The following is a 57,035-nucleotide window of genomic DNA, read 5'->3' as shown; positions in this document are numbered from 1 at the left end:
GACCGGGCTCACAGCGGTTTATGTGGATATTGACGGAAAAGAAATTTCTGATGATGATCAATTCCCGCCTGTCTGTCAAATCATCCGGCAAGTTCCGCATCTCCGGAAACACTGCCAAACATGTGCGAAATTCGGCGGTTTTGAAACAATGAAAAACGGGCAACCCTGCATTTACAGGTGCCATGCTGGCCTCGCGGATTTTGCGGTACCGGTAAAAAGCCGGGAAAACACGCTTTATGGTTTTATCATTGGCGGTCAGGTGCGCCTGGAAGACGATGAAACTCAAGTGAAAGATTTTTTGCAGCAAGAACCGCTTGATCTGTCTTCCCACCGTGATTTTGCGGCCGCCTATAGCAAACTTCCGGTTTTTTCTTTAGAAAAATTATCTGCTTCTGCCGAAGTGCTGGGTACTTTGTCAGAATACTATTTGTCTTCCGTTTTAAATGAAGAAGCAAAACCGGCGAAGGAATCAACCGCTCAAGTGAAAAAACATGCCAGCTCCAAAAAAGAAATAAAACAAGCCCTTAAATATATTCAGAAACACATTCACCAGCCTGTCACTTTGGAAGAAGCCGCCGGCCATGTGTATTTAAGTCCATATTATTTCAGCAAACTTTTCAAAAAGGAAACCGGCGAAACTTTTGTTTCTTTTGTCAACCGTCAAAAAATGAATCTGGCAAAAGACATGCTTGCCAACGATGACTTGCCGGTTTCTTATATTGCGCACAGCCTGGGTTTTCGGGAGATCAGTTATTTCAGTAAAGTGTTCAAAAGGTATTACCAAACCACCCCGACCAGCTACAGGGCGATGTCCCGTAAAAAAGGATGACCGTGCGCGGCATGAAGGAGAATCCCATTTTTTCGAGATAGGATTTCTATTCTTTTTTTAAAAAAACTGATTGACAAGGCACCCCGTTCCTTATATACTAAATATTGTCCGACAGAGATGAATATGATTCCGTAGCTCAGCTGGGAGAGCGCCACCTTGACAGGGTGGAGGTCGCTGGTTCGAGACCAGTCGGAATCATCCTTAGAACCCCTGAGCCGCAACGGTTCTGGGGTTTTCTTATTTTTTCAAATTGTGAATGAAAAGGCGAGTTGTTGCCCAAATATTATTCATACCTGAGGCTTGCTGAACGGATCCGATTCTGAGTTTGTACCCAATTTGTCAGTAATTTTGCAGATTTAGGCATTTTGCTTATTCTGCAAGTTCTATGTGAAGAAAACATGCAAAATTGAAGGCCTTCCTTTACATAGAGGGCGGATTTTAAAACCTGCTTCCTGCCACGCTCTTAAAAAAGCACACTCGCTCTTTTGTCCGCCGTATTTTTCAATATTCTTTTATGGAAGTTGTAAAACCGAAAAGCGCAATCAGCATAATGATACAGCCTGCTAAACCTATTGCCGATGAAGACTTCATAACATCCCCCACTACTCTCCACACTAAAAATCCAACAGGTGATAAAAATGTGGATATGCTTGCAATTCCGAGTACCCTGCTTCTATATTCTTCCAATGAGAGTTCATACAAAATCAATGTTGATATATAACTTGTAATAGTAAACGAACTCCCTACTAAAAAGAAGATAATATAAAGCAAAAGGGTTTTAACAAAAAATACGGTTGTATAAAGCAGCCCTGCTACACACAAACTCGTTAAATAAATATAACCTCGGAACTTTTTTATTTTATAAACGCTCAATAATAAATTGATTAAAAAAGATCCTACTGAATAAAAAGTAAGAACTACGCCGTATACATTTGCGCTTAAATTCAAGTCATTTTGGATCATATTAACGAGGTTAACGTTATAACTACCTACTGCAATATTTGCGAAAGAAATCAAAACAACCGACCAAAAAATAATCTTATTTCCCCAAAAATATTTCAATCCGCTTTTCAAATGATCAAATGGGCTGGCCTTTTTTTGTATCGTTTGATTTTTGTTCTCATATTTTATAGGCAAAGTAAACAGCGCCGCAATTAAAAAAGTAATGCTATTCAGGATGATAAATTGGTTGAATTGCAATTTTATGATGGCTATGCCAGCAAACGTTGGCGCTAAGATGGAAGCAATTTTAAATACCATTTAGTTAATCGAGACCAGTCGGGATAAATCATCAGTATTCGCGACCTCGGGCAGGATGGCGTTATAAATAGGATTGAATACCGCATCAATTAGAGACAAAACAAAAGTATAAATATAAACTTCTACGATATTGAAAGCATGATAGAATAAAGAAACTCCCCAAACAAATCTTATGATAAATCTAAGCAGGTCTATTGATAAAATGAATTTCTTTTTGGATATTCTGTCTCCAAACACTCCGGAAATAATTGAAAATACAATTCTCGGTAATAACCCAACTAACAAAACAGTTCCCATAACAAATGGTGACTTTGTTTCATTTATAACGTATCATGAAAGTGCCATAGAGTATACGATCGATCCTATACTGAAAATCCCCTGACCCGTCCATAAGAAAAAAACCGAATGATTTTTGGAAAAAAGTGATCTCACCTTTACCAATTGCCCCCATTTTTAATCCAATTGATAAACCCTTGATATGCAATATCCATCATTTTATGTAAAAAAAACTGCACATAACACTAAAAATCAGCTTCTCCCCCACATCTGTGGGCATTTTTTGTCTGGGGAAGCGGTTTCTGGAAATGACGTTGATTTTGGCACCCACTGCCATTAAAATAGCTTATTTGTGCCTGGTTTTTTTCTGTTTTTTATCGAGGAATCCCTGTATGAACGTTCGGCCAAAGATTTTTTGTTTAGCAGACCGAAATTTATAATATGCTTATAATGTCATAAAATTTCCATGAATGCAAGTGTTGATTATATTTCAAATTAATTGGCCGGGGAACACTGCTTTCCCCGGCCTTAACGGCTGCAGCCTAATATCCACGTTTTGCAAGAATCAGGCCGCTGATAACATCAGCTCTTCTACCCAAGCCAAAAGTTTTAAATCTTGTCTGTATCCAGCAACTACCGACAGGCCGATGGGTTCTCCTGTTGCAGTGAGAAAAGGGATTGTAAGTTGTGGCAGACCGGCCAATCCCGCTATACAGCTGAGCTGCATTGTATGTTCCCGCGTTTTTTCTATCTCTTCCATGGATCTCCCGGTTGCGGGCGCCGGGCCGGGGGTTGTCGGCAGTACAAGAAGTCCTGAAGAACCCAGTAATCCCCTTAGTTTATCTCGGATATTCAGTCGAAGTTGATTTGCATTTTCCCAATGGCTGTCTTCCGTGATCGTAGACGCCCATTTGAATCTTTCGGTAATATCCGGGCCGAATTTTGGGCGGGCCTTTTCAATCCAAGCACCATGTGTTTTCCAAACTTCTCTTCCTTGCAGCAGGCGGAAAGCATGGCTCCACGACTTTAACGTCTGATCCGCAATGGCCGTTCTGACAACATGTTGTACACGATTTTTTAGCAAGTGGTGCCATTTACTTTCAAGTAGCTTTCGCGTCTCTTCCTCTGCAAGCTCCCACGCATCCTCCGCAAAAAATAGGGTATCAAATTGCGGACGGATGTCCTGTTCAGGCTTAAAGAGCACCTGCCCGACCCTATATAAAATACCGGGATCCTTGGACATCCAGCCGATCGTGTCAAACGAGGGCGCCAGCGGAATAACGCCTTCCATTTTGATCACCCCATGAGAGGGGCGGAAACCAAAGATCCCACAATAGGCGGAAGGAATCCGAACAGACCCGCCTGTGTCTGTCCCAATCGCAAAATCTGTACACCCGGCTGCTACAGCGACTGCGGAACCGCTGGATGATCCTCCTGGAATACGATCTTTCAGAACAGGATTGACGGGTGTCCCGTAGTGAAAATTTTCTCCATTCAGGCTGTACATTAATTCGTCTGTATGTGTCATTCCAGTTAGCCGTGCGCCTTCATTTAAGAGCCATTCAATGACAGGGGCATTTTTCCCGGCTGCAGGGTGGAAGTCATACCAATCGGGATTTCCGGCAGCATTTCTGTGGCCTTTTACAGCAAAAACGTCTTTAACAGCAAAAGTATAGCCATCCAATAAGCCATTTCTTTTTGGCCATACAGTCACGTCCGGGTCAATAAAAGCATTCCATTTATCTTCCATATTTTAGCACTTCTCCTTGTTTTATTGTGGCACCGACTATCGTAGTCAAGGCAGAAACCATATACTACCAGCCAATGGCAGCCCCGTCACAGCGCGGGTCTGTTCCGCCGATTCTAAAGCCGTGTTCGTTAATTTGGATCATATGGGCATGCCCCATTACGCCATCATATGCAGAAACTTTTCGGACAACATGCCCGGCTTTTGAAAGCGCATTGCATACCTCACTGCCCACTCTTTCTTCAACTTTTAATTCTTCCGTTGGTTCTCCCCACGTCCTCCCCCAAACCCATCGTGGTGCAGATACGGCCTGCTGAGGGTTCATGCCATAGTGAACAACTCTTGTGATCAGGGCCGTTTGGGTCTGCGGCTGGCCTTCCCCTCCCTGTGTGCCATATAAAATGCTTGGTTTCCCATCCAAAAACGCCATCGCAGGCATTAATGTATGGAAAGTGCGCTTATGTGGTTCCAAAGTATTCACATGGCCTGCATCCAAAGAGAAAAACGACCCTCTGTTTTGCATTAAAATACCGGTTGAACCCGCTACAAATGCAGAGCCGAATTCGAAATAGAGGCTTTGAATAAAAGAAACCGCATTCCCTTCATCATCCACTACTGCTGCGTAGGCTGTATCCCTCCCTAACGGTTCCGCGTTATATTCCATCGCACGATCCCAATGGATTTCTTCTGCAAGCTTTGCTGCATATGTTTTGCTGAGTAATTTTTCCAGCGGAACAGGGGAAAATCCCGGGTCCGTCAAAACTTCATTCCGATCTTGAAATACTTTTTTCAAGGTTTCGATCAAAATATGGTAATATTCATAAGATCCATGTTCGATCATAGTGAAATCAAAATTTTCCAATATATTGAGCGCCATTAACGCTGAAAATCCTTGAGAATTTGGCGGAGCTTGATAAATTTGGTAATCATGATATGGAGTAAAAATCGGATCGGTCCAGTTTCCATAATGGTCAGCGAAATCGTCAACTAGCAAGTAGCCGCCGTCCGCTTTTATTGCCGCAACAATCTCTTTTGCAATCGGCCCTTTATAAAAAACATCTCTCCCTTTTTCTGCTATTTTCATAAGCGTGCGGCCCAACTCTTTTTGAACAAATTTCTGCCCGATTTGCGGTACCTTTCCATTGGGAAGATAGATGTCGGAAGTGCGTTTTGTTTTCATTAAAATGTCATGGGCCATCACTGTATTTTTGTACTGGTCAGGGGACAGCGGAAAACCGTTCCATGCATATTCAATTGCCGGCTCCAGCACTTCCTTGAAGGTAAACTTGCCGTATTCTTTTAAAATGGCGTCCCAACTGTCTGCCATTCCGGGAACAGTAATGGCACTTCTGGCGCCTCTTAAAGGAATCTTGTCCTCATTTGCATAATTTTCCCGTGTGACACAATAGCCTGATCGGCCGCTTCCATTATATGCCCGGAGCACGCGATCGGAATGGTGCCATGTGAGCCAAAAGGAATCCCCGCCCAACCCTGTCATATGCGGATAAACAACAGCCAGACATGCACTAACGGCGACGGCTGCATCAAAGGCATTTCCTCCTTTTTCCAGGATTCTTGCACCTGCGGCCGAGGCAAGGTAGTGGGGGCTGACAATCATTGTTTTTGTACCGATTTTCGGGTCGTTTAATTTCATGGATTTTCCCTCCCAGGAACAAATTTGGCTTCATATCGTTGTGCTCGTCTTTGCGTTTTCACCGCTGCTTTAAAAGGTTGTCCATCAGAAAATAAGAAAAGAAAGCCGCCAAATAGCAATAATATCCCTGACAGATAGAAACCAATTTCCATGTTTCCTGTGACTTCAGCTAAATAGCCTGTTATATATGGCGCGAAAATAGAGGATAACATTCCTGCAAAATTAAAAATTCCAAAAACCCTTGCGTACATAGCAGATGAAGTATGATCTGCGATAAAAGAAATTAAAACCGGATCAAGCGCCAGCTTTCCAATTAATCCGTAAACAACCAATCCGGCAATCATGAAAGAAAAACTGTCGGAATACGGAACAACAAATTGACAAATCGTCCCTAAGACTGCCAGTGTGAAAACCATTATTTTCTTGTTTTTGATTTTGTCCGACAAGTATCCGAAAAACAGCGCACCCGGAATCGAGGACCAAGGAACCAAAGAAGCGATCACACCTGTCTGTGATCCCGGAACTCCCCGTTCTGTTTGCAAATAATAAGGAAGCCAGGTCATCATGCTGAAAAATCCGTATAATGAACAGAAAATGAGTACATACGTGATGAGATGATTTTTGCTAAACAGTTCCCTTACATTTCCGGGTTCCGTGACACTTGTTCCCGTTGATTTGATCCTGGAACGGTGATGAGGATCTTTAATCAAAAGCCCCATTAGGACGGCGACGAGCACCGTCAAAATACCGAATATATAAAAGGAAAACTGCCAATCTTTTTTTAGTGTAAATGTAAAGTAGCTGGAAGCAATAAATCCGAGCGATATCCCAACAGCCATCCCACTGTTTATCAATGCCGAAGAGATTCCCCGGTATTTTTGAGAAATGGCAACGGATGAAATCGCGTACTGGGGCCCATAGTAGGTGCCTTCGCCCAGGCCGGTGACAAATCTAATCATTAGAAAAGCAAGCAGCCCCGGTGCCATTCCGCTCATTATGGTCCCGACACCAAACAGAATATAGCCTGAAACCAATACTTTTACCCTGCCGATACGGTCTGCTAAAAATCCTGCAGGGATCTGCATGGCAGCATAAGCCAGAAAAAATATGGTTGACATTAAACCCAGTTCACTTTTAGATAAACCCCAATCATCCTGAATAACTCCCATCACCGGCGACAATATATTCCGATCCGCATACATAAAAGCCCATCCTAAAGCAAATAACACAACGTAAACAACAGGATGCCTCTTTTTCAAATGAACTGCCTCCCCTTTTTCTTTAGTATTGTAATGTTTTCTTACATAGATTTCATTATGTTTCCTTTTATTTCTTATGATGTTATTAAACATAACATGAAAAATTTTGTCAATATTTCACTTTTTCTGCTCGTGCGATGGTTCCTTCTTTTTTCCTTCAAAAAGAAGGGAACGCACCCCATTCTATTTCGTTTAGAAAGCAAAGCCTTATTTGTAATCGCAACCAATGGAAATTTGTAAAAATTTCAAAACTACTTTTTTACGTTCTGTCATTCATTTTGCAAAATGGATTGTATTTCGTTCGCTTTTTCAGTATATTAATACATATAGATACTTACAGATTAGAATTTGCTTACATTTTGAAATAAAGGAGAGGAGTCTATGCCCAGGCAATATGATGGTGCTGCCGTTCAGCTGGATGAAATTGACCGCCAAATCATTCAGCTTTTAAACGGAAATGGCAGAGTTTCGTTTACAGATTTGGCAAAAGAAATCAAACTTTCCCGTGTGGCTGTTCAATCACGCGTCCATTCCCTCGTTGAAAATGGTGTGATTGAATGTTTTACCGCTGTCGTGAACCCTGAAAAAATCGGCCTTCACCAGTCCGCTTTTTTTAATGTTGAAGTAGAACCGAAACATTTACAGAAAGTGGCCGAAACATTGGCCAAAGATCCGGCGGTTTCAAGCCTTTATCATATGTCAGGCCCCAGCAAACTTCATATGCACGGCTTATTTAAAGACAACGAGGAAATGGAACTGTTTCTTAAAGAACGGTTATATCCGTTGCCTGGCATTATGAGCGTCGATTGCCAGATTTTACTCAAACGTTATAAAAGCCGAATAGGAATGAAACTGTAAGGGGGTTGCACTATGGAAAAACAGCAAAATGCTTATGCCCAGCTTGCCATGGCGATGCTTAGGACCGGCATTCTCGGCTATGGCGGCGGCCCGTCTGTCATGCCGCTTTTCCGGTATGAGGCGGTGACAAGGTACAAATGGCTGGATGACGACGAATTCGGGGAAACATTGGCAATCGCAAACGCGCTCCCCGGCCCGATTGCAACAAAAATGGCCGCTTACCTCGGTTACAAGTTGAAAAAGACAACCGGCGCCGTGTTCGCCATTTTATTCCATATTCTTCCGAGCAGCATCGCCATGATTGCGTTGCTGTCGCTTGTATCGGTATTAAGCCATTCAAAGATTGTGGCCGGAATGATCGCAGGGGTCATGCCGGTTGTTGCCGTTATGCTTGGCCAGATGGCTTACGATTTCGGGGAAAAAACGGTCAAGGGCCTTGGGAAGGTTTTCGGAATCGCGATGTTTGTTATTTCCTTTCTCCTGCTTGAAACGATCCATCTCCATCCGGCTATTGTCATTCTGATTTTTCTTGCGTACGGAAGCATCCACTTTCGACTCGTTGCAAAATGGAGGAGAGATGAAAAAAAGAAGAAAAGGGATGAAGCGGGATGATCTGGTTCCAATTGATGCTCGGTTTTTTCATTGCAAATATCCTTGGCTACGGCGGGGGGCCTTCCTCCATTCCATTGATGTACCATGAAATTGTGACGCATTACGGATGGCTGAACGACAGCGAATTTTCCAATATGCTGGCACTCGGCAATGCACTCCCAGGCCCGATCGCGACAAAAATTGCCGCATTCGTCGGCTATGGAGCGGGCGGGTGGACAGGACTGTTAGCGGCTCTTGCCGGAACGATATTGCCGTCTGCCGTTGCATTGATTGTGTTGCTGAAAGTATTGCACAAATACCGCCAGTCTCCGGTTGTGAAAGGGATGTCTCTGCTTGTGCAGCCGGTCATTACCATCATGATGGTTGTGCTGACATGGCAGATGGCAAAAAGTTCCTTCGGCCAGATCGGCATCTGGCAGTCGCTTGGCATCGCCGTCGTCGCTTTCTGGGCCATGCATATCCGGAAGATCCACCCCGCCCTTGTGATTTGCGCGGCATTTCTCTATGGTGGCATCGTGCTTCAGCATATTGTGTAACGGGATAAGGAGAAGATGCGCCAAAAAAACCAGGATGCCTGATGAAGCAGGCATCCTGGTTTTTACTTTGTTTCAGTTTTCTGATCGTTTAGCGTTTGGGCGAGTTCAATAAAGAAGTCAAGTGCTTCCGGATTGGCCATTGAACCCCTGTTCACCACTTTATCGACCGGGAAGCCGAGCAAAATTTTACGGATCGGGACTTCCAGTTTCTTTCCGCTCAATGTTTTTGGGATTTGTTCAACTTCATAAATTTCATCCGGGACAAAGCGTGGCGAAACTTTCGCCCGGATTTCGGTTTTGATGCGGTTTTTTAACGTATCATCCAAATGCCGGCCCTGCTTCAGGACGACAAATAGCGGCATGAACGATTGCCTGCCGAGATGTTCAAGGTCGATGACAAGGCTCTCGATAATTTCATCAATGCCTTCGACCGCCCGGTAAATTTCGCTCGTGCCCATGCGAACGCCTTGGCGGTTAATTGTGGAATCGGAGCGGCCGTAAATGACACAGCTGCCTTTTTCATCAATCTTGATCCAGTCCCCGTGCCGCCATACCCCAGGATAGACATCAAAATAACTTTCAAAGTAACGTTTGTTGCCTTCATCCCCCCAAAAATACAGCGGCATTGACGGCATCGGATCGCAAATTACCAGTTCCCCGACTTCATTCACAACCGGTTTGCCTTCCTCGTCAAATGCCTGAATATTTGCACCCAGCCCGCGCGTCTGAATTTCGCCGGCATGAACCGGCAAAACAGGCGAGCCGCCGACAAATGCGGTGCAAAGGTCCGTCCCCCCGCTTGTCGAAACGACCCATAAATCCTCTTTGACATTTTCATAACACCAAATGAAACCTTCCGCCGTAAGCGGGGATCCCGTTGACAAAATTGCCTTGAGATGGGATAAATCGTGTTTTTCCTTTGGCTTGATGCCGGATTTCATGCACACACTAATGTACCCAGCACTTGTACCGAAGTGGGTCATGCCGGTTTTTTCCGCCAAGTCCCATAATGCATCCATAGTCGGGTATGCCGGGCTGCCATCGTACAGGACAACCGTAGCCCCGGCCAGCAAGTTGCCAATTACAAGATTCCACATCATCCAGCCGGTTGTGGTGAACCAAAAATACACATCATCCGGCTCCACCCCTTGTTCGACTTTTAAAATTTTCAAGTGTTCCAAAAGGATGCCACCCTGTCCCTGGACGATCGGTTTCGGCAGGCCGGTTGTGCCGGATGAAAATAAAATCCACAGCGGGTGATCCAACGGTACAGGTTCAAACGCGAGTTCAGCTTCTTCTTTCAGCACTTCCTTAAAGGAGATCGTGCTGCTGTCCGGTTTTATCTCGCCAAAATCCATATAAGGCACCACGATTGTTTTCTTTAACGTTGGAAGGGCCGCCTGAAGTTCCGTGATGTTTTTTCGTTTGTCAAAAATTTTTCCGTTATAGGAATAGCCATCAACCGCGAATAAAACAGCCGGTTCGATTTGTTTAAACCGCTCAATGACGCTCTCATTGCCAAAGTCCGGGGAACACGATGACCAGACCGCGCCAATGGAGGCACATGCTAGGAAAGCGATCACCGTTTCCGGCATACTTGGCATATATGCCACCACCCGGTCTCCTTTTTGGACGCCAAGTTTTTTCAGGTACTGCGCCGTCTTTGCTGTTTTTTCCTTCAGTTCCTGCCAGCTGACTTCCCTTTGGCGGACGGTTTCCGATTGGAAAATGAGCGCAGGCTTATGCTTTCTGCTGTTTCGGAAAACGTGCTCGGCGTAGTTGAGCGTAGACCCGGTGAACCATTCGGCGCCAGGCATTGTCCTCGATTTCAAGACTTGTTCATACGGCGTATGGGATATGACACCACAGTATTCCCAAATGCTTTTCCAAAACGGTTCCAGCTGATCCACGGACCATTTCCAAAGATCCTGGTGGTGCTGAAATGTTAAACCGTATTCTTTTTCCAACCATTTACGGTAACGGGTAACCCCTGCTTTTTCAATCCGCTCCCTTGACGGCTGCCATAATAATGCCCCTTCTGTGACCGTCTTCACTCGAGTTCCTCCCCATCTGCGTGATGTATTTTGTAAGCGTTATCTTTTACTATTTTACCAAGACATGAAATATTTCGTCAACGAATGAAAAGGCGTTTCATGGAAAATGGGGGAAGGCCCTGCACGCTTCTTGCCTCTTCTTGGATCATACAAAATGTCAAATAGCAGCTATGTTCTTGGCGCTTTTTTCGTCCCGTTATGTTTCTCCAGTTCCGTTGCAGAACCATCATTTGGGCAGGCGGCCGTATAAAACTTTCCCGGATACATATGCTATTGGCTGTACGAGGAGGTGATTTTGTGGGAAACCAGAAGAATAACAACCAAAAGAACAACAGCCAGCAAAACAAAAATAATATTGCGGAAGATGTAAAAAATACGGCAGGTGCCGCTTTTCATGCTGTCCATAAAGGGCTGGAAACGACAGAAGATGTGGCGATGAACGCTGTGGATGCAACTTCAAATGCAGTCAACAATGTGACGGGCGGATCGCAAAACAATAAAAAATAAAAAGTGCCGGGAAATGGGCGCTTTTTGCAAATGTAAAAGGCCGGGGGTATCCCGGCCTTTTACATTCTGCTCGCCACTTCTTTTACAATATCTTCAGCAGACATGCCTTTTGCATCAATGACAGGCGCCTTTGTCATCGTGTCATTGATCCCCATTGCGTTCATCTCGCTGCCGGTTACAACACAGCAGTCACAACCTTGTACATCTTGTTCGTTCTTAATGGTTTTCACTTCATATCCTTTATCGCGCAGCGCTTCCTGGACATTTGTCAAAGCCTCTTCTACACCGATTATTACAGCCATGGTTAACACCTCCCTCTTTTTTATCGTACCCATCTGATTTTAGAAAAAACATGTTTTTTCCCCGGCCGCAGACGGATGCTTTTTATTTTATAATGGTGCTGAGAATCCGGTTGATTTCTGTATCATGTCTCCCGGTTTTACTGAAATAGCCGATATCTTTTTGGCACACGTCAATTCCCGTGCGGCGGCAGCAAAAATATTTTTGTGTTCTTCCGCTTTTCATTTGTATATTTAAAAATCCTCTCCGCATTTTTGAATACATTCATCATGCCCCGTATTGAAAAGCCGCACAGTTTTGCCAACTGTGCGGCTTTTTTGGCGTGCGCCTTTACTTGCCGAGCAATTCGTCCGAAAGCCGGATAAATTCGCGGGCATCTTCTGCCATAAGGTTAATGCCGGCTGCCCAGAAGTCCGGTTTTGTCAGATCAACGCCAAGATGTTTTTTAGCAAGATCTTCCACCTTCATCCGGCCGGTATCGCGCAAAAGGGCAATATATTTGTCTTCAAAGCCATCTGGATTCTTCAAAAATTCGGCGTAAATGCCAAGGCTGAATAAATAACCGAATGTGTACGGAAAGTTGTAGAACGGCACATCGTCAATAAAGAAGTGGAGCTTGCTGCACCAGAAATGCGGGTGGTAGCCGGACAAGCTGCCGGCATACGCTTCTTTTTGCGCCTTTTCCATCAGTTCATTGAGCCTTTGTTCGGACACAATGCCTTTTGAACGCTCTTCGTAAAAACTTTTTTCAAACAGGAAGCGGGCATGGATGTTTAAAAACATAGCCGTTGCATTTTCAAGCTTTGCATTTAATAAAGAAACTTTTTCTTCCTTTGACTTTGCATTGGCGACAGTCGCATTGCCGATGATCGTTTCTGCAAAGGTGCTCGCCGTTTCGGCCACGTTCATCGCGTATTCGCGGTTCAAACGCGGCAAATCGCGCATGACATGGCTGTGGAAGGCGTGGCCAAGTTCGTGCGCCAACGTGCTTGCATCATTTGTGGAGCCGGTAAATGTCATAAAAATCCGCGACTCTTCAAACTCCGGCAGACTGGTACAATAGCCGCCCGGGCGTTTATTCGGCCGGTCTTCCGCCTCTACCCAGCGGTTTTCAAGGGCGTGTTTCGCAAATGCAGACAGTTTCGGCCCGAAAGAAGCAAAATGTTGGATGACAAAATCGCACGCTTCATCATATGTAAATCGGGCCGGTTTCATATCGCCGAGTGCAACCGGCGCATCAACATCCTGCCAGCCGAGTTTTTCCATCCCGAAAATTTTTGCTTTTTGGTTGAGAAAGTCGACAAACGGCTGCTTGTTTTCAGAAACGGCTTTCCACATCGCATGAAGCGTGTCTTCAGACATCCGGTTGTATTCAAGCGGCTCTTCGAGAAAAGACTTCCTGCCATGGGCTTTTTGCAGCGTAATCCGGTACCCGTCCAGGTGGTTGAGCGTATCGGCAAAAACCGGCGCATATTTTTCCCATGCCGCTTCCCAGTTTTCGAACAGCTGTTTGCGCACTTCCGGATCCGGGTCGGCATACATCCGGTTCATCGCCTGGCCGACGGATAAGGATACCGTCTTGCCTTCTTTGTCCGTAAACGGGATTGTCATAACGGAAACAGCTGTGTCATACAATCTGCTCCAGCCGGCCAGCCCGTCCTGGTTGAGATCGGCAATCAGCTTTTCCTCTTCTTCCGACAAGAGCCGTTTTCCTTCATCGCGCGTTTCATTGAGGGCAAAGGAGACTTCGCTCAATTCCTTGTCCTGTAAAAACTTTTTCCAGTCTTCGTCCGAAATGGCCACCAGTTTTTTCTGAAAAGTGGTCCCGAGCTTTTGCATCTCGCTGTACAAATCCATGATTTGGCCCATCACGACATTTGCATAGTCATCATCCATATAGGCATCATGCCACATTTGCACAAATGTCGCAGACTGGCTGAGCCCTTTTTCGATCTCTTCCTGTTTTTTCAGGATGGCTTTAAACGGCTCCGGAGACGGGTCTTTCGAAAATGCCCATCCGTCGAGTCGGCTTTTGTATTGCCCGATTTCTTCTTTCAGCCCGCGCAGTTTTTCCTGCAATTCCGGCGATTTTGTGCCGCCCGGAATAACGGCATCCAGATCCCAAGTATTCTTATATTTCATATTTGCAACTCCTTTCTTTCTTCCATTTTACAGGGTACCGCACAAAATACCAATATATTTACAATCACGGTAAAAAATTTCAGGGCCGGATCCTTATCAGGGAGATGTTTCGCATTTTTAAAATCAGAATTGAGATTAAACATGATAACTGCTCCGCTTCCTGATGTATCCCTTTTTCATCCATCCGGAATCGAATCCTTCCCGTGAAAATTTTCGCCTTTTAAAAATCGGAACATGATAACTGTCCCGTTTCCTGATACCTCCCCTTTTTCATCCATCCGGGGTCGAATCCTTTTCGGGGAAATGTTTCGCCTTTTAAAAACCGGGATTGAAATTAAACATGTTAACTACTCCGCTTCCTCTCCCCTTTTTCACTCTCCTCCGGCAAGTTATAATCACTGCTTTTGCCCCTTTTTCACCCGGCAGTTTTTTGCCGGTTGTCGTTAATGGGACTTACTGAGCATCATTCGTGCATCACACCAGTTTTATAGCCGGGCCGTTCCGTTATTTTTCCGGCTGGTGTTTAGGATGAAGAAGTGAAGCTTTCTTGATTCGTAAATGCTAATTTTTTTCCTCTAAATCGAAAGAAAAACACAACCCCGAGCACGATCTCCAGTAAAGCAGCAAGTGGCGTTACAGACCTCAATCCAAGATACTGAATGATAACCCCTGTCAGAAAAGCGCCAAATTGCATGGAGACCATGCTGCAAGTATTCCAAAGCCCAAAAACTCTCCCTCTAAGATTGCTTTCAACATGTGTTTGCATCACATGCCGTTCGAACGGGACAATGAATCCGCCGACAAAAGCATGTAAGACCATAATGAAAGTGCCTTCAAACAAATTATTGGAAAGCCCAAACACAGCCCAGCTTAATCCCATTAAGATATAACTATAGCCATACCGGTGAATATTTTTGAAAAAAATTTTATTATTGGCAATCCAAAGACCCAAAATGACAGAAGTCAAACCTTCTCCAACGTATAACATGCTAATGCCGATAGGGGGAACATGATAAATATGGTTTACCATTTGTTGAATCATCAGGTTAAAAGACCCGACAATTAAGCCCCCTGTTAAGGCAAAAAGCAATACATATCTGATGTAAATTTGCTTTTTTACCACGGATAAGCCAATCTTTAGTTCGCTGAGAAAGTTTCTTTCCTTTGGCTTTATTTGGGAATTTTTTAAATTCAATGTCCACATGGTGATGCCGGCGTAAATAAAAGATAAAGATGTTAAGATCCAGAAGACATTTAGATTGAGCAATGTTACCAAAACCCCGCCGGAAGCTGCACCGATTAAGCGAATCAAACTGGTCAAAGAAAAGTTCAATGAATTCGCAATGATCAAGTCTTCTTCTTTCATGATTTCCGGAATAATGGTTTGTCTCGCAACGGTAGTCAAAGATGAGAGAACGCCGATAAAAAACCTGATCACAAAGAAAAAAATCCAAGCTGCCCAACCGTCGAACACGGGCACAAGTATAAAAAGGGCATATAGCGGCGATTTCAGCAGTTCAGATACTACAATGATTTTCTTGGTATCCATTCTATCAATAAGCCCGCCTAATAGAAAACTCATCGCAATCGGCACTAAACCGCTTACAGCCCACAGCGTCCCTAACTGCAATCCATTATCCGTTATTTTCCCTAAAAGGACGAGCATTGAAATAAAGGAACCCCATGTTGTTAATCCTGTAACGGTAGTCGTTGCCAATAACTTTCTATAGTCGGGGAAATGCTTTAACACTCGTATAATATCATTGTTTTTTTTCATCGCATGATCAAGTCCGAACTATTTTCATATTTCATTCAATTTCAACCCCTTTTTCCATTTTACAAGGCGGGGGAAAATTTTCCAATATTAGAACAGTCGTTTTCAGTAGCTTTCCAGGGAGATATTTTGTATTTTTAAAAAATTTAGAGGAGGCTGCCTTCCATTTTGGGGCGGGTCCGTTTCCGGGGCATTTTACATACTTTGGGTTCTTCCTTCAGATTGAGCTCGTCTACGTTAAGAAAGCGTGGAAAATTGACAGTGTTCCTTCACATAGAGGGCGTCTACGTTAAGGAAGCATGAAAAAACGAAGGCCTTTCTTCACATAGAGCCCGTCTACGTTAAGGAAGCAAGCAAAATTGACGGCCTTCCTCAACTTAGAGTCCGTCTATGTTAAGAAAGCATGAAAAAACGTGACCCTTCCTTCACATAGAGCCCGTCTACGTTAAGAAAGCAAGCAAAATTGACGGCCTTCCTTAACTTAGAGGGCGTCTACGTTAAGAAAGCACGGAAAATTGACGGCCTTCCTTCACATAGAGGGCGTCTACGTTAAGGAAGCATGAAAAAACGAAGACCTTTCTTAACTTAGGGCCCGTCTATGTTAAGGTAGTGCGGAAAATTGAATGCCTTCCTTCACATAGAGCGTGTCTATGTTAAGGAAACGCGCAAAAAAATCAATGTTCCTTAACGTAGAACCCGTCTACGTTAAGGAAGCACGAAAAAACGAGGCTCTTTCTTCACATAGAGGGCGTCTACGTAAAGAAAGCATGAAAAAACGTGGCCCTTCCTTCACATAGAGCCCGTCTATGTTAAGAAAGCAAGCAAAATTGACGGCCTTCCTTAACTTAGAGCTCGTCTATGTTAAGGAAGCACGGAAAATTGACGGCCTTCCTTAACTTAGAGCCCGTCTATGTTAAGAAAGCACGAAAAATTGAAGGTCTTCCTTCACTTAGAGCCCGTCTACGTTAAGAAAGCAAGCAAAAACGAGGCTCTTCCTTCACTTAGAGCCCTTAGAGCCCGTCTACGTAAGGAAGCTCAGCAAGCCCTACTTAAAAAGCGCGGCTGATGGCAACCGCGCCCTTTGTTTAATGCATCCAGGCAAGAGACCCCATCGGATCCCAAGGTTTCAGGACAATCGGATCTTGTTCCCATGCTTTTTGCAAATCCTCTGGCAAATATTTTTTGTCAATGACGATTTGGTACGTATATTCATCCATCCAGGCGTCACTCATGACAAAATAACCGTCTTTGCCCACTTTTTCACCCCAGCTGTTTTCCACTTTCCATCTGTCCGGTTTGCCGTCAATGAGGTTGACACCGGTCAATACCATTGCGTGCGTCATTATGCTGTCTTTATAATCGAGCCGTTCCGCTTTGGTCATGCCGAACGAAAATCCGAAAGCTTTTTCCAAATCGAAAAGGCTGGTATCCATGATGCCTTCATTCCGGTCTGATGACGCGGCAACATCACAGCCGAACCAGACGCTACGGTTATCCTTCAGCTGTTTTACGGCCAGCGATTTAAAGGTTTCGATATCAACATTTAAATATTTGACCGGTTTGCCGCCAACCACATTGCCCAAATACTGCACCGTATACGTTTTGCCGTACGGTTTGTCGCTTGTTGGCGCATTGATAATGCTGATGTATTGGTCGAGATCAAATCCGACGTATTTCTCAAAAAATGCCTGTGGTGTAATGTTTTGCTCGCGATGGAACAGTTTGTCGGTATCGCGGAATTCAAAATCAAACGTCTTCGGCGGCTCACCGAGTGCAAAGGCCAGCAATTTGTAAACTTCTGCAAGCATGCCTTCTTTCGCCTGCCGCAATTCTTCTTCCGGCTGTCCTGCTGCGTGCATTTTTCTTAGTTTCACCGCATCTTCGCGGAGCTTGGCATTTAAAAGCGAATTGAGTTCGCGCGAGTTGCTGCTGTTAAAGGTTTCCGGCATAACCTGTTTTGGCACAACGCCGTATTTTTTAATGAGCGCGACGAGCATATCCCACTGCCCGCCGTCCTGCTGCGGGGTTTCAAGCAGCCAGGAAATGAGCCGTCCTTCCACAGGTTCGTCTGCGGTTTCAATCATCGTTTCCAGGAAGTAATTGGCTTTTTCAAATTTGTCCCAGAAATTCGTATAGTTTTGCGAAAGCTCAAAGTCTTTCAATCTGAATTTTGCATTTAACTTATGCGTAAACGTATTTAAGGCGGCAAACATCCAACAGCGCCCGCTTTGTTTCTGATTTGACACTTTCCCCGTTTCAATTTCGTGGGAGAATACGTGATTCATAGAAACCACAGCATCATTGTTGATTGTCGCGGCCTTCAATCCGTTTTTCATCATTGCATTTTGAATCACTTTGTTTTGCGGCAGTTCGCGGATTTGCTGGGAAAACCGCTCCGCCATTTCCCGTGTAATGTCTTTTGCCATTTAAATCTTCCTTTCCATTAAGTTCTTTTTTATTATACGCCTTTTTCAATCAGATAAGACAATTTTGCGTTTTTGAAAAGCCTGCAATTCTGAAACGGAACACAATTGGGCGATATTTCCTTTTCACTTTTCCACTTATTCGTCCCGCTGTTCGGTAAGGAAGGCTTTTTTCGTCCGTTCATTTCCCAAGTTTTTTTAAATTATGGTATGCTGTTTTACGAGAAAGACTCAAACGGGGTGATGGCAGATGAGTGAAGAAAAGGATTATGAAACAAAAGGTTATGATACAAGTATTGTTTATGATTATAAAGAAATGCCCGACGTCCATCCGGGCCGCTGTGATAATTGTGGTTACAGCCACTTCAAGTCATCGGTCAAACATGGCGTGTTTTTGCGTGAATGCCGGAGATGCGGGATGAAAAAGAGCATTTAACAGGCAAAAGCGGACTTCCTGCAAATGGGAAATCCGCTTTCTTCAATTTAGAATCCGGGGCAGTTGGAATGATTTACGCAAATCCAGCTGCATCAAAATCGCCATTCGCAACGAGATAAACCCAACCCGTCTTCCTATTTCGCAGCATGGCTGTGAGCGTTCTGTTTTCGGAAAATTCACCCAAATTCACGGACGTTTCCGTACGTCTTTAAAGAGTTGCATACACATCCGGATGGGGCCTTAGCACAAGCAGAAGCGCCTGTTCGTTCCGGTGCGTATCTTGTCTTTCAACACGCAATCCTTGCCGCCGAGTCATAAAAAATTTTGGGCAGCCCGGACCTTTATCGCTCATCTATGTAATACGGCTTTATTTGCTGAACCAAATAAAGTAACCGGCAAGCACCACGACGACAAGAAAAAGTACAATGGTACCAAAGACGACTCTTTTTGATTTCAAAAAAAACGCTCCCCTCTGCACGGACTTTCAGTTACATTCAGTATACCCATCAAGGGGAGAATTCAAACTGGCAGGCTTAGCCTTCTTTTGACATTTGCAGCGCCTTCAGAATGTTTTTCAACGAATTGCTTTTGCCGTAAAGCAGCACGCCGCCGCGGTAGATGCGCGCACCTGCTATCGCCATGAACACAATCGTGACAACCATGACCGCAACGCCCGAAAGCCCGGCCCACACCGGCAAGTCGAGCATGCCCACCCGCAAAAACATCAGCATCGGTGTAAAAAACGGAATGTACGACAGAACGGTAATATAGCTGGCAGAAGGATTTCCAAGCCCGGCCATCGCAAGGAAGAACCCGATCATGACAAGAAACGTCATCGGCATCATCATCTGCTGGGCATCTTCAATCCGGCTGACAAGCGAGCCGAGAAAAGCTGCCAAAGTGGCATACAGCAAATACCCGAGCAGGAAAAACACCACAGCGTACACAATCGTTGACATCTTTATATCCGAAAATCCAAATACAGAAAAAAAGCCGCCCGTCAAGTGATTGATATTTTGTTTGATGGTCGCGTATGCTGCGGCAAGGAGCACCGCCATCTGTGTCAAACCGAGCAGGGCGCCGCTGATGATTTTCGCAAACATCTGCTGCACTGGCGGGACGCTCGAAATTAAGATTTCCATTACCCGTGAAGCTTTTTCAGTCGCCACTTCCATTCCGACTGCACTGGCGTAAAAAATGACCGCGAAATAAATCGCAAACAGCAAAATATAGACAAGCCCCCTCGCCTGCGCCAGTTCTGCTTCGGATTTTGCATCCCGCTCCAGATTGATGCTCTTAAAGGATGCGGGGCTGTTTAAAAGTGAAAGCTCTGCAGAAGAAAGCTTCAGTTTTCCTGCCGCCATATTGCTTTTTACAGCCTGCAGCGCCTGCTCCAAACTGTCCGTAGTCCCGGTATCGGCAAGATTCGGGGCTTTATAGACTGCTTTCGGCATGCCAGCTGCGTCAAGCGATAAAACAACATACCCTTCATATTTTTCCTTTAATACTTCTTTCCGCAACGCACTTTCGCTTTTTTCGGCCTGCACAAGCCGGATATCTTTATCAACGGTTTTTAATTGCTGCTTAAGCGGCCCGTACAGCGTGTTCGTCTCATCCAAAACCGCAACCTTTTTCTGCTTGCTGCCGGCAAACATATCGATCATCCGGTTTATGTTTCCCATCAGCAGGACAGCAACAAGCAAAATAGCCGTCGTGATCACAAAGGATTTTGTTTTTAGTTTTGACATGTAGGCATGACCGATTAAAATGCCGAACCTATTCATAGGAAGCCCCCACCTTTTCTATGAAAATATCGTTTAGAGATGGTTCTTCAAGCGCAAACTTGCGGATGAAACCTTTTCCGTTGATTTCATCTAAAATTTTTTGCGCCGCTTCCATCCGGTCAATTTGCAGCTCTGCCCCGAGCGCCGTTTTCTTAAATCGGACGACCCCCGGGAAGGCACGTAAAAATGCCAGATCAAAATCAGCATGGATCACGACATTTTGTTTCCCAAATGCACGTTTGACCGCTCTCAGTTCACCATGCACAACCGGGCTGCCATGATGCATAATGCACAAATGCTCACAAAGTTCTTCAACATGTTCCATCCGGTGGCTTGAAAACACAATGGTCGCGCCCTGATCCCGCAGTTCTGCGACCGCTGTTTTTAACGTTTCCACATTGACCGGGTCAAGGCCGCTGAAGGGCTCATCTAAAATCAGCAGCTTCGGCTTATGTAGAACAGCAGCGATAAACTGGATCTTCTGCTGGTTTCCTTTTGACAGTTCTTCCACCCGTTTATCCAAATATTCTTCGACATGAAAACGGCCAAGCCAGTATTTTAGTTCTTTCACCGCATCCTGCTTGCCCATCCCGCGCAGCCGTGCAAGATAAACAAGCTGGTCTTTTACTTTTAATTTTGGATACAGCCCGCGTTCTTCCGGCAGATACCCGATTTCTGGGCTCAATGTGTAATCCATTTTGCGCCCGTTCCAGGTGATGTTTCCTTCATTCGGTTTTAATAAACCAAGGATCATCCGGAAAGTCGTCGTTTTTCCTGCTCCGTTTGCCCCTAAGAAACCGAACAGCTCCTTTTCCGGGATCATTAACGACAAATCGTTTACCGCTGTAAACGCTCCAAATTTTTTCGTCACATGTTCCAGTATCAAGGACATGATTCCCCCTCCTCTGTTCGTACTTACGCAAACCAGTTTGATATTATCTGAAATTATTTCCGGTGTCAACAGGATTTTTTACAAAGTTCCTACAAAAAGTGCCGGCCACTCCCCCAATTGATATCGAATCCATTCGAAAAATCGGAGAAGCAGCCAGCACTCAGCTAAATTTTGTTTTATAATTTACCTGTTTCATATGCCTGTTTTCCGAGCAAAATCGCCCCTGTAATGCCGGCGTCGTTGCTAAGGCCCGGGGACGTAATATATTCGGACAGCGGTTCAGGCAGCTTGATATAACCGTTGATCAGCTCGGTCAGTTTTTTGTGTATCAGCGGGAACAATTGCTGTTGGTGCATCACGCCGCCGCCCATGATGATTTTTTTCGGCGACACAATTAGAATGTATTGCATGAGCGCCTGTGCCAGATAATCTGCCTCCATTTCCCAGACTTCCGGACGGTCCGAGAGTTCTTTTCCTTTCTGCCCCCACCGCGCTTCGATTGCCGGCCCGGCTGCGAGTCCTTCGAGGCAGTCATGATGGAAAGGGCATGCCCCTTCAAAATGATCATCCGGGTGGCGGCGCAAAAGAATATGCCCCATTTCCGGGTGCGACCATCCTTCAAGGAGATTGCCTTTTACAACGGCTCCAGCTCCGATACCGGTACCGACCGTGATGTACAGGCAGCTGTCTAGCCCTTTGGCCGCGCCAAGCACCGACTCCCCGAGCGCCGCCCCGTTCACATCTGTCGTAAAACCGGCCGGAACGCCCAATGCTTTCTCTATCGTTTGCTTAATGGGATAATTTTGCCAGGCCGTTTTCGGTGTTGTTGTAATGTATCCATATGTATCACTTTCCGGATTGACGTCAATCGGCCCAAATGAGGCAATGCCGATTGCTTTTGTCTCGAACTGTGAAAAAAACGCGATTACATCTTTCACCGTTTCTTCCGGATCGCGCGTCGGGAACTCAACCCTTTCCTGAATTTTCCCTGTTTCATCTCCCGTTGCACAAACAAATTTTGTACCGCCTGCTTCCACTCCGCCAAAAAGCATGGTGATTCCCCCTCAATAAAATTGGTTTGAATGGCCTCTCCGTTCATAATGGAGAGGTAAATATCTCTCATTCTAGTATACCGTTTTCTTCAATTGAGTTAAGTGTTTATATATCGGAACCCGCATAAAATGTGACAAATTTGTTTCTCATTTTTTTCTCATTTTTTCTTCATGACTTTTTAGTGTAAGAGGGTTATATTTTAGGTGTAGCAAGGAAAAAGCAACAAACCCTTAAGTTTCTAGATACCCCCCTTAATGTCTAGAAAAAACTCCCCTTACCAACCGGCATTGTGCCGGTTTTTTTTTCGCATTAAAGCCGGCGCAATCTTGATGCCCCGGCCCGTAAGTCTGCTTTACATCTCCTCATCGTCCTCTTCATCCCAGTCGTCTTCCAAATTTTCATCGTCCAGGTCCCAATCTTCCCAGTCCCCTGTTGTGTCCAGTTTGAACAAATCTAACAGGCGCTTGAACATTTGTGGCGTCTCCCTTCTTTTTCCTTATAGGATTTACAGGTTAAAACCAATTTATACGGTATAAGAAAAAGGCCGGGCGAAAAAATATACATAGAAGCAAACCCGGGGGTGGACGATTTGGAAACCTGGTTTTATCTCCATGTGATGAACACGTTATACTTTGTATTTTTTATGTTTGCTGTGCCGCCCGCCATCGCAGCCCTGATTTGCCGGCCCGAAATCAAAAAATATTTGGAAAAGAGGAAAGAAGGCAAGCCATGAAAAACGATGATAAAAGAATTTCTGAAGGGTTAAACGGATGGTTTGAAATGATGAATGCAAAAGGAGATAAAGGAGAAATCGCGCAGATCGTGGAAAAATACAAGGCGCGGGCTGCAGACAGCAACGATGCTGCCGATCAAGACAAGAAGTAGAGTTTCAACAAAAATCGACAATTCTCATCAAAAACTTATTTTTCTTTCATGATCTTTTAGGAAAAAACCCGTACTATTATACCTGTAGCAAGGACAAGTTACAAAACCCTATACCAACTAGACAACCCCCCCTTTTTGTTGTCTAGCAATACCCCCTTAAAAACCGGCTTTTGCCGGTTTTTTTATTTTTTGCTACTTTGTTGCCGGCTCATTATCAAGCGAATGGATGACCTTGTCTTAGTGTCAGTTATATAAAATGAAACGAAGGGTGTGAGGATCATGAAAACGGTGGTGAAGTTTTGCCTGACGCTCGTATTGGCTTATTTTATCAACCAACTGATATCCCGGATATTTGCCTACTATCTCCCAGAAGAAGGCGCTGGCGCGATCTTTGTCCCGATTCTGATCTTTTCATTCGATCTGTTAGCCGGATATGTCATTACATGCTATATTTTTAAGATTGCTGCAAAAAAATAGTCCGGGGCACCGTTATTCGGCATCCCGGACAAGGACATAGCGATCTTCAATCGTTTTCGGCGATACCAGATTGCCGGTGCCGAGCATAATGCTTTCGTTTTGGACTGCGACCACCATGGCAAGTGTTTCATGCTGCTTTTCTTTATATACTTGTCCGATTTTGATTTCCATGGAGCCCCACCTCTATTACAAGTGCGTACGGCGTTTTTTCTGTTCTTGTATCACTTTATTCCGCTCGCCGCCGTCTGAAAGTTCTTCGTATTGAAATTCTGTCTCATCGCTTTGTGCTGCAAGCAAATCAGCGGACGCCTGATGGTTGTTTGGTGCCGCTTGTTCATTCCATTTCACACGGATCGCCTCCTTTCTTTTAATATGCGTCCGCTTCCGAAAAAAATGCGCGCCGGATTGCCGTTTCCATTTTTTGTGGAAAACAGCGTCCCTGGCTTTTTGGAGGATTCTCCTCAGCATGCGGCCGGGTATTACATATTCCTGCAGCTAAATAGGGCTTGCTGAACGAATTAGAATTTGGCATTTTATGGATTTGACAGACCAAGTGGACGCACAACTCCTGTATTGTCCCCGCAGCCATGCCTAACGTCGCTGTAGCAAGGGGGGGTGATAAATGAGTCCCCCAAAAATTGGATGTGGGGGTTAAAAGATGGATTTTTGAAGTTTTTAAAAACGGCTCAAAAAGATTTTATCTTATTGAGGGTGGAATACCAGAAAATGATGGACGATACCCGTTAGAAAAAGTGACATTGAAAAAATAACTGATGTGTCCCCTAAATAAACCGAATTGACAGCAAGATATTTCCTCTAATCAGGTTGCTTTTTATTTTGGCGGAATGGGGATGCGGACTCTCTTTATCTCACCCTGAGCAAGGCGTTAAAAAGAGTCTTTATGTTTAAAGGCGTTAAAAAACAATCGTGAAATAAAAGCTGCTGCAACCAAAAAGCAGAGGAATGATTATAACGTAATCGGTCAATCTCACCTTATAAAAATGGTCATGATTTAGAAGGATTTAATGACGAGGAGCAAGAAGTATTATTTAAACGTAATACAGCTTATAAAATCTTATCCAGTCAATTTATGAATGGTAGAGTTATATTCGAATTGGAGGAAATCCTATGGATAAAAATAATAAACCATATTCCGACCGTCGTTGGACGGATCCAATTGGAATAACAGAAGATGGGGAAATCAGCGCTATTTCCATAGGAACCAAACATTATGCATCAGAAGAAGAAAGACAAAGAGATATCGAAGAAGGTAAGAAGATTCGAAAAGAATTTTTGAAAATGCTAAAAGAACGCCATAAAAACAATAAATAGAATTTGTCGTTGGAATATTATGATCCATTCCATGGATTCCAACGACATATTAAAAACCAAAATTACTTTTAAAGAATATATATCTTTGAAGGATAGAATGATGCTGCCCAATCGGTAGAGATTTGAAAGGAATTAATGATCAGGAGGCCGAAGTATTTTTTAAGAGGTAGTCAATTTAAAATCTTAAATCAAAAGTTTCAATCCGGTAAAATTTTGTTTGAGTTGGAGGAAATGTAAATGAGCAGCAAAAAACTATTTTCTGACAAACGATGGACAGAACCACCAGGAATGACATCCGATGGTAAATTCACTGCTATTGTAAGCGGAACTAAGCATTATGTTTCTGAAGAAGAACGATAGAAAGATATTGAAACGACAAGACTTATACGCAAAATGTTGAAAAAGAGAATGAAGGAAAACAATAAAAATTTTTAAGTAGGGCTTACTGAATAAGCAAAATTCCTAGATTTGGCAAGGATGCAGACAGGTTCGGCAAAAAATTAATGAGAATTTTTCTTCATATAAAATGAGCTTCGTTTTTCCCACCCGAATGGATATCGCATTCAAATTTAGGATCGCCCCCACGTCTTCATTTTTCCAAATTTATCCATGATGTAACCAGCTCTCTTCATCAAAGACGCTTGCTTTATCTATTTCAGGCGTTGCCGGATTCTGGATGTTTTTCGTATGGGCTGGTAAACTGAATTTACAGGCAGCGGGTTGTGTAAATTTTTTCCGGGACGGCGGGGCATCCCCATCTTGAGAAGGAGGTTTTCATCGTATGGAAATTGAAAGAGGCACGATTAAAGATATCCCGTTTGAAAGCAGGGAGCTCGGGGAAACGCTCAATCTCTGGGTATACTTGCCGGCGCGTTTTTCCCCGCTTTATCAATATGCCGTATGCATATGCCAGGACGGAAAAGACTTCTTCCAGCTCGGCCGGATTGCACGTGCCGCGGATGAACTGCTTGCAAAAGGCGAAATTGAAGACTTGATTATTGTCGGGATCCCTTATGCGGATATCCCAGACAGGCGCCGGAAATACCATCCTGACGGCGAGCAACATGCCGCTTATATCCGGTTCTTGGCGCATGAACTTGCCCCTTTCCTTGACCGTGAGTTTCCGACTGCACAAATGGCATCGGGCCGGGCGCTGGCAGGAGACTCACTGGCGGCAACCGTCTCGCTCATGGCGGCATTCAAGTACCCCCATACATTTGGAAAAGCCGCATTAATGTCGCCGCTCGTGAATGAAAAAGTGATGGAAGCTGCTAAACAATGTACGGATCCAAAGCTGATGGACATTTACCATATTGCCGGAAAAGAGGAGACGGAAGTAAAAACGACCGACGGCAAGATCCAGAATTTTATCACGCCGAACCGAACCCTGCATCAAATCCTGGAAGAAAAAGGGGTCCCCGGATTTTATGACGAATTTGACGGCGTCCACTCCTGGAAGTACTGGCAAAAAGATTTGCCGCGTGCACTCAGGTACCTGTTTAAAAAAGATTAATTTTCGGCCATTTTTCTGATAAAATTGTATCATAACGGCTTAATATCCAGAAAAAGGAGGCATTTTATGAAGTATGCGCTTGTTGTCTTTCCGTCAAAAAAACTGCAGGACCTTGCCAACTCCTACCGGAAACGTTACGACCCGAAGTACGCGCTGATCCCGCCGCATATTACGCTCAAAGCGGCGTTTGAGGCATCCGAAGAAGAGGCGGAAGTTTTTCGCGGGCAACTGAAAGAAATTGCCAAAAAATACAACCCATTTTTGCTGAAAGTGACAAAAGTGAAATCTTTTGAACCCGTCAGCAATACAATTTATTTTAAAGTTGAACCGACGCCGGAATTGGAAGGGCTTTTCGCAGATTTCAGAGACCGTCTGCCGGGCGGGCCGCCTCCGTACCCGTTTGTGCCGCATATTACCATCGGGCAGGAGTTGTCTAAAGAAGAACATGCCGATGTGTTCCGCCAGCTGGAAATGGTTGGCATTGACCACGAAGAAAAGGCAAACCGGTTCCATCTTTTATATCAGCTTGAAAACGGGATATGGACTGTTTATGAGACCTATCATCTCGGAAAGGACTAACAAATGTGGACGTATTAACTGTAAAAAATGAAGAACAACTGGAGACGGCTTTTCAAATCCGGAAAAAAGTATTTGTAGAAGAGCAGCACGTCCCGGTTGAAGAAGAAATTGACGCATTGGAACAGGACTGCACGCATTTTCTGCTGTACGATGATGAAGGGAGACCCGCAGGCGCCGGGCGTTTTCGGATGGTGGACGGGTACGGGAAAGTGGAACGCATCTGCATCCTTCCGTCCGTGCGCGGCAAAGGGGCCGGCCGGGAACTGATGCTGGCAATTGAACATTATGCCGCAGAACAAGGCGTGCAAAAATGCAAATTAAACGCACAGGCACACGCGATTCCTTTTTACGAAAAACTCGGATACCGTGTTGTTTCCGGTGAATTTCTCGATGCCGGCATTCCGCATAAAACAATGGAGAAACCGATCAAATAACATCCGGAACCCCGGGCTGGAGAAAAAGCCCCAAATCCGTGAAAAATCGGCGAGAAGTTGTGTCTCGCCGATTTTTTCAATATTTAGGTGATATAAACCAATTTGCATGATGATGCAATTTTTCAGCAGGCAACCAAGCGGCAATATTTTGTTTATTTTATAATCGCTTTTTCAATCTTGCTGCTTTTCCGGTGTAAAAATTCGCACTCCAGCGGGAAAAGATTCAAACCGAAAGATCAATATATTGCCCCAGGCCGGTGATGTTTGCGATAATCCGGCTTTTTGCCGGTTGTTCATTTGCTTTAAAATGGTATTCTGTTCCACCCGTGACGCCGTTTTGCCGCTTAACAGGATAAGCCCTCGAAACGGCATCTGCTTTTTCCACTTCAAGCTGGCGTAAGGACATTCCGTCATAAAGCCGGTACTGGCTTGCCTGATAGTCTGGAATTGGAGCGATCAAACTCATGGCAGTCACCCCTTTAAATGATTTCTATATTCTTTTCCCTCTCTTCTTTCATTTTAAACAGAAAAATGCGGACTTGCATCTGATTTGCAAGCCCGCTTTGGTTACTTTCCGTTGTTCATCATTTTGTTGATCGTGTTAAAATCGAGCTTTTTTCCATCTTTGACAATTGATTCAACAATTTTATCTTCCAGCTCTTTCGGTACCCGTTTGTTTGCAATTTGCGAGACGCGCTGGATGATGCCACGGACGGTATTTTCATCTTTAAAATTCGCGTTCTGCAGGGAATTTGCAAGCTGGAAAATGTCATTCATATTAACGCCTGTCTTCTTTTCGATATTCTTGAAAAACTGATGATCCACCTTCGTCGCTCCTCTCTTCAAGCTGTTTTATCGTATGAAAAAAGAAGCCGGATTGACAGTACAAAAGTGGATTTTCAATTGAAAACGTGTTAGCCGGAATTTTTCATTGCAAAAAAGTGCATTTTCCCGGTGCACAAGCTTGATTTACAGCCAGTGCTTTGATGAAGGACAGTTTGATGTTTCATGGCACTTGTTTTGTCTTTCATCAACCTGGTGAAGGACAGTTTGGCGTTTTTCGGCCTGGGTTTTGTCCTTCATTACCCTGATGAAGGACATTTCTGCATTTCCCGACCTGAGTTTTGTCCTTCATCACCTCGATGAAGGACATTTCGGCGTTATCCGCCCGGTGTTTTGTCTTTCATCACCTCGATGAAAGACAATTTGACTTTGCCAGGCCAGTGTTTTGTCCTTCATCACCTCGATGAAGGACAATTGGGCTTTGCCAGACCTGGGTTTTGTCTTTCATCACCTCGATGAAGGACAATTTGGTATTTTTCAGCCGGTGTTTTGTCCTTCATCATCTCGATGAAGGACATTTCGGCTTTGCCAGGCCTGGGGTTTGTCTTTCATTGAAGTTGCCAAAAGGAAAAACAAGCTGCATCTGGATCCGAAATGTCCTTTTGAAGCCGTCAAAAGGACAAAACACGATGTATCCGGGCCCGAAATGTCCTTTTGTAACCGTCAAAAGGACAAAACACGCTGCATCCGGGCCCGAAATGTCTTTTTGAAGCCGTCAAAAGGACAAAACACGATGTATCCGGGCCCGAAATGTCCTTTTGTAACCGTCAAAAGGACAAAACACGCTGTTTCCGGGTCCGAAATGTCTTTTTGAACCTGCCAAAAGGACAAAACACGTTTCATCCGAGCTCGAAATGTCTTTTTGAAGCCGTCAAAAGGACAAAACACGTTACGTCTGGATCCGAAATGTCCTTTTGAAGCCGTCAAAAGGACAAAACACGCTGCTTCCGGGTCCAAAATGTCTTTTTGAACCTGCCAAAAGGACAAAACACGTTACGTCTGGATCCGAAATGTCCCTTTGAACCTGCCAAAAGGACAAAAAAAGGATCGCGTTTGGGCCCAAATATCCTTTTGAACCTGTCAAAAGGACAAAAGGAGTCGCGACTGGATCAAAATGTCTTTTTGAAGTTGCCACACGGACAAAACAAAACATTACTCCGATGAAGGACAATTTGACGGTTCACTTTTGTCTATCCTGAAAAATATGCGCCAGCTGATTTTCATTCTACTGTTGGTGCGCGTTCACTGCAGCATGGGCGTCTAATTGGATCTTCCAATTAGACAAAACACGCTCGGGTTCCGGGGCTTTTGTCCAATTAGACGCTCTAATTGGACAAAGCTTACGGCGGCTCGGTCATCGTCCCTATAAAGCAGTTCACCGCTTCCTGGCCCAATGTTTGTCTTTCAATGCCCGTTTCCCTCCAAAAATTCCCTGATAGAAGCAGGGGTACGAGCGTTTTCTCTCCCGCTATAAAAAAAGGCGGGGAATCCTCCCCGCAACTTGTCAGCAGAAGCTTGCACCGACAATAATTAACAGAATGAACAAAACAACGATCAATACAAATGTGCTGCCGTAGCCGTAACCACCGCCGTAACCGCCATAGCCGCAGCCGCCGCCATAACCGTATCCAAACATGTTTTTCACCTCACTTCTTGTATTACACTATACAATATGTAAGGTGCAGGCATTCGGTATAGGCGTGTGTCAGGGACGGCATCATTATCCTCTTGGCTTAAAGAGGAGCGAGCCGATAAATCCGAAAATAATCGCAGCCGAAATGCCGGAAGATGTGACTTCAAACATGCCGGTCAATACCCCGACAATGCCATGCCTTTGCACTTCCTGCATGGCGCCAGTTGCAAGCGAATTGCCAAAACTTGTAATTGGAATGGTCGCCCCGGCACCGGCAAAATTTACAAGCGGTTCATAAAGGCCGAGGCCCGATAAAATCGCGCCGGCCGTAACGAGGACACTCATCGTATGCCCCGGCGATAATTTTGCGACATCAAACAGCAACTGGCCAATTACACAAATCAGCCCGCCAATCACAAAGGCCCAGAAAAACATTGCAAGCATTACGCATCCTTCCTTTCTTACAAATACTCGATCGCTCAGGCTCACACAATCCATGCTGCAACCTAAGCGAATACTCGATCGCGCACCTCAAATTATCCGTATCCGTGCCGCAACCTAAGCAAATACTCGATCGCTCAGGCTCAATCCGTGCTGCAACCCAACCATATGACCCTTTCTTCAAATATTTGATGGCATAGCCTCAAACAACTCGTGCCGCAACGCAACCCAGGCAATACCCTTTCTTACAAATATTCGATGGCGCAGGCGTGCGCGATGCACGGAATGGTTTCGCCCTGCTGATAAGACAAAGGCGACAATAGTGCGCCGGTTGCGACGAGCAAGATTTTTTGGTAACGGCCTTTTTTCATTTCGTTTAGCAAATGGCCGTACAAGACAATCGCTGAACATCCGGCCCCGCTTGCCCCGGCCTGCACGGGCTGGGACTTGTCATATACCATCAGGCCGCAATCCTGGAACTGTTCGCTGCGAATGTCAAGATTCCTCTGTTTGAAAAGATCGAGCGCGATGGAACGGCCAATTTTCGCCAAATCGCCGGTCACAATCAAATCATAGTAAGATGGATCACGGCCGGTTTCCCGGAGATGCTGTTCAATCGTATCGACCGCAGCCGGCGCCATTGCACCACCCATATTAAACGGATCGGAAATGCCAAGGTCCAGTACTTTTCCGATCGTGGCCGACGTAATCCGCGGCGCCGGCCCGTTTTCTTCCGTACCGACCACCGCGAATCCCGCTCCCGTCACTGTCCATTGTGCGGTCGGCGGTTTCTGCCCGCCGTATTCGGTCGGATAACGGAATTGCTTCTCTGTTGTTGCATTGTGGCTCGAAGCCCCGGCCAGCACTTTCTCCGCCCCACCGTGATTAACGATGAAAGCGGCAAGCGCCAGGCTTTCCATCGAAGTGGCACAGGCGCTAAAAAGGCCCAGGTAAGGAATCGCATTTGTCCTTGCCGCAAAACTTGTCGGCGTGATTTGGTTAATCAAATCACCAGCGAGAAAAAACTGAATATCGGTTTCCTTAAGGTTTCGCTTTTTCAGGGCAATGCCAACTGCTTCCTCGATCAGTTTGCGCTGGGCTTTTTCATACGAATCCTCGCCGATCCACAAATCTTCAAAAAACCGGTCGAAATCGTCTGCCATCTGCCCCTTTTTCTCAAACGGGCCCCCGACAACACCGGTTGAAAGAATGGCCGGGCGGTTCGTGAAAGTCCATGTTTGCGATTTTGCGGGCATTACGATCCCCCCCCACATCATGATGACGGTCCGGATCAGGACGACAACAAACGCGGAAAACACACCAAATACAATGACGGTGCCGGCAAGTTTAAAAATATTTCCGCCGACGCCGAGCACATAGCCTTCCGTCCGATGTTCAATCGCAGCGGATACAACGGAGTTCCCGAAGCCCGTTACCGGCACCGCGCTCCCTGCACCGGCGTACTGCCCGATATGGTCATAAATGCCAAAGCCGGTCAACAGCATGGATAAAAACACCATTGTCGCGGTTGTCGGGTTGCCGGCCGTTTTTTCGGTGAAATTAAACATGTATATATAGAAGTAAGTAAGGGCCTGACCAGCCAGACAAAAACAGCCGCCTACCCAAAATGCACGGATGCAGTTTTTCAATACCGGCCTTTTCAGCTCATGCTTTTTTTCGAACTGATCATACGCTTTTTGTTCGGGTGTTTTGTTTTGATTTTTGTTTGCCATTATCTCAGCCCTTTTCCTATGTTAATTCCTGTTTCAGCTTGATGATGTCTTTGAAACGTTTTTTTGCCTTGCCGGCTGAAATTTTGTGCTCGTCCATATCTTCCTTGAGGCGGACGGTTTCCAGGAAAATTTTATAGTCGCTGGAAGTAATAAATTTGCGTCCGGGGTAGCGTTTCTTTAAAAAGGCGTTGAGCTGTTTTTCGATTTTCTTCATTTTAAAACGGTGCAGATGCCTGACTTTGTAGGCAACCAATGTTTCTTTTGGCCCTTCAATGATGGCCACATCGTAAATGCTGTCAAAGCCAAGGACATCTTTTTTCAATTGTCCTGGAACGGCCTTATTCCCGGTGTTCGTGAGTCTCACCGGCGACGGTTGTGTTTTTTTCACAAGGGCCATTTTGCTGTCCTTGTGTTCCGGCCCGTTAAAACCGCAGCCGGTGAGCAAACATACTGAAGCTAAAACATACATGATTTTTTTCATACTCATCCCTCTGCGCTTTCAACTTTTACCTCTCTATTTTTCGCGCAAGCGCAGATTTTATAATTAGAAATTCTTGCCGCATCCTGGAAAAAAGGGAAAACAAAAGCGGAAGTGCAATCCTGCCTTCCGCTTTTGTTTTATCGCGTTTTTTTGCCGCCGCAGCCGCATCCGCCTTTTTTGACTTTTTTCTGATTGTTTGTATACGCCGGGACGGATGAAGGGGTGACCGGAATTTTGATGCGTGGTTTGCCCATAATCTTACCATCCTTTCCTCAGGATTCGCGCTTCCTTTTTTATCGTATGCAGCATTTTCACGGTTGTTCACTTCATTCGTCCATGATCCGCAAAAGAACGGTTTCGAGGATACTCGCCAGGCCGGCAATTGCAAGGATCATGACAATAGGCGACCCGATTTGCGGAAAAAGCATCCAACTCCCGTACAGGATGGCCGCGGACCAGACACCGGTGCACCAGTGGCAACTTAATAATTCGCCAATCCACTTTCTGATCCCTGTTCCTTTGATTTCAATATATTCCTCGATTGTTCCATCAGGCGCCATTTCGGTTATTTCTTTATGAAAAGGTTTTCGTAAAAAGGCCGTAATTTTATCATAAACCAACAAGCGCGTCAGTCTGAAACTGGCCAGTGCAAGCAGAACGAAATCAAGCCAATAGGAAACCATTTCCTGCCTCCTTCCCCGGGTACAAAATTCCCTATGCAAGTTGTTTGCCTATTTTTGCAAAAACGCGGGGACATTCGTAACAAAAAAAGCACCGAGACAATATTCTATAGTGTACTGAAACTAAACCATTGAAGGAGTTGAAAAATGAATGAGCAGTAAATCCCATGAATATTCCCGTACTTGCGTTTGTGATGTCGTACATTTCATCAACGATTTGCAGGATGCTGCGGTAGAAGACAGCAGCTGCCCGACCAACTGCTTGAATCCCGTGCTCGGTGCCAACAGGGAAAAACATTCACATGTCAACACACGTCCATTCATTCTATATACAAAAGACGGTTGTGCTTTTGAACCATTTTACAAAAATCACCACTTTGACAGCTGCGACGACTTCTGCGAAAAATCGAAATTTTTAAGAGTCGAAAATGTGGAAGGGTGCTGTGCTGTTGTACGGGTTTTAAAATGCGTCTGCGAACATCATGACGGCCATTCTAGGGTCCACTTCGAAGCAACCGATACATGCATCACGCTTGATTTAACCGATTTCATTGCCATTCAATGCCTCGAAGACACTTTTGTCAATTTGTAATGTATGAAAGTCGATAAGTTGCCGCTTATCGACTTTTTTTCCGTGGCTTTACTGAACCAGTAATTTAATGTCCGTGATCTCGTCCAGATTGATCCAGGCCGTCTCCATTGAGGAAAAAGGCATGACTGACAATTGGTCTTCCATCCGTTCAAGGATCACGGCACGATAGGCGATGCTGTTCGTTTGAATCATGACGGGGATTTCCGGTAGAAAACCTGGCTTATGAATTAAATAGTCAATTTTTTCATGGACTGTCATTTCTTTGAACCGTTTTCTCGATGGTGGTTGGACGGTTTCTTGTTCCGGCCAGGTGTCGGCTTTGTCAGCGCCGTCCGTTTCCAAATCCGTCTCCGCTTCCACCGCTCCGGCGGGTTCCGCAGTATTTTCCGCCTGTTGCTGTTCCGCGGCATTCTCCGCTCCCTCGTGTTCCAAATGAGCTGCCGTTGTTGCCATGGCCGGAACGTTTACGGCTCCCCCGCGTTCTGCAGCTTCTTCTGTTTTTTCCTGTTCTACCGCTTTATTCGGTTTGGGCTGTTCCGGTTCTGTTTTTTTCTCGCGTGCGGCTGCATTGTTTTTTTCTTCGGCATGCCCTGTATCGCCGCTGGCAGGCATTGGTTCCGCGATCGTTCCATGGCCGGCATGTTCAGTTTTTTCGCTCACCACATTTCTGTACACTTTCTGCATCTTGATCGCGAGCGGAACATTTTTCGGCTGGATAATATAAAGAAGCGGTTTTTGGCTGCTGTACTGGCTCTCCTCCATGTTTCCAAAATCCCTCCTCCTGATTTCTGGCTCGCTTTATACCTATGCACGAAAATAAGAAATGTGCCTAGAGCTTGAATCTCCCAATCATTTGCTATTTCTGCCTTATCGTATGTTTTGGGGACAAGGAACGGAACCGCGGTTTCCACAGCATATTGGCACAAATGGATAAAGCAGGGAAAAATGTGCTTTTATACGCTACCATCCGTCTATTCCAAAAATATGCGAATGAGTAGAATATAGTAACAAAACGAAGGGAGGCATTTAAATGTCTTATTACGACTCAAACGACAGCTGCTATGATGATCATCGCCACCACAAACGGCAAGACGAGGAAGAACGGGGGCTTCTGTCGGAATTCGATGTAGATCAATCGCCGTCCGTACCTGTATCCGTGACAGGCGTCTTTAACATGGCAAACGCTATTGCTGAAGTAGATGTAAAAGTGGATGATTATGATGACCGTGTTTCATTGCTCGCAACTGTCGAATGGTCGCCAGCAGACCTGCCACTCGGTGTAACACTTGCAGCCTTAATTGGGGCAATTACAGGAGCAGGACCAGGGATCGTCATTCCGTTAACCATTCCGGCAGTCTTCCGAATCTGGAGAAGAAATTCTTCCGGTACGACACTCATTTCCCAAAAACGGGATGAAAGCGGAATTTCCGGCATTGGCATTCTTACAGCCGGCGGACTCGTTACAGTGCTCTTTGAAAACGTGACAACGACGGTTCACGCCGTAGATACCGATCCGTCCAAAGGGAAAAACGAATACTTCTTAACCATTGAACTCGGTAATTTCGCTCCAGATACAACGATTCCGGGGGTTGCACCTACCCTGCTTGGAACCATTACACTGACGCCTCAAAATGTTGTCAGCTACACATTCTCTGCTGCAGAAATTGAAGATAACGACCATTATCATTATGACAACAAAAAAGGCCATAAAAAAAATTACAGAGACTGATGCCATGCCAAAAAAGCCAGGAAGGTTTCACTTCCTGGCTTTTTTCATTTGCGCTTTTGGACAAGCCGTTGCATTTTATGATAGCCGGCATTCGGAAGGACCAGTTTTCGAACCGTCCGGAATTGTCCGGTTAGCCCATAATATGATAGCCGGCATCCACATGAATGTTTTCGCCTGTAACAGCGCGCGACAGGTCACTAAAAAGAAACAACGCGGTATCGCCGACTTCGCGTGTATCCACACCACGGTGAAGCGGCGCCCTTTCTTCCATCACTTTCAAAATGCTGTTGAAGTCGCTGACACCTTTTGCCGACAAGGTGCGAATCGGGCCGGCCGAGATCGAGTTGACGCGGATATTGAGCTTTCCTAGGTCATAGGCCAAATAGCGGACGCTTGCATCGAGGGAAGCTTTCGCAACGCCCATTACATTGTAATTTTCCATGACGCGTTCGCCGCCGAGGTAGGTCAGGGTAACAATGCTGCCCCCGTTAGGCATGAGTTCCAGCTCTTTCACCGCTTTGGCAACGGCCGATAGCGAATAGGAACTGATATTATGGGCCAGTAAAAACCCTTCACGCGTCACGTTTGTGTAGTCGCCTTTTAATTCTTCTCTGCGGGCAAACGCAACACAGTGGGCAATACCGTCGATCGTGCCAGCTTCCTTTTTGATCGTTTGAAAGCATGACTGAATCTGCTCGTCGCTTTCCACGTCGCATTGAAGGATCAGATAGTCCTTTCGATTCAGCGTTTCAGCAAGTTCGTGGATGCTTTTTTCATTCCGGTCGAGCGCATAGGTAAAAATAATCCTTGCGCCTGCTGCATCAAGCGATTGGGCAATTCCCCAGGCAATACTGCGCTTATTTGCAACACCCATCACAACAAATGTTTTATTTTCCAAAGATAACTGCATCGTGTTAACTCCTTTATTTACAATTTATATACGATTTTTAGTACCTGATACCAATTCTACATGAACTTTCCGGGTTTGAAAAGCACCTGTGTTTTATTTGTTGCAGGATAATCGTACCGGGACCCCGGGGAATACCAACCTTTTTTCAACTACCCGGCATTTGTTTAGGCGCGCCGGACAACATAAAATAGAGTTGGAAGGAGCGAGTTCAATGAAAATCGATATCATTGGGGATATACATGGCTGCATGGCGGAATTCAGGAAGCTTACGGAAAAACTGGGGTATCAATGGGAAAACGGTATGCCCGTTCATCCAGGTGGCCGGCTGCTTGGTTTTGTCGGTGATCTGACAGACCGCGGGCCGGCATCTTTGGAAGTGGCCGATACTGTCTATCGATTGTGGAAAAAGAAGCTTGGCCTGTATGTCCCCGGAAACCACTGCAACAAGCTGTACCGATATTTTTTAGGGAGAAATGTCCAGCAGAAGCACGGCCTTGAAACAACGGTGGCGGAACTGGAGGCGCTCCCCGTAAAAGAACGGGAACGGCACAGCAAACAATTTATGGAACTGTATGAGAAATCCCCGCTTTATCTTGTTCTAGACGGCGGCAAGCTAGTCATCGCCCATGCCGGCATCCGGCGCAAAGATATTGGGAAGATGAATAAATCGGTGCAGACTTTTATCCTTTACGGTGATATTAACGGGGAAACCAATCCGGACGGGACACCGGTGCGCCGCGACTGGGCGAAAAATGATGAGGGGGAAGGCTGGATTGTATACGGGCATACGCCGGTGAAAGAACCGCGATTGATCGGCCACACGGTCAATATTGATACCGGCTGCGTATTCGGCGGCAAACTGACAGCACTCCGGTATCCGGAAATTGAAACCGTCTCCGTCCCCTCTTCAATGCCATATGTGGAAGAAAAGTTCAGGACGTTCGCCTGAATTGAGAAGCATTTGGCATCCCTTCCCAGAGAAAAAAATCCATAGAAGTATGTTTTAACTTGTCTACTTCATGGAATGAGTTCTATAACAATCTTTCTAAAGAACAATTATAACAGACTCAAGACACCATGAATTATATTAGGGCTTGCTGAACGGATCCGACGCTGAGTTTGTGCCCAATTTGTCTGCAACCTCAAAAATATAGAAGAAACCTTTTGATCTTCTCCATACGTTGAATCGGCTTTCGAGGGCAATCATTTCCTTGGATTTGTTGTAAAACTCTTGCATTAAAATGGTTGTTAAAGCTGTCAGTAGCCTTGCCAAATCCAGAAATTTTACTGATTCAGTAAGCCCTATATTAGAACATGTTATGATAAAAAATAAATCGAGAGAATATACAATTAACCAGAAAGAACTTGAAAGCCCTTCTTTTAATGAAGAAAAGAAAGTTATTAAAAATTTTGTAGATTTTATCAACGAATCATAAGGTGTTCAATTAAAGGAAAACGCTTTCACAAGGTGTTTACAAGATGCGCTTAACATCAGCAAATCAATGGCACAGGAAGTTGCGCGAGAAGTCGAAAAGGGGGAATTGGCTTGCTGCTGGAAAGCTTGTTGCCACCGGTTTATTTGTTAACCCAGTATCCGCATAGGTGGTGCCGAACCAGTCAGCTAAAAGGAGAATAAACAATCGTGACATTAAATAATTTACTTTTTCTAACTCAACTACTTACCCTAGTATATGCGGCAGGCTATTCTCGACATTTAAAAAGAACTAAAAGAGAAAGGAAACTTTCTCTTTTAGAGGCTTTTTTATATTATTCTTCTTTAATCATTATTCCTTTATCGGCATTTATTTTTCTATATACAAATTGGAGTAGTTAAAAAAGTAGAAAAACTAAGCTTTAATAAAATCATTTTGACGTTCCCCGTTCCACATGGCAATAATGGAATAACCATCTTCATGTTTTTTTAGAGCGTTGAGCTTTTTCAGGACATCCTGTAGCAATCATAAAGTCCCGGGGAGAAAAGAACATGCAACAGCAAAATTAAGGATAAACGCCCATGCCGTAAACTAAACGCTGGCATCAGAAGCAGGGAAATCCGAATCAACATCAAAGAAGATCCAAAAAGGGCGGTTTAGAAAGGAAATGCATTTCTTTCCCTGAAACCGGGTGCTGAAATGAAAGCTCACTGCAATGGAGCGCCTGCCGGGTGAAGCGGCTCGTGTTGCCACCGTACAGGCTGTCGCCGAGAAGCGGGTGGCCGATATAGGAAAGATGGACACGGATCTGGTGCGTCCTGCCGGTGTCAAGCCGGAGACGCACATGTGCATATGCCGGAAATTGCCGGACCACTTCATAATGGGTGCGCGCAAACTGGCCATCGTCCCGGACTTCGCGTTCTATAATGCTCGTCTCTTTTCTCCCGATCGGGGCTTCAATTGTGCCGCTTTTTTCAGTAAAAGCCCCTTCCGCGAGCGCTTCGTACGTCCGGCAAATTACATGCTTTTGCTGCATCAGGCTGCATAAATGGTGGATATAACGATTTTTTGCGATCAGGACAAGCCCGGATGTGTTTCGGTCAAGCCGGGTCACAACATGGACCGCGGATTCTATCCCGTTTTTCCGGTAATGGCCGAGCACCGCATTGGCAAGGCTTGCGGACGGGTGCTCGCGGGAAGGGATTGTATTCATAAACGCCGGCTTATCGGCAACAAGCACGCTTTCATCTTCATAGACAAGGCCGAACGGAATGTTTTCGGGCGTAAGATTGGGGCTCGGGGTTTCTTTTGGAAAAACAATGGCGGCCGCATCGCCCGGCTGCAAGCGATAGCGAACCGTTACTTCGCGGCCGTTCACAAGGATCAGCCCGCCGCGGAATTTAATATCCGCAAGCGCCCGTTTCGAGATATGGCGCGTTTTTAAAAACTCTTTCAATTCCTGATGTGCCTCATCTTCTGTAATTGTCCACGATAATGTCAACATGTTTTCACCTAATCCGAAATAAAAGAATCATGCACCCTCTTCCAGAAAGGAAACGGCCTGAAGCGGGCAAACCGGATTTTTTCTTTTGCCACGCGGTACTGGATGGACCGGACTTCCTTATGGAGCAGTGTTAAATGATCAACGGTTACCAAAAAATCTTTTTGCCGGACCGGGCGCAATACACAAGTATGGTGCCCCGGCAAAATAAGCGGCGAGCCGATTGTCCGGAACACTTTATTGTTAATGGATGCCATCTCGGTGAGCTGGATCGACTGCAGGGAAGGGTGGACAATGGCCCCGCCGAGCGCCTTGTTATAAGCCGTACTGCCGCTTGGTGTGGCAAGGCATAATCCGTCACCGCGGAAACGCTCAAAATGCCGGCCATTGATCTCCACATCGATGACAAATGTGCCGTCCACGCATTTGACTGTTGACTCATTTAACGCAAGGTAACGCGTTTCGTGGCCGCCGTGCTCATACGCAATCATCACTTCAAGAAGCGGGTAGTCCACCGTCGTGTAAGTTTTATGGGCGATGGCATCGACCAGCTCCTCAATCTCATCCGGCACCCAGTCAGCATAAAAGCCGAGATGGCCGGTATGCACCCCGACAAAAGCCGTCCGGTCAAGCCGGGAACTGTAGCGGTGAAAAGCATACAGAAGCGTGCCGTCCCCGCCGACCGAGATCACGATATCCGGTTGTGCCTCGTCGTAAACAAGCCCGAAATCCTGCAAATAAGAACGCATTTTATGCATCCATATATTGGATTCCGTATCCCCTTTAGAAGTGATGGCAAATTTCAAGCTGCTTCTCCTCCCCTTCTTTTTTTGCCGCCGGTTTCATGGCTTTTTTCGTTCCGCGCGCTCTTTGTTTTTCGAAAAATACATTTGGGCTTCCTGAATTTCTTCACGGATCTCAGACATTTCTTCATCAAGGCGGAAAGCGGCTTCGGCAGCCCGCTTCAGCCGCAAATTAATTTCTTCGGGAAACCTGCCTTTATACTTATAGTTTAAAGAATGTTCAATCGTCGCCCAAAAATTCATCGCCAGCGTCCGGATCTGGATCTCCGCAAGAATTTTCTTTTCCCCGCGGATCGTTTGTACCGGATATTCAATAATGACATGATAAGACCGGTAGCCGCTCGGTTTTTTATTCGAAATATAGTCTTTTTCTTCAACAATCCGGAAATCGTTCCGGCGTCTGAGAAGCCCGACGACCAGTTTGATATCATCGACAAACTGGCACATCATCCTGAGCCCGGCGATATCTTGCATTTCCGCCTCCAGCCGGTCAAGCGGGATGCCTTTTATGTTCGCTTTTTCTATAATGCTTGCTACCGGCTTTACCCGCCCTGTCACAAACTCAATCGGGCAATGGGTATGCTCTTTTTCAAATTGGGTGCGCATCCCCTTTAACTTTACTTTTAATTCATCAACAGCCTGTTTATACGGGGTTAAAAATTCCTCCCAATCCACTGCCTGATCACCTCTTCGGATCTCATTCCAATGCAAAAACGGCCTCTACCTTATCCAGCATCTTTTTTCCGTAATTGCTGTTGCCTCGGATATTATCGAGCAAAAATTGAAGTTCCTCATCAAGCCCGGTAAGCTCCAATTTCCCATCTTTTGAAACAGCAACCACTTTTTTATGTTCAAATGCCGCCGTCCGAATCTCTTTCCAAACCGGAACAGGCAAATATAAATATGTATAATCTTCATCGCCGTCGTCTTCAGCCAGATAGATAAAGGCACAGGCATCCGAATCGACGATCATTTGCCCTCCCGGCTTCAGGTGCTGCATGGAAACGTCCGGGCGCTCAGCATGCAGTTGAAGGATCCCGTCTTTCCATTCAGGCTTTCCCAGTTCAATGATATTGCGCAATCTGCTTCCCTCCCTCTCCTTCCCGCCGGAAAACAAAGTTTCAATTCCATTTTATTTTACCATATCTCCACAGAGAATAGACACTTTAAGGAAGGGATTCGCTTTAGTATAATGAAGATGGAAGTGAGGGCTTATCATGAGCAAAGAAATTGAAATTGAATGTAAAAATATGGTCACCTGCCGCGATTTCTGCCGGCTTGCCCGGGCTTTTGGCATCGCGGAACATGATTTTAAACAGCAGGAAAACTTTTATTTTGATACACCTGATTTTGCTTTAAAACATAAAAGATCGGCCTTGCGTGTCCGGAAAAAAGCAGGGTACTTCCAGCTCACCCTAAAAACGCCGGAGGAAACCGGACTGCTGGAAACAAGCCAAATGATTGGCGAAAAGGTTTTTCAAAAGCTTAAAAATGGGAGCGGTTTTCCGGAAGGCGAAGTCATGGAAAAATTAATGGAACTAGAAGTGGCGCCAAGTAAATTGGTGTATTTTGGAAAACTTACAACGAAGCGGGCTGAAATCGCATATGAAGGCGGGCTGCTCGTATTTGACCATAATTTTTATTTAAACGAGGAAGATTTTGAGATAGAATATGAAGTAAGTGAACTGGAAACAGGCACAAAGCAGTTTTTAAAATTGCTGGAATCGTACGGCATCCCGCACCATCCGGCAAAAAACAAGGTTCTCCGCTTTTATGAGGCAAAAAGGAGCAATGAGAAATGAGTACAATCAGCCAACTCGCGTCTTTAATGGAACTGGAGGCGCTGCGGTCGCTTTCTCCCGGCAGCAATGCTGCTCAAACGGGCAACAGCACCTCCCTTTTTCAAGAGATGCTGTCAAGCTTTTTAGAAGAAGCAAAGGAAAATGAAACGGCTGCTGGCGCAAGCGGTAAAGACGAATCCGGGGTGTTATCATCCCTGGCAGCAACTTTAAATCCGGCGTTCAATTCATTGTCTTCTTTAACAGGGGAAAATCCGGTGCTTACCACGTTGCCTGCCTTTACGGGATTAAGCACTTTGTCCGGTAAAGCGACAGCAGCTACTGCGCAGGCAGGAACAAGCGCGGCTTTTTCCGCTTCTGCACAAAATTCAGCTTCAGAAAGCACGCAGACAACAGCCGCTTCCGTCAGTGGCGGAATCCCGGCGAAAATCAGCCAGGCGATCCAGCAAGCATCCGCAAAATACGGTGTCCCGGAAAAGCTCATTCAAGCTGTCATCAAACAGGAATCCGGTTATCGTCCGGATGCAGTCAGTCCGGCTGGCGCAGCAGGCTTGATGCAGCTGATGCCGGAAACAGCGGCCTCGCTCGGTGTAAGCAATGTACTTGACCCGGAACAAAACGTGGACGCCGGCACAAAGTATTTAAAATCTTTGCTGGGAAAATACGATAACAATGCCCGGCTTGCATTGGCCGCCTATAATGCAGGCCCCGGCAATGTCGACCGGTACGGCGGTATTCCGCCATTCAAAGAAACACAGCAATACGTCTCATCGATTATGAATCATTTGGCATAACGATTGAAACCCGCCGCCCTGTGCGGCATTTTTTTTACGGGGAAATTTCTGAAGCTGATGAGGGGCATTGCCCGGTCAAGGCTCCACTTTTTTGTCTTTGTCTTTCATTTGCCGTATGAAGGACATTTTAATATTTTGGGGCATATGTTTTGTCTTTCATCATCCCGATGAAGGACATTTTAATGGTTGGCGGCGCATGTTTTGTCCTTCATCAACCCGGTGAAGGACATTACCACGTATACAGCCTTATGATTTGTCTTTCATCAAGCCGATCGCGCAGGTTTTCCAAATGAATATTATAACTAACGCCTGTTTCAGCAAGTCTTAGGAAGTTATGAAAGTTTGCCAAATAAAGCGGATTGTTTGAGTTATTGCGGCCCCCTTGATAAAATAAAGAACAAATGGCAGATATGTCGACAAAAATTTTAATGAGCAAACCTTTCCGTCGATTTCAAATATACGCAAGATAAAAACGAGATAAAGGAGCAGTTATTCTATGGTGGAAAAGAAAACTGTGCCATATGAGATCATTGGGGGAGAAAAACTTGGCCGGCTTGTTGATGCGTTTTACAAGCGGGTCGCCAAACATCCGGATTTAATCCCGATTTTTCCTGATGATTTAACGGAAGTTGCCAGGAAGCAGAAGCAGTTTTTAACGCAGTTTTTGGGCGGTCCCCCGCTGTACACGGAAGAGCACGGGCATCCGATGCTCAGGGCGCGGCACCTGCCACATGAAGTTACGCCTAAACGCGCCAAAGCATGGCTGTCCTGCATGAGTGCCGCAATGGACGAAACAGGGATTGACGGCGAATTCCGCGACTTCTTTTTTCAAAGGCTTGTCCTGACCGCACAGCATATGGTCAATACTCCGGATGATGTGCCAGGTGACGCAAATTGAAAAACATGATTGATTTAATGAAACATTCCAGCTGTTTTTCAAAGAAGCCGCTGGAAATCTACGTTTTTATCGATCCGCTTTGCCCGGAATGCTGGGCGCTGGAACCGGTTTTAAAAAAGCTGCGTCTCGAGTATGGCGTCTATTTCCGCCTCCGCCATGTGCTGATCGGAAAATTATCCAATCTGAACGACATTCCGAAAAAACGGGAAGCGATTGCGGATTACTGGGAAAAAACGGCGAGCCGCACCGGCATGTCCTGCGACGGCAGTTTATGGATTGAAAACCCGATTACGTCGCCTTATATCGTGTCGATTGCGATAAAAGCGGCCGAACTGCAGGGAAAGAAACAGGGATTGCGGTTTTTGCGGAAAGTACAGGAGCTCGTCTTTCTTGAAAAACGAAATATATCGGATATCCAAATTTTAGTGGATTGTGCAAAAGGCGCTTCCATCGATGTCGACGAATTTTTGCATGACATCCATTCCGAAAGCGCAGCGAAGGCTTTTCAGTGCGATTTGAAAATTACGTCGGAAATGGAAGTAACCGAAAGCCCGTCGCTTGTTTTCTTTAATGAACATATTGAAGATGAAGGATTAAAAATTTCCGGACTCTATTCTTATGATATTTATGTACAAGTTCTTCAGGAGATGCTGGGCAAAGAGCCTTCACCATTGCCGCTCCCCCCATTGGAGGAATTTCTGAAGTATTTCGGGTTTGTGGCATCAAAGGAAATTGCGGTGGTATACGATCTGCCGGTCCATGAAGCCGAAAAAGAATTGAAAAAGCTCGTTCTTCAGCAAAAGGTTCGGAAAATCGAAGGAAAGCACGGCTCATTCTGGAAATATATCAACTGACCCTTGTCTCTGGCAGGGGATTTTTATATTTTAAAATAAGGCTTGCTGAACGAATCCGATTTTGAGTTTGATTTACGAAAATGCGTGCGTTTGTCTTCTCCATGTGTTGAATCAGCTTTCGCGTCCTGGATTTTCCATAAAATGCTTGCATTTATTTTTTCCAAACATCCTTGCCAATCCCTAAAAAAGAAAGAGGCCTTGCGTTTGCAAGGCCTCTTTCAACACGAACAAAGGGGATGGGAGAAATTTTTCACGGTCAAACAAAGGGGTATGTTTGCTTGTGATCAACTTCACATCTATATAATAACATCCCCCTATCCGGTATGCAAGTACTTGTTAAATAGTTCACACATCTGTCAAATTTAAATTTTGCATACCGCGTCAGCCTGTTCATAAAATAGCACTGAAGCTGTGTAAATAACAGAAGACCGAGACTGTGTAAACCTGATGAAAGGAGCCTGGTGGATATGAAAAAATGTAAACTTATCGCACTTGCCGCCGGTTTCTGCGCTTTATTCTGCCTGAATCTGCTCGGCCTGATGAAGCTTCTCCCTCTTTTTCTCACGTCCACGCTTTTGTTCGCGGCCATCTTCGCGCTGCTTTTGCATGTAAACCGCCGCAACCGTTTTAAAGGGTTTAACAGGCGCCACTTGTAACAAGCGGCTTAAAAAACAACGCCGCGGGCCTGCTCCCTTATCTACAAAAAGTGTCCCATACAAATTGAGCGGTGGAAAAATTCCGCCGCTGTTTCTTTATCCGAGCAAGTTTTCCATTTCCGTTAATTTTTCTTCAAATACTTTTAATGCAACCGTTTTAAAAGATTTAACAGGCGGCAAGCGGCTTAAAAAACAACGCTTGCTACCCTGCTCCCTTATCTACAAAAAGTGTCCCATACAAATTGAGCGGTGGAAAAATTCCGCCGCTGTTTCTTTATCCGAGCAAGTTTTCCATTTCCGTTAATTTTTCTTCAAATACTTTTAATGCAACCGTTTTAAAAGATTTAACAGGCGGCAAGCGGCTTAAAAAACAACGCCGCGGGCCTGCTCCCTTATCTACAAAAAGTGTCCCATACAAAATGAGCGGCGGAAAAATTCCGCCGTTGTTTCTTTATCCGAGCAAGTTTTCCATTTCCGTTAATTTTTCTTCAAAAACTTTTAACGCATCTTCGACCGGTTGGGGTGACGTCATATCGACGCCTGCTTTTTTCAATACTTCAATCGGATATTCCGAGCTGCCGGCGCTCAAATAGCCGATATAGCGTTTGACAGCCGGTTCCCCTTCTTCGAGGATTTGTTTGCTTAATGCGGTCGCGGCGCTGAAGCCGGTCGCATACTGATATACATAATAATCGTAATAAAAATGCGGAATGCGTGCCCACTCAAGCCCGATTTCCTGATCGATGGCGATATCCGTGCCAAAGTATTTTTGGTTCAGCTTATAATACTCATCTGTCAAAAGTTCCGCTGTCAGCGCTTCGCCATGTTGCGCTTTTTGATGGATCAGATGCTCAAATTCGGCAAACATCGTCTGGCGGAAGACCGTCCCGCGGAAACCTTCCAGATAATGATTCAATAAGTAAATCCGCTGTTTCTCGTCTTTGATCGTTTTTAACAAATAATCGTTCAACAGCGCCTCATTGCACGTGGAAGCCACTTCCGCCACAAAAATGGAATAATCCCCGTACGGATACGGCTGGTTCTTCCGCGTGTAATAGCTGTGGACGCTGTGGCCGAGCTCATGCGCGAGGGTGAACACATTGTCAATATTGTCCTGCCAGTTCAGCAAAATGTACGGATTGGTCCCGTAAGCGCCCGAAGAATAGGCCCCACTCCGCTTGCCTTTGTTTTCCACCACGTCAATCCAGCGGTTTTCAAACGCCTGCTGTAAAATGCCCTGGTATTCCCCGCCGAGCGGATGGAGTCCGTCAAGCACGATCTCTTTCGCTTTTTCATATGTCACTTCCATATCGGCGTCCTGGACAAGCGGCGTATACAGATCGTACATATGCACTTCATCAAGCTGCAGCACTTTTTTGCGCAAAGCAACATACCGCTGCAGCAAACCGAGATGCTTGTTCACCGTTTCCACAAGCTGGTCGTACACTTTTTCAGGAATATGGTTTGCCGAAAGGGCAGCTTCACGCGCCGAACGGTAATGGCGGATTTGCGCAACAACATTGTTCTTTTTCACCTGGCCGCTGAGCGTGCTCGCAAACGTGTTGGTGAATTTTTTGTAGGTCGCATACAATTTCTGGAATGCCTCTTTGCGCACGCGGCGGTCTTTGCTTTCCAGCAGGCGTGTAAAACGGCCGTGCGTGATCTGCACTTCATTGCCGTTTTCATCGATCACAGTTGGGAACTCAAGGTCTGCATTGTTGAGCATGCCGAAAGTGGTGCTGGAAGTATTCAACACTTCTGAAACCTGTGCGAGCAATGCTTCTTCTTCCTTCGATAAAATATGCGGGCGCATCTCATTGATTTCTTCCAATGCGTGCCGGTACAATTGCAGCGGCTCATAAGCTTCCAGGAATTCGTTCAGTTTCGCTTCTTCAATCGAAAGAATTTCCGGCACCACAAACGCAAACGCGCTCCCAACCTGGGCGGCAAGACTTTTCGCTTTGCTGTCTATCCCCTGATAAAAGGCATTCGTTGTATCCTGGTCATAACGCATATGCGCGTATGTATACAGCTTGCCGAACCTTTCTGTCACTTCATCCTGGAACTTTAGCGCATGATAAAGCTGTTCAGCGCTTTCGCCAAGTTTCCCCTGATAAGAAGCGGCATCGGCCAGCTTTTCTTTTACTGCTTGGTATTCTTTATTCCAGTCATCGTCGCTTGGAAAAATATCCTCAAGCCTCCAGGTTAATGCTTCACGAACCTCGTCCCGGCTTGGCAACGCGTGTACTTTTTTCCCATTTTCCATCAATTTTCCTCCATTCTTCACAAAAAATTCCTTCTTTTTTCATTTTAGCGTAACTCCCCTGATCCCGCTACTGTTCCGCTTTCCCGGTTGAAACACCGGCCCCGAGCACGGAAGACAGATGGCGCTCCATATGTTCAAGTTCTTCTGTATTTTTTGGCGCAAAAACATTTTTATTCATATAGTAGCCTGCTTTTCCTTTTGACCAGAGCCCTAATTGAACGAGCAGCTGCGCATACTCATAAATCATCGCTTTCGCCGCGTTCCTTTCGCGTACATACGGTGACTTTCTGAATGCAATTTCCTTTTTTTCCATCCTCACGGTAAACAGCCGCAGCAGTTCGTCCAGTGAAACCGCTGCTTTTGTCCGCAATGCGAAAAGGGCATCCAGCCATATATAGAATTGCCACTCGACCGGATGCTGTTTACAGGCAGCCATGTGCAAAAGCGGCAGGCCGATAAACGGCGGCAGGGACCCGGGGTGCATTCCCGCTTCATACACGTGCCGTAAAAACGGGTCTTGAAAGGCTTTTCCAAACTGAATCTTCAGGCCGATCCAGCGCCGCCTTTCCGCAAACCATTCAGGAAGCGGCACAGGGGCAGAAACAAGTGAAAACTGGTCATCTGTAAACGGAAAAGAAAAGGCAGACAGCGGCTTTTCCGCGTAACAGGCGTGGAACGTTTTGGCGGATATGGGCGTCATGTGGGACAAGAGGCAGACCTTCTTTTTGCCGGGAGCATAGCTGAATAAATAAAAGTGGTGCCGGGTATGCCGTAAAAAAGACAACTGAAAATCGCTGCAACGGTACACGCTTTCCGCCTCTTTCCCTGAGGACCGGAAAGGCATACCGCCCAGTATCCAAACAGGCAAAATGCCGAGGTGCCTGTACCCTTCCGTTCTCTCCATCAGCCGCTCAAACGGGATCGGGGAACACTGGTATTCAATGGCAAAAAGCTGCCGGTATTTGCGCACCACAAGATCTGCCCTTTGCCGGATAGAAGGAAAATATTGTTCGAGGGAAACATCGAGCCCCTGCCCCCTCAACCATAAAAACAAGTCTTTTTTGCCTTGCAAATGCATCGGGCTTTCCGGTTCAGAAAATGTGGCACAAGTGGAATGGCGGTAATGGGAAAAATGGGGGGTGACACGGCTGCCGATTTTTAAAATGAGGGGTTCACGGCAGTCCCGACAGTAAAACGTATGGGAGGTTTTTAACTGCTTTAGATCCAATCTTGTAAAGCGTTCCGTCAGCATGATCAGCTCCCCCCGCTCGTTTAGCGCAGAAAGCAACGGCATCCTCTCCTTTTTTAACTGTAGGCGGGCCCTCTAGCCGGCAGTCCCGCTTTTGTTTGGCCGTGGCATTCGGTCGTATGCAGTTGCCGGCCTCTCCGCAAGCCTTAGATTGACCGGCCCTTATCTGTATAAACGCCATGCACAGCCGTATTGAATACATTCACCACCCGGGGCGAAAAATCCTGTTTGCCAGGATGAATTTTTTCCGGATAAACAAAAAAATCGATGCGTTTGCGGCACCGATTTTTTATCGATTAAAAGTACGAGTTTAATTTCGCAAATACATTGCTGTCAATGATCAGCTTTCCGTATTCCAGGAGACGGTGGCTTGTGACAGAGGAAAGGTCGGAATACTCCAGCAGCTGGCTTAACTTAAAGTCATTGGCTTCTTCCGTTTCCTCTTCCGGGAAGCGGACATACAGATAATATTTGCCTTCAAAGGCGTACAGCTTCGTGCTGACGTCTTCCATCCGAACGTTTTTGGCCAGCGCCAGCAAATCTTCAAAGTCCCTGAAATACAAGACCTGTTCGAGCGGATCGCCGTCCGTGAAAACCTGCTGCATCGGCGTTTGGAAGTTCTCACTGAAGAATTCTTCAAGCTGGTCGCCGATTGGCAGTTCTTTCAGCTTTTCGTCCGGAATCGGCAGCTCAAAACGCTGTCCGTCTTTCGACAACTGCGCTTTTGTGACAAGCACTTCCAGCCCTTTTTCGAGCGCCTGCACCTGTATCCAAAGCGGGCCTTCCGGGTCAAATACATCGTCATCCGTGTGAATCTCATCCATCATTTCCCAGAACAATTCTTCGCTTCTTTCCCGATCATACCAGATTTCTTCACGATTAAACCCGCGTTTCTCTATATCAACGTACGAAATATAAAACTTCACCGTGTTCTCATTGATTCTTTCGATTTCCATACATCAGCTCTCCCTTCTTGCAGGTGTAGTGAAGGGACATGTTCCCCCATTCAGGTATAGGTAACCTTGTACTTTTATTTTATGATAAAATACTGGCAAATGGAAATAAAAAAACTTTCCTTTTTAAAATTCCACGCCGGCCCATTTCTTAAACATCCGGCAAAAAAAGATCATTTGCATCTTTTTTGTATTGTATCCGATTTGCTGCAGAAATTCAAGACAAAATTTTCTAAATACATATTCATTATTTGACAATTTTATGACAAAAAGGTGAAGAAAACCTCCCGGGCCGGAACCTGGGAGGTGATTTGCCGGTTTACGCTTTCGGATGAAAGGCATCCGGCAAAAGAAATGATAAAAGTTGTCAATTCACAAGCCTTTGTGCTTCCCTGAGCTGGAATGTCCGCACTTTCCGCGGCAGGAAGCGGCGGATTTCATCTTCGTTATAGCCGACCTGCAGCCGTTTTTCGTCCACGATAATCGGCCGTCTTAATAAACCGGGGTTTTGCTGGATCAAAGTGTATAATTCCTGCAGCGGCAGGGCATCCAGATCAACGTTTAATTTTTGGAATGTTTTCGAACGGGTGGAAATAATTTCGTCCGTCCCGTCTTCCGTCATCCGCAATATCCCTTTAATTTCATCCAGTGAAAGCGGTTCAGAAAAAATGTTGCGCTCTTTATACTCAATATGGTTTTCTTCAAGCCAATTTCTTGCTTTTCTGCATGATGTGCAACTTGGTGAAGTGTATAATGTGACCATCTAGCATTCACACTCCTAAATTTTTATATTTGGATTCCCATTTGATTCTCACATTAAAATAAGTTTAATCAAACAATCTCTATTATGTATTATACACTATATCCGCGTTATTGAATATATTTTTTTGAAAAATAGTTTGTTGTATTTTTCCCCGGTTTAATAGTCTTCTTTTTCCCCAATTCTCTCTATTTAAACCCTTATTCTTCATTTTTTTATAAAAAAGCGAAAAGAAGAACGCACTTCAACCGGCATGCGTTCTTCTTCCCACTTGAGAATGGTCAGCCATTATAAGCTTTTTTGTACTGCTCGAGTTCCCTTTCCGAACAGTAGACAAAATGGTGCGGCGCCACTTCGCGCATTTTTACTTCTTCGCCTTCCTTATATTGATGGACGGACGGGTCGTAAATTTTCCGTTGCCGTGTCCGTTCATAGTCAGGGTCCGGAAGCGGGATGGCGGATAGCAAGGACTGCGTGTACGGATGAAGCGGATGGTTATACAAATCATCGGCATCGGCCAGTTCCACAAGCTTGCCGAAATACATGACGCCGATCCGGTCGCTGATATATTTCACCATCGACAAATCGTGGGCAATGAACAGATACGTTAAATGATGTTCTTTCTGCAGTTTTTTCAACAGGTTCACAACTTGCGCCTGAATTGAGACGTCCAGCGCTGAAATCGGTTCGTCAGCAATAATAAATTCAGGATCGACCGCAAGTGCCCTGGCGATCCCGATCCGCTGCCGCTGCCCGCCCGAGAATTCGTGCGGATAACGGTTGGCGTGTTCTTTGCTTAAGCCGACCGTTTCCAGCAGTTCATAAACCCGGTGCATCCGTTCTTCATTTGATTTTGCAAGCCCGTGGATATCAATTCCTTCCGCAATGACATCGGCCACTTTCAAGCGCGGATTGAGCGAAGCATACGGATCCTGGAAAATCATTTGCATTTTCCGGCGGAACTGTTTCAGCTCTTTATGGGACATTTTGTCATGGACATTTTTGCCGCCATACAAAACTTCCCCTGCCGTTGCATTGTAAAGGCGGATAATCGTCCGCCCGGTTGTCGATTTGCCGCAGCCGGATTCGCCGACAAGCCCGAGGGTTTCGCCTTTGTAAATATCAAATGTGAGATCATCGACAGCACGGACTTCATTTGCCCTTCCAACATTGAAATATTGTTTTAAATGTTTGACTTCGATCAGTTTTTCTTTCACTGCCACTTTACTTCCCCTCCTCAGCCGGTACCGGGCGCACGTTCCCTTTAAACTTGTACATCCGCTTTTTCACGGCTTCCGGCGGCTCCACTTTTGGGGCGTCCGGATGCAGAAGCCATGTTGCGGCATAATGCGTATCCGACACTTTAAACATCGGCGGCTCCTGCTCCAAATCGATTTTAAGTGCGTACGGATTGCGCGGCGCAAAGGCATCCCCTTTTGGAGGGTTCAATAAATCCGGAGGGGTGCCCGGTATCGCGTACAGTTCTTCATCCCTGACATCGAGGCTCGGCATCGAACTAATCAGCCCCCATGTATACGGATGTTTTGGATTATAAAAAATTTCATCCACTGTTCCGATTTCGACAATTTTCCCGCCGTACATGACGGCAACACGGTCTGCCACATTGGCAACCACGCCCAAATCGTGCGTAATAAAAATAATGGAGGTATCAATTTTGGACTGCAGTTTTTTCATCAGTTCCAGAATTTGCGCCTGAATCGTAACATCAAGCGCCGTTGTCGGTTCATCCGCAATTAAAATTTTCGGGTTGCACGCCAAGGCAATGGCAATGACGACCCTTTGCCGCATCCCGCCGGAAAACTGGTGGGGATACTGTTTGATACGGATCTCCGCATTCGGGATGCCGACCAGTTTTAACAGTTCGATTGCGCGTTTTTTCGCTTCATTTTTATGCATTTTCTGGTGTTTCAAAAGCGGCTCCATAATCTGCTTCCCGATTGTCATGGTCGGATTTAAAGAAGTCATCGGATCCTGGAAAATCATCGAAATCTCTTTCCCGCGGATCGACTGCATCTTTCTTTCTGACACTTTGGCAATGTCGACGTCGCCGAACAGGATTTGCCCCGACTTGATTTCCGAATTGTTCGGGGGCAACAGCCGCATAATCGATTTCGTCGTCACCGATTTCCCTGAACCGGATTCCCCTACGATGGCCAATGTTTCCCCTTTATATAAATCAAAACTCACACCGCGGATCGCTTTTACTTCACCGGCAAAAGTGTGAAAGGATATATTCAGGTCTTTCACTTGCAAAATCTTTTCCATTCGGCTTCACCTCATTTCTTAATCGCGCATTTTCGGGTCAAATGCATCACGCAAACCGTCAGCCAGCAGGTTGAAGGCAACGAGCAGCAGACAAATAATCGTGCCCGGCACTGCCATCAAATACGGCAGGAACTGGAATGTCTTATAACCGTCTTCAATCAATGTCCCAAGCGATGCAGCCGGGGACTGGAGCCCGATCCCGATGAAACTTAAAAAGGCTTCGAAGAAAATCGCACTTGGAATGGTGAACATTGTATTGATAATAATCACCCCGGTTAAATTCGGGAGCAGATGTTTAAATAAAATCCGCATGTTCGAAGCGCCAAGTGTCTTTGCTGCCAATACGTACTCCATATTTTTCAGCTTTAACACCTGGCCGCGGACGACCCGCGCCATATTCAGCCAGCCGGTGATCACCATGGCAATCGTGATGGAAAGGATCCCCGGTTTGAAAATCAGCAGCATTAAGATAACGACAATCAAGTTCGGGATGCCGGACAAAACTTCAATAATCCGCTGCATCACGTTATCGACCTGCCCGCCTTTATATCCGGATATGAGGCCGTAAGAAACGCCGATGATCATATCGATCAACGCCGCAAGGAAGGCGATATATAAGGAAATTCTCGTCCCCTGCCATGCCCTTGCAAACAAGTCGCGGCCGAGAGCATCCGTGCCGAACCAGTAATACGTTTGAATATGGTTCTGTTCATACATGTTCACTTTTTGCCCGCCAACCGTCTGGGATCCGTCAAAAATGCCGAGCTTTTCAATCACAGGAATTCTTGGCGGCAAATTCGCCCTGGATGTATCTTGCGCGTACGGACCCGATTTGGAAAGATGCGGCCCAATGATCGCCATCAAAATTAAAATTACAATCACAAACAAACTGACAACCGCACCTTTGTTTTTGCGGATCCGCATCCATGCATCCTGCATAAAGGACAGTTGCGGTTTGGCAATCAATTCACTTTGTTCACGATCCGGGGCTGCGGGTTCAAATAATTCTTTCGGCAATGCCTCTATGTTGTTGTTCATGATTTATTCCCCCCGGCCAATCGAATTCTCGGGTCAATGACACCGTATAAAATGTCGACAACTAATGTAATCAAAACTAACAGGAATGAGAAAAAGAGGGTTGTCCCCATAATAATCGGGTAATCATTCATTTGAATGGATTTAACAAATTGTTCGCCAATCCCGGGAACAGCAAAAATTTGTTCCACAACCATCGATCCGGTCATCAAGTTAACGGCAAGCGGCCCAAGCACCGTAATAAGCGGAATCAGCGCGTTCCGGATCGCGTGCTTAAAGGCGATTTGCCCGTAAGAATTCCCTTTTGCTCTCGCCAGCGTAATGTAATCGGAACCGAACACTTCAATCAGCTCCGTTCTCATAAACCGTGCAGCTGTGGCAACCGGAAAAATAGCGAGCGCAATCGTGGGCAAGATCGAAGAGGCGAACCCATCCCAAGCTGCAACCGGCAGCCATTGCAGTTTCGCGCCTATCACATATTGCAGGACTGCGGCAAATACAAACGAGGGAATGGATATACCGAGGACCGAAAGAAATGTGCTTCCGTAGTCAATCCATGTGTTTTGAAACATTGCCGCCAGTACGCCTAGTAATATGCCAATTAACGTGCCGACAATCATGGCCTGAATCCCCAACTGCAAGGACGGCTCCATCCTATCCGCAATCAGCTGTGCAACCGGCTGGTTGTCAAACTGGAAAGAAACACCGAGATCCCCTTTCAGCAAATTCACCATATAGTTTTTATACTGGACAGGCATAGATTCATTCAGCCCGTATTTCTGGTTCAGGATTTGAACCTGCTCCGTTGACAATTTTTGCTGGTTCCGGAACGGGGTCCCCGGCAAAAATTTCATCAGGAAAAACGTAAAAGAAGCAATAATAAATAAGGTAATGCACAAATAAATAATCCTTTGCACAATATACTTCGTCACACGTGACACCTCCCAAAGAAAAGGAATGTTTAAATTTTTCGCATAAAAATCCGCTTAACGGTGAAAAGAGAGTATTTCGGAAAGAAAATACTCTCTTTTACCTTTTTAATTGAAGTCATGCAGTTTTCTTACTTTTGAACATATGCATCTTTAAATGTGTAATCCGGCCCGAATGTATGGTACTCGATCCCTTTTACATACGGTTTAACAAGGCGTAATGTAGCACGTTGATAAATCGGGCCGATCGCCGCATCGTCCATCAGGATTTTTTCAGCTTGCAGCATGATTTGCCAACGTTTTTCCGGATCATTGCCGTATTTGTTCTTCGCTTCATCAATCAGCTTATCGTATTCTTTATTCGAATAGCCGGAATTGTTGTTATCCCCGTTTGTGACAAACAAGTCGAGGAATGTCATCGGGTCTTTATAGTCCGGTCCCCATGCTGCAACTTGAATATCGTAGTCCTGGTTGGTATCCAACTGCAGGCGGTTTTTAAACGGTACATTTTTCAATGTCACTTTTAAACCAGGCAAGTTCTTTTCAAGCTGGTTCTGCATGAATTCCAGTGTTGATTTAGCCGTATCGGTATCATCAGATAAAATTTCAAATGACAATGATTTTGTACCTAATTCTTTCAAGCCCTTTTCCCAATATTTCTTTGCCTCTGCAGGATCATACTGGAGGTAAGAACCGGATTCCGTACGGAAATCTTTGCCATTTTTCGGATCTTTTGCAAAGTCTTTTGGTACTAAGCCGTTTGCAGGGAAAGACCCGTTAGATAGCACTGTATTAACAAATGCTTTTCTATCATAAGCCATTGAAAGCGCCATCCGGATATTTTTGTTTGCCAGAGCGGTTTTCTTTCCGTTTCTGACTTCATTGTATTTGAAGTAGAAAACAGAAGCTTCCGGAACTGTCATCGCATCTTTGTTGTTTTTATATTGTTTCGCGTATTCAGCATTCAAAACAGTCCGGTCGATTTTGCCCGTATTGTACAAGTTGACCCCGGTACTTGGCGATTTCACAACCTGGACATTGATCTGTTTCAGTTTCACATGTTTCTTGTCATAGTAATTCGGGTTTTTCACGTATTTCCATGTCAGGCCTGTGCCGTTCCAGTCTTTCAACACGAACGGGCCGTTGAACAACATATTGTCGCTATTTGTCCCGAACTTGCTGCCTTTTGACTCAACAAATTTTTGGTTGAGCGGCAGATACGTGCCGAAAGCCAGCAATGATTTTAAGTAAGGGACCGGTTTTTCAAGCTGGACTTGCAATGTGTGGTCATCAATCGCTTTTACCCCTAAAGTGCTTGGATCTTTTTTGCCGGCAATGATATCTGAGGCGTTTTTAATGACACCTCCGAAAATATAGGCATATTGTGAGCCTGTCTTCGGATTCACGGCCCTTTGCCAGGAGTAAACAAAGTCTTTTGCCGTAACCGGATCGCCGTTTGACCATTTCGCGTCTTCACGGAGCTTAAACGTATACGTTTTGCCGTCTTTGCTGACTGTCGGTTCTGCTTTCGCAATCCCGAGCTTCAGTTCATCGTTTTTCCCAACGACATAAAGGCCTTCCATTGTACTACCGAAAACGGTAAAACTTGCGACATCCGTTGCAAGTGTCGGATCCCCTGTCGGAAGTTCAGCCGTCTCATCCATATTCAGCACTTGCTTGGTTTTGGATGAACCGCCGCTTGAGCCTGAACTGCTGTTTTTGCTTCCGCCGCCGCATGCGCCGAGGACGAGCGACAGGGCAAAAGTCAGCGTCATAAACACATAAAATTTTGACTTCTTCATCAGCTAACCACCCTTTTTTTATTTTTCTGAAAAGCGAGCGACTTTTCGAATTTAATTATACTAACATTTCACGGGCTTGTACATATTTTTTTAATCTTTTTTAATTACGTAAAAAGGCTAATAAACCAAAAAGGTGTTGACACTTCAATATTGTAAACCCTTACAAAAGGTTGAAAAAATTTTAAATAAAACTATAATAACGAAAAAACTTTGGTAGGTTTTTTAACAACATTTTTTAATTTGGAAGCGCTGCCAACCGCTTAACTTCCGCGTTTCGTTGTATTTACAATTTTTAAATTAATTTTAATAAATTTAATTTAACTTTAATTTAGCTTCAGATCTGTATGTGTAAAATTTTA

Annotated in this window: 60 protein-coding genes, 1 tRNA gene and 1 pseudogene (1 of these 62 running past the window's edge); 23 read left to right on the top strand and 39 right to left on the bottom strand. The window is 45.3% G+C overall.

The features are described from left to right. A protein-coding gene (locus tag P9687_RS10320; RefSeq protein WP_061086654.1) for a PocR ligand-binding domain-containing protein crosses the window boundary here: on the top strand, window positions 1-829 show its 3' portion. The gene continues 50 nt to the left of window position 1, outside the view; the window shows 829 of its 879 coding nt (coding positions 51-879); its start codon lies beyond the left edge, outside the window; the stop codon is at window positions 827-829. 125 nt (window positions 830-954) lie between these two features. Beyond that, a tRNA-Val gene (locus P9687_RS10315) sits at window positions 955-1,027 on the top strand. A 303-nt stretch (window positions 1,028-1,330) separates the two neighbouring features. Here the strand turns inward: P9687_RS10315 and P9687_RS10310 are convergent. From P9687_RS10310 to P9687_RS10295, 5 genes are all read right to left on the bottom strand, one after another. Continuing rightward, window positions 1,331-2,089: an MFS transporter gene (locus tag P9687_RS10310; RefSeq protein WP_046721747.1), complete on the bottom strand. Its 759-nt coding sequence runs from the start codon at window positions 2,087-2,089 to the stop codon at window positions 1,331-1,333. Continuing rightward, window positions 2,090-2,386 (bottom strand): MFS transporter, encoded by a 297-nt coding sequence (locus P9687_RS17335; RefSeq protein WP_104851331.1) that lies wholly within the window; start codon window positions 2,384-2,386, stop codon window positions 2,090-2,092. Between the two features lie 544 nt (window positions 2,387-2,930). Next, window positions 2,931-4,115, bottom strand: a complete 1,185-nt coding sequence (locus tag P9687_RS10305) for an amidase (protein WP_061577182.1) — start codon at window positions 4,113-4,115, stop codon at window positions 2,931-2,933. Window positions 4,116-4,179: 64 nt separating this feature from the next. Further along, the gene (gene ggt, locus P9687_RS10300) at window positions 4,180-5,766 is read right to left on the bottom strand and encodes a gamma-glutamyltransferase (protein ID WP_168985953.1); all 1,587 of its coding nucleotides are present in this window, start codon (window positions 5,764-5,766) and stop codon (window positions 4,180-4,182) included. Then, on the bottom strand, window positions 5,763-7,025 hold the full coding sequence (locus P9687_RS10295; RefSeq protein ID WP_046721744.1) for an MFS transporter: 1,263 nt from the start codon (window positions 7,023-7,025) through the stop codon (window positions 5,763-5,765). The genes ggt and P9687_RS10295 overlap by 4 nt, the downstream gene beginning before the upstream one ends. Window positions 7,026-7,406: 381 nt before the next feature. Between P9687_RS10295 and P9687_RS10290 the strand changes: the two genes are divergently transcribed. Genes P9687_RS10290 through P9687_RS10280 form a run of 3 tightly spaced genes read left to right on the top strand, consistent with a single transcriptional unit; the run spans window position 7,407 to window position 9,031 of the window. Then, window positions 7,407-7,883 (top strand): Lrp/AsnC family transcriptional regulator, encoded by a 477-nt coding sequence (locus P9687_RS10290; protein ID WP_046721742.1) that lies wholly within the window; start codon window positions 7,407-7,409, stop codon window positions 7,881-7,883. A 12-nt stretch (window positions 7,884-7,895) separates the two neighbouring features. Next, entirely contained in the window at window positions 7,896-8,495 is a 600-nt protein-coding gene (locus P9687_RS10285) for a chromate transporter (RefSeq protein WP_014095678.1), read from the top strand. Continuing rightward, window positions 8,492-9,031 (top strand): chromate transporter, encoded by a 540-nt coding sequence (locus P9687_RS10280; protein ID WP_014095679.1) that lies wholly within the window; start codon window positions 8,492-8,494, stop codon window positions 9,029-9,031. Before P9687_RS10285 ends, P9687_RS10280 begins: the two co-directional genes overlap by 4 nt. Before the next feature lie 62 nt (window positions 9,032-9,093). Here the strand turns inward: P9687_RS10280 and P9687_RS10275 are convergent, their stop codons facing one another. Further along, window positions 9,094-11,085 (bottom strand): acetoacetate--CoA ligase, encoded by a 1,992-nt coding sequence (locus P9687_RS10275; RefSeq protein ID WP_168985952.1) that lies wholly within the window; start codon window positions 11,083-11,085, stop codon window positions 9,094-9,096. Window positions 11,086-11,382: 297 nt separating this feature from the next. On the opposite strand from P9687_RS10275, the gene P9687_RS10270 reads away from it, so the two are divergent. Continuing rightward, window positions 11,383-11,592, top strand: a complete 210-nt coding sequence (locus tag P9687_RS10270) for a hypothetical protein (protein ID WP_019721868.1) — start codon at window positions 11,383-11,385, stop codon at window positions 11,590-11,592. A 59-nt stretch (window positions 11,593-11,651) separates the two neighbouring features. Here P9687_RS10270 and P9687_RS10265 read toward each other — a convergent pair whose 3' ends face one another. The 4 genes from P9687_RS10265 to P9687_RS10250 all read right to left on the bottom strand — a co-directional run bounded on the left by P9687_RS10265 (window position 11,652) and on the right by P9687_RS10250 (window position 18,234). Beyond that, window positions 11,652-11,894, bottom strand: a complete 243-nt coding sequence (locus tag P9687_RS10265; protein ID WP_014095682.1) for a YkuS family protein — start codon at window positions 11,892-11,894, stop codon at window positions 11,652-11,654. Window positions 11,895-12,222: 328 nt separating this feature from the next. Continuing rightward, the gene (locus P9687_RS10260; protein WP_035182012.1) at window positions 12,223-14,034 is read right to left on the bottom strand and encodes a M3 family oligoendopeptidase; all 1,812 of its coding nucleotides are present in this window, start codon (window positions 14,032-14,034) and stop codon (window positions 12,223-12,225) included. Between the two features lie 523 nt (window positions 14,035-14,557). After that, window positions 14,558-15,811, bottom strand: a complete 1,254-nt coding sequence (locus P9687_RS10255) for an MFS transporter (protein ID WP_168985951.1) — start codon at window positions 15,809-15,811, stop codon at window positions 14,558-14,560. A 1,082-nt stretch (window positions 15,812-16,893) separates the two neighbouring features. Next, on the bottom strand, window positions 16,894-18,234 hold the full coding sequence (locus P9687_RS10250; protein ID WP_035190301.1) for a C1 family peptidase: 1,341 nt from the start codon (window positions 18,232-18,234) through the stop codon (window positions 16,894-16,896). A 247-nt stretch (window positions 18,235-18,481) separates the two neighbouring features. Here P9687_RS10250 and P9687_RS10245 point away from each other — a divergent pair, with 247 nt between their 5' ends. Further along, window positions 18,482-18,667 (top strand): hypothetical protein, encoded by a 186-nt coding sequence (locus P9687_RS10245; RefSeq protein ID WP_013858831.1) that lies wholly within the window; start codon window positions 18,482-18,484, stop codon window positions 18,665-18,667. A 367-nt stretch (window positions 18,668-19,034) separates the two neighbouring features. Here P9687_RS10245 and P9687_RS10240 read toward each other — a convergent pair whose 3' ends face one another. The 4 genes from P9687_RS10240 to P9687_RS10225 form a co-directional block, all read right to left on the bottom strand. Continuing rightward, entirely contained in the window at window positions 19,035-19,124 is a 90-nt protein-coding gene (locus tag P9687_RS10240; protein WP_017551759.1) for an archaellin/type IV pilin N-terminal domain-containing protein, read from the bottom strand. Window positions 19,125-19,200: 76 nt separating this feature from the next. Further along, a complete protein-coding gene (locus P9687_RS10235) occupies window positions 19,201-20,451 on the bottom strand; it encodes an ABC transporter permease (protein ID WP_014095686.1) in 1,251 nt (416 codons plus the stop codon). Beyond that, a complete protein-coding gene (locus P9687_RS10230) occupies window positions 20,444-21,343 on the bottom strand; it encodes an ABC transporter ATP-binding protein (protein WP_168985950.1) in 900 nt (299 codons plus the stop codon). The genes P9687_RS10235 and P9687_RS10230 overlap by 8 nt, the downstream gene beginning before the upstream one ends. 176 nt (window positions 21,344-21,519) lie before the next feature. Then, on the bottom strand, window positions 21,520-22,395 hold the full coding sequence (locus P9687_RS10225; RefSeq protein WP_035190308.1) for an ROK family protein: 876 nt from the start codon (window positions 22,393-22,395) through the stop codon (window positions 21,520-21,522). A gap of 590 nt (window positions 22,396-22,985) precedes the next feature. Between P9687_RS10225 and P9687_RS10220 the strand changes: the two genes are divergently transcribed. From P9687_RS10220 to P9687_RS10210, 3 genes are all read left to right on the top strand, one after another. Beyond that, the gene (locus P9687_RS10220) at window positions 22,986-23,129 is read left to right on the top strand and encodes a hypothetical protein (RefSeq protein ID WP_164931346.1); all 144 of its coding nucleotides are present in this window, start codon (window positions 22,986-22,988) and stop codon (window positions 23,127-23,129) included. Further along, complete coding sequence (locus tag P9687_RS10215; protein WP_014095692.1) at window positions 23,126-23,281, top strand: hypothetical protein; 156 nt, start codon at window positions 23,126-23,128, stop codon at window positions 23,279-23,281. Before P9687_RS10220 ends, P9687_RS10215 begins: the two co-directional genes overlap by 4 nt. A gap of 279 nt (window positions 23,282-23,560) precedes the next feature. Then, a complete protein-coding gene (locus P9687_RS10210; RefSeq protein ID WP_061577795.1) occupies window positions 23,561-23,758 on the top strand; it encodes a hypothetical protein in 198 nt (65 codons plus the stop codon). A gap of 12 nt (window positions 23,759-23,770) precedes the next feature. On the opposite strand, the gene P9687_RS10205 is transcribed toward P9687_RS10210, so the two are convergent. Both P9687_RS10205 and P9687_RS10200 read right to left on the bottom strand, forming a co-directional pair. Continuing rightward, window positions 23,771-23,929 (bottom strand): hypothetical protein, encoded by a 159-nt coding sequence (locus tag P9687_RS10205; protein WP_019721857.1) that lies wholly within the window; start codon window positions 23,927-23,929, stop codon window positions 23,771-23,773. A 15-nt stretch (window positions 23,930-23,944) separates the two neighbouring features. After that, window positions 23,945-24,106 (bottom strand): hypothetical protein, encoded by a 162-nt coding sequence (locus P9687_RS10200; RefSeq protein ID WP_225620978.1) that lies wholly within the window; start codon window positions 24,104-24,106, stop codon window positions 23,945-23,947. A gap of 780 nt (window positions 24,107-24,886) precedes the next feature. Between P9687_RS10200 and P9687_RS10195 the strand changes: the two genes are divergently transcribed. The 5 genes from P9687_RS10195 (at window position 24,887) to P9687_RS10175 (ending at window position 27,616) form a co-directional block, all read left to right on the top strand. Next, a complete protein-coding gene (locus P9687_RS10195; RefSeq protein WP_014095695.1) occupies window positions 24,887-25,090 on the top strand; it encodes a hypothetical protein in 204 nt (67 codons plus the stop codon). Between the two features lie 237 nt (window positions 25,091-25,327). Continuing rightward, complete coding sequence (locus tag P9687_RS10190; protein WP_019721854.1) at window positions 25,328-25,450, top strand: hypothetical protein; 123 nt, start codon at window positions 25,328-25,330, stop codon at window positions 25,448-25,450. 421 nt (window positions 25,451-25,871) lie between these two features. Beyond that, on the top strand, window positions 25,872-26,603 hold the full coding sequence (locus P9687_RS10185) for an alpha/beta hydrolase (RefSeq protein WP_017554209.1): 732 nt from the start codon (window positions 25,872-25,874) through the stop codon (window positions 26,601-26,603). Window positions 26,604-26,669: 66 nt separating this feature from the next. Next, complete coding sequence (locus tag P9687_RS10180; protein WP_035189744.1) at window positions 26,670-27,182, top strand: 2'-5' RNA ligase family protein; 513 nt, start codon at window positions 26,670-26,672, stop codon at window positions 27,180-27,182. 5 nt (window positions 27,183-27,187) lie between these two features. Beyond that, window positions 27,188-27,616: a GNAT family N-acetyltransferase gene (locus tag P9687_RS10175; RefSeq protein WP_035189745.1), complete on the top strand. Its 429-nt coding sequence runs from the start codon at window positions 27,188-27,190 to the stop codon at window positions 27,614-27,616. 223 nt (window positions 27,617-27,839) lie between these two features. On the opposite strand, the gene P9687_RS10170 is transcribed toward P9687_RS10175, so the two are convergent. The 8 genes and pseudogenes from P9687_RS10170 to P9687_RS10135 form a co-directional block, all read right to left on the bottom strand. Continuing rightward, on the bottom strand, window positions 27,840-28,082 hold the full coding sequence (locus P9687_RS10170; RefSeq protein ID WP_035189748.1) for a hypothetical protein: 243 nt from the start codon (window positions 28,080-28,082) through the stop codon (window positions 27,840-27,842). A 101-nt stretch (window positions 28,083-28,183) separates the two neighbouring features. After that, entirely contained in the window at window positions 28,184-28,441 is a 258-nt protein-coding gene (locus P9687_RS10165) for a stage VI sporulation protein F (protein WP_014095701.1), read from the bottom strand. Window positions 28,442-29,963: 1,522 nt separating this feature from the next. Next, the gene (locus P9687_RS10160; protein ID WP_017551778.1) at window positions 29,964-30,095 is read right to left on the bottom strand and encodes a YjcZ family sporulation protein; all 132 of its coding nucleotides are present in this window, start codon (window positions 30,093-30,095) and stop codon (window positions 29,964-29,966) included. A gap of 84 nt (window positions 30,096-30,179) precedes the next feature. Next, entirely contained in the window at window positions 30,180-30,536 is a 357-nt protein-coding gene (gene spoVAE / locus P9687_RS10155; RefSeq protein ID WP_014095703.1) for a stage V sporulation protein AE, read from the bottom strand. A gap of 242 nt (window positions 30,537-30,778) precedes the next feature. Beyond that, on the bottom strand, window positions 30,779-31,789 hold the full coding sequence (gene spoVAD / locus P9687_RS10150) for a stage V sporulation protein AD (RefSeq protein WP_014095704.1): 1,011 nt from the start codon (window positions 31,787-31,789) through the stop codon (window positions 30,779-30,781). Between the two features lie 33 nt (window positions 31,790-31,822). Further along, window positions 31,823-32,266 (bottom strand): annotated as a pseudogene (gene spoVAC, locus P9687_RS10145) (stage V sporulation protein AC); the annotation flags it as partial. 16 nt (window positions 32,267-32,282) lie between these two features. Next, a complete protein-coding gene (locus tag P9687_RS10140; RefSeq protein ID WP_026684062.1) occupies window positions 32,283-32,747 on the bottom strand; it encodes a sporulation protein in 465 nt (154 codons plus the stop codon). Between the two features lie 326 nt (window positions 32,748-33,073). Then, window positions 33,074-33,430 carry a DUF1360 domain-containing protein gene (locus P9687_RS10135; protein ID WP_014095708.1) on the bottom strand — a complete coding sequence of 119 codons (357 nt, stop codon included), beginning with the start codon at window positions 33,428-33,430 and terminating at the stop codon, window positions 33,074-33,076. Between the two features lie 148 nt (window positions 33,431-33,578). Here P9687_RS10135 and P9687_RS10130 point away from each other — a divergent pair, with 148 nt between their 5' ends. Then, a complete protein-coding gene (locus P9687_RS10130; protein WP_014095709.1) occupies window positions 33,579-34,019 on the top strand; it encodes a CotY/CotZ family spore coat protein in 441 nt (146 codons plus the stop codon). A gap of 48 nt (window positions 34,020-34,067) precedes the next feature. On the opposite strand, the gene P9687_RS10125 is transcribed toward P9687_RS10130, so the two are convergent. Further along, window positions 34,068-34,781, bottom strand: coding sequence for a CotO family spore coat protein (locus P9687_RS10125; protein WP_026684061.1), 714 nt, complete (start codon window positions 34,779-34,781; stop codon window positions 34,068-34,070). 268 nt (window positions 34,782-35,049) lie between these two features. On the opposite strand from P9687_RS10125, the gene P9687_RS10120 reads away from it, so the two are divergent. Continuing rightward, window positions 35,050-35,748 carry a hypothetical protein gene (locus P9687_RS10120; protein ID WP_035182029.1) on the top strand — a complete coding sequence of 233 codons (699 nt, stop codon included), beginning with the start codon at window positions 35,050-35,052 and terminating at the stop codon, window positions 35,746-35,748. A gap of 130 nt (window positions 35,749-35,878) precedes the next feature. Here the strand turns inward: P9687_RS10120 and fabI are convergent, their stop codons facing one another. Further along, entirely contained in the window at window positions 35,879-36,658 is a 780-nt protein-coding gene (gene fabI, locus P9687_RS10115; protein ID WP_035182031.1) for an enoyl-ACP reductase FabI, read from the bottom strand. Between the two features lie 211 nt (window positions 36,659-36,869). On the opposite strand from fabI, the gene prpE reads away from it, so the two are divergent. Continuing rightward, complete coding sequence (prpE, locus tag P9687_RS10110) at window positions 36,870-37,607, top strand: bis(5'-nucleosyl)-tetraphosphatase PrpE (RefSeq protein ID WP_035182034.1); 738 nt, start codon at window positions 36,870-36,872, stop codon at window positions 37,605-37,607. Window positions 37,608-38,722: 1,115 nt separating this feature from the next. Here prpE and P9687_RS10105 read toward each other — a convergent pair. The 4 genes from P9687_RS10105 to P9687_RS10090 are packed head-to-tail and all read right to left on the bottom strand — an operon-like array spanning window position 38,723 to window position 41,476. Beyond that, a complete protein-coding gene (locus tag P9687_RS10105; protein WP_168985948.1) occupies window positions 38,723-39,595 on the bottom strand; it encodes an RluA family pseudouridine synthase in 873 nt (290 codons plus the stop codon). A gap of 8 nt (window positions 39,596-39,603) precedes the next feature. Further along, window positions 39,604-40,398, bottom strand: coding sequence for an NAD kinase (locus P9687_RS10100; RefSeq protein WP_017551790.1), 795 nt, complete (start codon window positions 40,396-40,398; stop codon window positions 39,604-39,606). A 36-nt stretch (window positions 40,399-40,434) separates the two neighbouring features. Then, a complete protein-coding gene (locus P9687_RS10095; RefSeq protein WP_172653432.1) occupies window positions 40,435-41,070 on the bottom strand; it encodes a GTP pyrophosphokinase in 636 nt (211 codons plus the stop codon). A 22-nt stretch (window positions 41,071-41,092) separates the two neighbouring features. Next, window positions 41,093-41,476, bottom strand: coding sequence for a hypothetical protein (locus tag P9687_RS10090; protein WP_014095717.1), 384 nt, complete (start codon window positions 41,474-41,476; stop codon window positions 41,093-41,095). A 136-nt stretch (window positions 41,477-41,612) separates the two neighbouring features. On the opposite strand from P9687_RS10090, the gene P9687_RS10085 reads away from it, so the two are divergent. The 5 genes from P9687_RS10085 (at window position 41,613) to P9687_RS10065 (ending at window position 45,396) form a co-directional block, all read left to right on the top strand. Then, window positions 41,613-42,197, top strand: coding sequence for a CYTH domain-containing protein (locus tag P9687_RS10085; RefSeq protein ID WP_019721838.1), 585 nt, complete (start codon window positions 41,613-41,615; stop codon window positions 42,195-42,197). After that, window positions 42,194-42,988, top strand: a complete 795-nt coding sequence (locus P9687_RS10080; RefSeq protein WP_168985947.1) for a lytic transglycosylase domain-containing protein — start codon at window positions 42,194-42,196, stop codon at window positions 42,986-42,988. Before P9687_RS10085 ends, P9687_RS10080 begins: the two co-directional genes overlap by 4 nt. 496 nt (window positions 42,989-43,484) lie before the next feature. Continuing rightward, entirely contained in the window at window positions 43,485-43,886 is a 402-nt protein-coding gene (locus tag P9687_RS10075; RefSeq protein WP_014095722.1) for a globin domain-containing protein, read from the top strand. Next, entirely contained in the window at window positions 43,883-44,740 is an 858-nt protein-coding gene (locus tag P9687_RS10070; RefSeq protein WP_014095723.1) for a ClpXP adapter SpxH family protein, read from the top strand. Before P9687_RS10075 ends, P9687_RS10070 begins: the two co-directional genes overlap by 4 nt. Window positions 44,741-45,207: 467 nt before the next feature. Continuing rightward, window positions 45,208-45,396, top strand: coding sequence for a hypothetical protein (locus tag P9687_RS10065; RefSeq protein ID WP_014095724.1), 189 nt, complete (start codon window positions 45,208-45,210; stop codon window positions 45,394-45,396). A gap of 451 nt (window positions 45,397-45,847) precedes the next feature. On the opposite strand, the gene pepF is transcribed toward P9687_RS10065, so the two are convergent. The 9 genes from pepF to P9687_RS10020 form a co-directional block, all read right to left on the bottom strand. Further along, window positions 45,848-47,662, bottom strand: coding sequence for an oligoendopeptidase F (gene pepF / locus P9687_RS10060; RefSeq protein ID WP_168985946.1), 1,815 nt, complete (start codon window positions 47,660-47,662; stop codon window positions 45,848-45,850). 67 nt (window positions 47,663-47,729) lie between these two features. Then, the gene (locus P9687_RS10055) at window positions 47,730-48,914 is read right to left on the bottom strand and encodes a competence protein CoiA (RefSeq protein ID WP_230090526.1); all 1,185 of its coding nucleotides are present in this window, start codon (window positions 48,912-48,914) and stop codon (window positions 47,730-47,732) included. A gap of 293 nt (window positions 48,915-49,207) precedes the next feature. Beyond that, window positions 49,208-49,867 carry an adaptor protein MecA gene (mecA, locus tag P9687_RS10050; protein ID WP_061577837.1) on the bottom strand — a complete coding sequence of 220 codons (660 nt, stop codon included), beginning with the start codon at window positions 49,865-49,867 and terminating at the stop codon, window positions 49,208-49,210. Between the two features lie 364 nt (window positions 49,868-50,231). Continuing rightward, window positions 50,232-50,627: a transcriptional regulator SpxA gene (spxA, locus tag P9687_RS10045; RefSeq protein ID WP_013858789.1), complete on the bottom strand. Its 396-nt coding sequence runs from the start codon at window positions 50,625-50,627 to the stop codon at window positions 50,232-50,234. A gap of 278 nt (window positions 50,628-50,905) precedes the next feature. After that, window positions 50,906-51,847, bottom strand: coding sequence for an ABC transporter ATP-binding protein (locus P9687_RS10040; protein ID WP_029141810.1), 942 nt, complete (start codon window positions 51,845-51,847; stop codon window positions 50,906-50,908). 1 nt (window position 51,848) lies between these two features. Beyond that, window positions 51,849-52,910 carry an ABC transporter ATP-binding protein gene (locus P9687_RS10035; protein WP_061575846.1) on the bottom strand — a complete coding sequence of 354 codons (1,062 nt, stop codon included), beginning with the start codon at window positions 52,908-52,910 and terminating at the stop codon, window positions 51,849-51,851. An 18-nt stretch (window positions 52,911-52,928) separates the two neighbouring features. Further along, window positions 52,929-53,948, bottom strand: a complete 1,020-nt coding sequence (gene opp3C / locus P9687_RS10030; protein WP_035189779.1) for an oligopeptide ABC transporter permease — start codon at window positions 53,946-53,948, stop codon at window positions 52,929-52,931. Then, the gene (opp3b, locus tag P9687_RS10025) at window positions 53,945-54,877 is read right to left on the bottom strand and encodes an oligopeptide ABC transporter permease (protein ID WP_035189781.1); all 933 of its coding nucleotides are present in this window, start codon (window positions 54,875-54,877) and stop codon (window positions 53,945-53,947) included. Before opp3b ends, opp3C begins: the two co-directional genes overlap by 4 nt. Window positions 54,878-55,005: 128 nt before the next feature. Further along, the gene (locus P9687_RS10020; RefSeq protein ID WP_061577838.1) at window positions 55,006-56,676 is read right to left on the bottom strand and encodes a peptide ABC transporter substrate-binding protein; all 1,671 of its coding nucleotides are present in this window, start codon (window positions 56,674-56,676) and stop codon (window positions 55,006-55,008) included. Window positions 56,677-57,035 lie beyond the last annotated feature (359 nt).

Source organism: Weizmannia sp. CD-2023, assembly GCF_036225245.1.
Taxonomy (GTDB): domain Bacteria; phylum Bacillota; class Bacilli; order Bacillales; family Bacillaceae_C; genus Weizmannia; species Weizmannia faecalis.
Note: the sequence above shows the minus strand (reverse complement) of the source record. Positions and strands in the feature narration are given on the sequence as shown.

Bases quoted from the DNA above. Each gene is read 5' to 3' on its own strand.
- P9687_RS10290 (WP_046721742.1), top strand. From the start codon at position 7,407: ATGCCCAGGCAATATGATGGTGCTGCCGTTCAGCTGGATGAAATTGAC.
- P9687_RS10310 (WP_046721747.1), bottom strand. From the start codon at position 2,089: ATGGTATTTAAAATTGCTTCCATCTTAGCGCCAACGTTTGCTGGCATA.
- spxA (WP_013858789.1), bottom strand. From the start codon at position 50,627: ATGGTCACATTATACACTTCACCAAGTTGCACATCATGCAGAAAAGCA.
- P9687_RS10020 (WP_061577838.1), bottom strand. From the start codon at position 56,676: ATGAAGAAGTCAAAATTTTATGTGTTTATGACGCTGACTTTTGCCCTG.
- P9687_RS10205 (WP_019721857.1), bottom strand. From the start codon at position 23,929: ATGGAAATCAAAATCGGACAAGTATATAAAGAAAAGCAGCATGAAACA.
- P9687_RS10120 (WP_035182029.1), top strand. From the start codon at position 35,050: ATGTCTTATTACGACTCAAACGACAGCTGCTATGATGATCATCGCCAC.
- P9687_RS10130 (WP_014095709.1), top strand. From the start codon at position 33,579: ATGAGCAGTAAATCCCATGAATATTCCCGTACTTGCGTTTGTGATGTC.
- fabI (WP_035182031.1), bottom strand. From the start codon at position 36,658: ATGCAGTTATCTTTGGAAAATAAAACATTTGTTGTGATGGGTGTTGCA.
- ggt (WP_168985953.1), bottom strand. From the start codon at position 5,766: ATGAAATTAAACGACCCGAAAATCGGTACAAAAACAATGATTGTCAGC.
- P9687_RS10215 (WP_014095692.1), top strand. From the start codon at position 23,126: ATGAAAAACGATGATAAAAGAATTTCTGAAGGGTTAAACGGATGGTTT.
- P9687_RS10065 (WP_014095724.1), top strand. From the start codon at position 45,208: ATGAAAAAATGTAAACTTATCGCACTTGCCGCCGGTTTCTGCGCTTTA.
- P9687_RS10185 (WP_017554209.1), top strand. From the start codon at position 25,872: ATGGAAATTGAAAGAGGCACGATTAAAGATATCCCGTTTGAAAGCAGG.
- P9687_RS10245 (WP_013858831.1), top strand. From the start codon at position 18,482: ATGAGTGAAGAAAAGGATTATGAAACAAAAGGTTATGATACAAGTATT.
- P9687_RS10125 (WP_026684061.1), bottom strand. From the start codon at position 34,781: ATGGAGGAGAGCCAGTACAGCAGCCAAAAACCGCTTCTTTATATTATC.
- spoVAE (WP_014095703.1), bottom strand. From the start codon at position 30,536: ATGCTTGCAATGTTTTTCTGGGCCTTTGTGATTGGCGGGCTGATTTGT.
- P9687_RS10105 (WP_168985948.1), bottom strand. From the start codon at position 39,595: ATGTTGACATTATCGTGGACAATTACAGAAGATGAGGCACATCAGGAA.
- P9687_RS10055 (WP_230090526.1), bottom strand. From the start codon at position 48,914: ATGCTGACGGAACGCTTTACAAGATTGGATCTAAAGCAGTTAAAAACC.
- pepF (WP_168985946.1), bottom strand. From the start codon at position 47,662: ATGGAAAATGGGAAAAAAGTACACGCGTTGCCAAGCCGGGACGAGGTT.
- P9687_RS10210 (WP_061577795.1), top strand. From the start codon at position 23,561: ATGAAAACGGTGGTGAAGTTTTGCCTGACGCTCGTATTGGCTTATTTT.
- spoVAD (WP_014095704.1), bottom strand. From the start codon at position 31,789: ATGCCCGCAAAATCGCAAACATGGACTTTCACGAACCGCCCGGCCATT.
- P9687_RS10280 (WP_014095679.1), top strand. From the start codon at position 8,492: ATGATCTGGTTCCAATTGATGCTCGGTTTTTTCATTGCAAATATCCTT.
- P9687_RS10135 (WP_014095708.1), bottom strand. From the start codon at position 33,430: ATGGTTTCCTATTGGCTTGATTTCGTTCTGCTTGCACTGGCCAGTTTC.
- P9687_RS17335 (WP_104851331.1), bottom strand. From the start codon at position 2,386: ATGGGAACTGTTTTGTTAGTTGGGTTATTACCGAGAATTGTATTTTCA.
- P9687_RS10230 (WP_168985950.1), bottom strand. From the start codon at position 21,343: ATGTCCTTGATACTGGAACATGTGACGAAAAAATTTGGAGCGTTTACA.
- P9687_RS10250 (WP_035190301.1), bottom strand. From the start codon at position 18,234: ATGGCAAAAGACATTACACGGGAAATGGCGGAGCGGTTTTCCCAGCAA.
- P9687_RS10190 (WP_019721854.1), top strand. From the start codon at position 25,328: ATGAGCAGCAAAAAACTATTTTCTGACAAACGATGGACAGAACCACCA.
- P9687_RS10140 (WP_026684062.1), bottom strand. From the start codon at position 32,747: ATGAAAAAAATCATGTATGTTTTAGCTTCAGTATGTTTGCTCACCGGC.
- P9687_RS10195 (WP_014095695.1), top strand. From the start codon at position 24,887: ATGGATAAAAATAATAAACCATATTCCGACCGTCGTTGGACGGATCCA.
- opp3C (WP_035189779.1), bottom strand. From the start codon at position 53,948: ATGAACAACAACATAGAGGCATTGCCGAAAGAATTATTTGAACCCGCA.
- P9687_RS10235 (WP_014095686.1), bottom strand. From the start codon at position 20,451: ATGAATAGGTTCGGCATTTTAATCGGTCATGCCTACATGTCAAAACTA.
- P9687_RS10035 (WP_061575846.1), bottom strand. From the start codon at position 52,910: ATGGAAAAGATTTTGCAAGTGAAAGACCTGAATATATCCTTTCACACT.
- P9687_RS10255 (WP_168985951.1), bottom strand. From the start codon at position 15,811: ATGAAAAAAAACAATGATATTATACGAGTGTTAAAGCATTTCCCCGAC.
- P9687_RS10260 (WP_035182012.1), bottom strand. From the start codon at position 14,034: ATGAAATATAAGAATACTTGGGATCTGGATGCCGTTATTCCGGGCGGC.
- P9687_RS10085 (WP_019721838.1), top strand. From the start codon at position 41,613: ATGAGCAAAGAAATTGAAATTGAATGTAAAAATATGGTCACCTGCCGC.
- P9687_RS10160 (WP_017551778.1), bottom strand. From the start codon at position 30,095: ATGTTTGGATACGGTTATGGCGGCGGCTGCGGCTATGGCGGTTACGGC.
- P9687_RS10265 (WP_014095682.1), bottom strand. From the start codon at position 11,894: ATGGCTGTAATAATCGGTGTAGAAGAGGCTTTGACAAATGTCCAGGAA.
- P9687_RS10225 (WP_035190308.1), bottom strand. From the start codon at position 22,395: ATGCTTTTTGGCGGAGTGGAAGCAGGCGGTACAAAATTTGTTTGTGCA.
- P9687_RS10080 (WP_168985947.1), top strand. From the start codon at position 42,194: ATGAGTACAATCAGCCAACTCGCGTCTTTAATGGAACTGGAGGCGCTG.
- P9687_RS10180 (WP_035189744.1), top strand. From the start codon at position 26,670: ATGAAGTATGCGCTTGTTGTCTTTCCGTCAAAAAAACTGCAGGACCTT.
- P9687_RS10075 (WP_014095722.1), top strand. From the start codon at position 43,485: ATGGTGGAAAAGAAAACTGTGCCATATGAGATCATTGGGGGAGAAAAA.
- mecA (WP_061577837.1), bottom strand. From the start codon at position 49,867: ATGGAAATCGAAAGAATCAATGAGAACACGGTGAAGTTTTATATTTCG.
- prpE (WP_035182034.1), top strand. From the start codon at position 36,870: ATGAAAATCGATATCATTGGGGATATACATGGCTGCATGGCGGAATTC.
- P9687_RS10305 (WP_061577182.1), bottom strand. From the start codon at position 4,115: ATGGAAGATAAATGGAATGCTTTTATTGACCCGGACGTGACTGTATGG.
- P9687_RS10170 (WP_035189748.1), bottom strand. From the start codon at position 28,082: ATGAGTTTGATCGCTCCAATTCCAGACTATCAGGCAAGCCAGTACCGG.
- P9687_RS10285 (WP_014095678.1), top strand. From the start codon at position 7,896: ATGGAAAAACAGCAAAATGCTTATGCCCAGCTTGCCATGGCGATGCTT.